At 67.8% G+C, this 56024-nt stretch carries 53 protein-coding genes (2 of these 53 only partly in view); 34 read left to right on the top strand and 19 right to left on the bottom strand.

Going from position 1 to position 56024, the window contains the following annotated elements; translation table 11 throughout:
• From ACTG4X_RS04580 to prpF, 6 genes are all read left to right on the top strand, one after another.
• Nucleotides 1-364, top strand: partial view of an IclR family transcriptional regulator gene (locus tag ACTG4X_RS04580; RefSeq protein WP_440533309.1) — the 3' end only. 437 nt of this gene lie to the left of the window's left edge; only the last 364 of its 801 coding nucleotides appear in the window; the start codon falls outside the window, past its left edge; the stop codon is at nucleotides 362-364.
• A 181-nt stretch (nucleotides 365-545) separates the two neighbouring features.
• Nucleotides 546-941: an acyl-CoA thioesterase gene (locus tag ACTG4X_RS04575; RefSeq protein ID WP_093058793.1), complete on the top strand. Its 396-nt coding sequence runs from the start codon at nucleotides 546-548 to the stop codon at nucleotides 939-941.
• Entirely contained in the window at nucleotides 938-2122 is a 1185-nt protein-coding gene (prpC, locus tag ACTG4X_RS04570) for a bifunctional 2-methylcitrate synthase/citrate synthase (protein ID WP_440533308.1), read from the top strand. Before ACTG4X_RS04575 ends, prpC begins: the two co-directional genes overlap by 4 nt.
• 119 nt (nucleotides 2123-2241) lie before the next feature.
• Nucleotides 2242-3225 carry a tripartite tricarboxylate transporter substrate binding protein gene (locus ACTG4X_RS04565; protein ID WP_440533307.1) on the top strand — a complete coding sequence of 328 codons (984 nt, stop codon included), beginning with the start codon at nucleotides 2242-2244 and terminating at the stop codon, nucleotides 3223-3225.
• Between the two features lie 21 nt (nucleotides 3226-3246).
• Nucleotides 3247-5871, top strand: a complete 2625-nt coding sequence (acnD, locus tag ACTG4X_RS04560) for a Fe/S-dependent 2-methylisocitrate dehydratase AcnD (protein ID WP_440533306.1) — start codon at nucleotides 3247-3249, stop codon at nucleotides 5869-5871.
• Nucleotides 5872-5894: 23 nt separating this feature from the next.
• Nucleotides 5895-7088, top strand: coding sequence for a 2-methylaconitate cis-trans isomerase PrpF (prpF, locus tag ACTG4X_RS04555; RefSeq protein WP_440533305.1), 1194 nt, complete (start codon nucleotides 5895-5897; stop codon nucleotides 7086-7088).
• Nucleotides 7089-7122: 34 nt separating this feature from the next.
• On the opposite strand, the gene ACTG4X_RS04550 is transcribed toward prpF, so the two are convergent.
• Nucleotides 7123-8004, bottom strand: a complete 882-nt coding sequence (locus ACTG4X_RS04550; protein ID WP_093058789.1) for a LysR family transcriptional regulator — start codon at nucleotides 8002-8004, stop codon at nucleotides 7123-7125.
• Nucleotides 8005-8111: 107 nt separating this feature from the next.
• Between ACTG4X_RS04550 and metE the strand changes: the two genes are divergently transcribed.
• Nucleotides 8112-10403 carry a 5-methyltetrahydropteroyltriglutamate--homocysteine S-methyltransferase gene (gene metE / locus ACTG4X_RS04545; protein ID WP_440533304.1) on the top strand — a complete coding sequence of 764 codons (2292 nt, stop codon included), beginning with the start codon at nucleotides 8112-8114 and terminating at the stop codon, nucleotides 10401-10403.
• Nucleotides 10404-10430: 27 nt separating this feature from the next.
• Here metE and ACTG4X_RS04540 read toward each other — a convergent pair whose 3' ends face one another.
• Nucleotides 10431-11183, bottom strand: coding sequence for an IclR family transcriptional regulator (locus ACTG4X_RS04540; RefSeq protein ID WP_440534360.1), 753 nt, complete (start codon nucleotides 11181-11183; stop codon nucleotides 10431-10433).
• Nucleotides 11184-11353: 170 nt separating this feature from the next.
• Between ACTG4X_RS04540 and ACTG4X_RS04535 the strand changes: the two genes are divergently transcribed.
• The 13 genes from ACTG4X_RS04535 to ACTG4X_RS04475 all read left to right on the top strand — a co-directional run bounded on the left by ACTG4X_RS04535 (nucleotide 11354) and on the right by ACTG4X_RS04475 (nucleotide 24527).
• The gene (locus tag ACTG4X_RS04535; RefSeq protein WP_440533303.1) at nucleotides 11354-12340 is read left to right on the top strand and encodes a Bug family tripartite tricarboxylate transporter substrate binding protein; all 987 of its coding nucleotides are present in this window, start codon (nucleotides 11354-11356) and stop codon (nucleotides 12338-12340) included.
• Between the two features lie 38 nt (nucleotides 12341-12378).
• Entirely contained in the window at nucleotides 12379-13068 is a 690-nt protein-coding gene (locus ACTG4X_RS04530) for an RraA family protein (protein ID WP_093058786.1), read from the top strand.
• Entirely contained in the window at nucleotides 13065-13991 is a 927-nt protein-coding gene (locus tag ACTG4X_RS04525; RefSeq protein ID WP_440533302.1) for an NAD(P)-dependent oxidoreductase, read from the top strand. The genes ACTG4X_RS04530 and ACTG4X_RS04525 overlap by 4 nt, the downstream gene beginning before the upstream one ends.
• 49 nt (nucleotides 13992-14040) lie before the next feature.
• Nucleotides 14041-15027 (top strand): Bug family tripartite tricarboxylate transporter substrate binding protein, encoded by a 987-nt coding sequence (locus ACTG4X_RS04520; protein WP_440533301.1) that lies wholly within the window; start codon nucleotides 14041-14043, stop codon nucleotides 15025-15027.
• A 22-nt stretch (nucleotides 15028-15049) separates the two neighbouring features.
• On the top strand, nucleotides 15050-16006 hold the full coding sequence (locus tag ACTG4X_RS04515; protein ID WP_097200359.1) for a tripartite tricarboxylate transporter substrate binding protein: 957 nt from the start codon (nucleotides 15050-15052) through the stop codon (nucleotides 16004-16006).
• Between the two features lie 8 nt (nucleotides 16007-16014).
• The gene (locus ACTG4X_RS04510; RefSeq protein ID WP_097200360.1) at nucleotides 16015-16905 is read left to right on the top strand and encodes an amidohydrolase family protein; all 891 of its coding nucleotides are present in this window, start codon (nucleotides 16015-16017) and stop codon (nucleotides 16903-16905) included.
• Nucleotides 16906-16922: 17 nt separating this feature from the next.
• Nucleotides 16923-17843, top strand: a complete 921-nt coding sequence (locus ACTG4X_RS04505) for an SMP-30/gluconolactonase/LRE family protein (RefSeq protein ID WP_097200361.1) — start codon at nucleotides 16923-16925, stop codon at nucleotides 17841-17843.
• A 153-nt stretch (nucleotides 17844-17996) separates the two neighbouring features.
• Nucleotides 17997-18539, top strand: coding sequence for an Rrf2 family transcriptional regulator (locus ACTG4X_RS04500; RefSeq protein WP_097200932.1), 543 nt, complete (start codon nucleotides 17997-17999; stop codon nucleotides 18537-18539).
• Between the two features lie 124 nt (nucleotides 18540-18663).
• On the top strand, nucleotides 18664-19389 hold the full coding sequence (locus tag ACTG4X_RS04495; RefSeq protein WP_179830497.1) for a GDSL-type esterase/lipase family protein: 726 nt from the start codon (nucleotides 18664-18666) through the stop codon (nucleotides 19387-19389).
• Nucleotides 19390-19561: 172 nt separating this feature from the next.
• Nucleotides 19562-20176: a hypothetical protein gene (locus ACTG4X_RS04490; RefSeq protein ID WP_097200363.1), complete on the top strand. Its 615-nt coding sequence runs from the start codon at nucleotides 19562-19564 to the stop codon at nucleotides 20174-20176.
• A 339-nt stretch (nucleotides 20177-20515) separates the two neighbouring features.
• Nucleotides 20516-21016: a sigma-70 family RNA polymerase sigma factor gene (locus tag ACTG4X_RS04485; RefSeq protein ID WP_093058818.1), complete on the top strand. Its 501-nt coding sequence runs from the start codon at nucleotides 20516-20518 to the stop codon at nucleotides 21014-21016.
• A complete protein-coding gene (locus tag ACTG4X_RS04480) occupies nucleotides 21013-22107 on the top strand; it encodes a FecR family protein (RefSeq protein ID WP_440533300.1) in 1095 nt (364 codons plus the stop codon). The genes ACTG4X_RS04485 and ACTG4X_RS04480 overlap by 4 nt, the downstream gene beginning before the upstream one ends.
• On the top strand, nucleotides 22104-24527 hold the full coding sequence (locus ACTG4X_RS04475) for a TonB-dependent siderophore receptor (RefSeq protein WP_097200365.1): 2424 nt from the start codon (nucleotides 22104-22106) through the stop codon (nucleotides 24525-24527). The genes ACTG4X_RS04480 and ACTG4X_RS04475 overlap by 4 nt, the downstream gene beginning before the upstream one ends.
• Nucleotides 24528-24546: 19 nt before the next feature.
• Here the strand turns inward: ACTG4X_RS04475 and ACTG4X_RS04470 are convergent, their stop codons facing one another.
• Complete coding sequence (locus ACTG4X_RS04470) at nucleotides 24547-25938, bottom strand: aminotransferase-like domain-containing protein (RefSeq protein ID WP_093058776.1); 1392 nt, start codon at nucleotides 25936-25938, stop codon at nucleotides 24547-24549.
• Nucleotides 25939-26292: 354 nt separating this feature from the next.
• Here ACTG4X_RS04470 and ACTG4X_RS04465 point away from each other — a divergent pair, with 354 nt between their 5' ends.
• Genes ACTG4X_RS04465 through ACTG4X_RS04435 form a run of 7 tightly spaced genes read left to right on the top strand, consistent with a single transcriptional unit; the run spans nucleotide 26293 to nucleotide 32071 of the window.
• Nucleotides 26293-26775: an MSMEG_0572/Sll0783 family nitrogen starvation response protein gene (locus ACTG4X_RS04465; RefSeq protein WP_093058775.1), complete on the top strand. Its 483-nt coding sequence runs from the start codon at nucleotides 26293-26295 to the stop codon at nucleotides 26773-26775.
• A gap of 13 nt (nucleotides 26776-26788) precedes the next feature.
• Entirely contained in the window at nucleotides 26789-27844 is a 1056-nt protein-coding gene (locus ACTG4X_RS04460; protein WP_440533299.1) for a Nit6803 family nitrilase, read from the top strand.
• Nucleotides 27807-28877 (top strand): MSMEG_0568 family radical SAM protein, encoded by a 1071-nt coding sequence (locus tag ACTG4X_RS04455; protein WP_440534359.1) that lies wholly within the window; start codon nucleotides 27807-27809, stop codon nucleotides 28875-28877. The genes ACTG4X_RS04460 and ACTG4X_RS04455 overlap by 38 nt, the downstream gene beginning before the upstream one ends.
• Nucleotides 28878-28879: 2 nt before the next feature.
• Complete coding sequence (locus tag ACTG4X_RS04450) at nucleotides 28880-29452, top strand: MSMEG_0567/Sll0786 family nitrogen starvation N-acetyltransferase (RefSeq protein WP_097200367.1); 573 nt, start codon at nucleotides 28880-28882, stop codon at nucleotides 29450-29452.
• Nucleotides 29449-30459, top strand: coding sequence for a sll0787 family AIR synthase-like protein (locus ACTG4X_RS04445; protein ID WP_440533298.1), 1011 nt, complete (start codon nucleotides 29449-29451; stop codon nucleotides 30457-30459). The genes ACTG4X_RS04450 and ACTG4X_RS04445 overlap by 4 nt, the downstream gene beginning before the upstream one ends.
• Nucleotides 30450-30734 carry an MSMEG_0570 family nitrogen starvation response protein gene (locus ACTG4X_RS04440; RefSeq protein ID WP_093058771.1) on the top strand — a complete coding sequence of 95 codons (285 nt, stop codon included), beginning with the start codon at nucleotides 30450-30452 and terminating at the stop codon, nucleotides 30732-30734. The genes ACTG4X_RS04445 and ACTG4X_RS04440 overlap by 10 nt, the downstream gene beginning before the upstream one ends.
• A 35-nt stretch (nucleotides 30735-30769) precedes the next feature.
• Nucleotides 30770-32071: an MSMEG_0569 family flavin-dependent oxidoreductase gene (locus ACTG4X_RS04435; protein ID WP_440533297.1), complete on the top strand. Its 1302-nt coding sequence runs from the start codon at nucleotides 30770-30772 to the stop codon at nucleotides 32069-32071.
• On the opposite strand, the gene ACTG4X_RS04430 is transcribed toward ACTG4X_RS04435, so the two are convergent.
• Nucleotides 32068-32766 carry a response regulator transcription factor gene (locus tag ACTG4X_RS04430; RefSeq protein ID WP_093058816.1) on the bottom strand — a complete coding sequence of 233 codons (699 nt, stop codon included), beginning with the start codon at nucleotides 32764-32766 and terminating at the stop codon, nucleotides 32068-32070. The genes ACTG4X_RS04435 and ACTG4X_RS04430 overlap by 4 nt on opposite strands.
• Nucleotides 32767-33009: 243 nt before the next feature.
• Between ACTG4X_RS04430 and ACTG4X_RS04425 the strand changes: the two genes are divergently transcribed.
• Together ACTG4X_RS04425 and ACTG4X_RS04420 are read left to right on the top strand one after the other, a co-directional pair.
• The gene (locus tag ACTG4X_RS04425; protein WP_440533296.1) at nucleotides 33010-34344 is read left to right on the top strand and encodes a DotU family type IV/VI secretion system protein; all 1335 of its coding nucleotides are present in this window, start codon (nucleotides 33010-33012) and stop codon (nucleotides 34342-34344) included.
• Nucleotides 34341-35462 (top strand): type VI secretion system protein, encoded by a 1122-nt coding sequence (locus tag ACTG4X_RS04420; RefSeq protein WP_440533295.1) that lies wholly within the window; start codon nucleotides 34341-34343, stop codon nucleotides 35460-35462. The genes ACTG4X_RS04425 and ACTG4X_RS04420 overlap by 4 nt, the downstream gene beginning before the upstream one ends.
• Before the next feature lie 26 nt (nucleotides 35463-35488).
• Here the strand turns inward: ACTG4X_RS04420 and tssJ are convergent, their stop codons facing one another.
• Nucleotides 35489-36001, bottom strand: coding sequence for a type VI secretion system lipoprotein TssJ (gene tssJ, locus ACTG4X_RS04415; protein WP_097200372.1), 513 nt, complete (start codon nucleotides 35999-36001; stop codon nucleotides 35489-35491).
• A 71-nt stretch (nucleotides 36002-36072) separates the two neighbouring features.
• Here tssJ and tssA point away from each other — a divergent pair, with 71 nt between their 5' ends.
• The 5 genes from tssA to ACTG4X_RS04390 all read left to right on the top strand — a co-directional run bounded on the left by tssA (nucleotide 36073) and on the right by ACTG4X_RS04390 (nucleotide 40451).
• Nucleotides 36073-37113: a type VI secretion system protein TssA gene (gene tssA, locus ACTG4X_RS04410; RefSeq protein ID WP_440533294.1), complete on the top strand. Its 1041-nt coding sequence runs from the start codon at nucleotides 36073-36075 to the stop codon at nucleotides 37111-37113.
• A 55-nt stretch (nucleotides 37114-37168) separates the two neighbouring features.
• The gene (gene tssB / locus ACTG4X_RS04405; protein ID WP_093058765.1) at nucleotides 37169-37687 is read left to right on the top strand and encodes a type VI secretion system contractile sheath small subunit; all 519 of its coding nucleotides are present in this window, start codon (nucleotides 37169-37171) and stop codon (nucleotides 37685-37687) included.
• Nucleotides 37688-37736: 49 nt separating this feature from the next.
• Nucleotides 37737-39233: a type VI secretion system contractile sheath large subunit gene (gene tssC / locus ACTG4X_RS04400; RefSeq protein WP_093058764.1), complete on the top strand. Its 1497-nt coding sequence runs from the start codon at nucleotides 37737-37739 to the stop codon at nucleotides 39231-39233.
• Nucleotides 39234-39385: 152 nt separating this feature from the next.
• Entirely contained in the window at nucleotides 39386-39865 is a 480-nt protein-coding gene (locus ACTG4X_RS04395; RefSeq protein WP_093058763.1) for an Hcp family type VI secretion system effector, read from the top strand.
• Between the two features lie 85 nt (nucleotides 39866-39950).
• Nucleotides 39951-40451, top strand: a complete 501-nt coding sequence (locus ACTG4X_RS04390) for a peptidoglycan-binding domain-containing protein (protein ID WP_093077099.1) — start codon at nucleotides 39951-39953, stop codon at nucleotides 40449-40451.
• Between the two features lie 93 nt (nucleotides 40452-40544).
• Here the strand turns inward: ACTG4X_RS04390 and ACTG4X_RS04385 are convergent, their stop codons facing one another.
• The 14 genes from ACTG4X_RS04385 to ACTG4X_RS04320 all read right to left on the bottom strand — a co-directional run.
• Nucleotides 40545-41348: a PP2C family protein-serine/threonine phosphatase gene (locus ACTG4X_RS04385; RefSeq protein ID WP_097200374.1), complete on the bottom strand. Its 804-nt coding sequence runs from the start codon at nucleotides 41346-41348 to the stop codon at nucleotides 40545-40547.
• A gap of 40 nt (nucleotides 41349-41388) precedes the next feature.
• Nucleotides 41389-43080, bottom strand: a complete 1692-nt coding sequence (gene tagH / locus ACTG4X_RS04380) for a type VI secretion system-associated FHA domain protein TagH (protein WP_097200375.1) — start codon at nucleotides 43078-43080, stop codon at nucleotides 41389-41391.
• An 88-nt stretch (nucleotides 43081-43168) separates the two neighbouring features.
• Nucleotides 43169-44428, bottom strand: a complete 1260-nt coding sequence (locus tag ACTG4X_RS04375; protein ID WP_440533293.1) for a TIGR02270 family protein — start codon at nucleotides 44426-44428, stop codon at nucleotides 43169-43171.
• 11 nt (nucleotides 44429-44439) lie between these two features.
• On the bottom strand, nucleotides 44440-45150 hold the full coding sequence (locus ACTG4X_RS04370) for a hypothetical protein (protein ID WP_097200377.1): 711 nt from the start codon (nucleotides 45148-45150) through the stop codon (nucleotides 44440-44442).
• The gene (locus ACTG4X_RS04365) at nucleotides 45122-46030 is read right to left on the bottom strand and encodes a type VI immunity family protein (protein ID WP_440533292.1); all 909 of its coding nucleotides are present in this window, start codon (nucleotides 46028-46030) and stop codon (nucleotides 45122-45124) included. Before ACTG4X_RS04365 ends, ACTG4X_RS04370 begins: the two co-directional genes overlap by 29 nt.
• Nucleotides 46031-46041: 11 nt before the next feature.
• Nucleotides 46042-46971, bottom strand: a complete 930-nt coding sequence (locus tag ACTG4X_RS04360; RefSeq protein ID WP_097200379.1) for a DUF4150 domain-containing protein — start codon at nucleotides 46969-46971, stop codon at nucleotides 46042-46044.
• A gap of 3 nt (nucleotides 46972-46974) precedes the next feature.
• Nucleotides 46975-48042: a beta-ketoacyl synthase gene (locus ACTG4X_RS04355; RefSeq protein ID WP_097200380.1), complete on the bottom strand. Its 1068-nt coding sequence runs from the start codon at nucleotides 48040-48042 to the stop codon at nucleotides 46975-46977.
• Between the two features lie 2 nt (nucleotides 48043-48044).
• On the bottom strand, nucleotides 48045-49097 hold the full coding sequence (locus ACTG4X_RS04350; protein ID WP_097200381.1) for a DUF2169 family type VI secretion system accessory protein: 1053 nt from the start codon (nucleotides 49095-49097) through the stop codon (nucleotides 48045-48047).
• A 17-nt stretch (nucleotides 49098-49114) separates the two neighbouring features.
• On the bottom strand, nucleotides 49115-49591 hold the full coding sequence (locus ACTG4X_RS04345; protein WP_097200382.1) for a DUF6484 domain-containing protein: 477 nt from the start codon (nucleotides 49589-49591) through the stop codon (nucleotides 49115-49117).
• A gap of 3 nt (nucleotides 49592-49594) precedes the next feature.
• Complete coding sequence (locus tag ACTG4X_RS04340; RefSeq protein ID WP_440533291.1) at nucleotides 49595-51940, bottom strand: type VI secretion system Vgr family protein; 2346 nt, start codon at nucleotides 51938-51940, stop codon at nucleotides 49595-49597.
• Nucleotides 51941-52013: 73 nt separating this feature from the next.
• Nucleotides 52014-52409, bottom strand: coding sequence for a DUF4150 domain-containing protein (locus ACTG4X_RS04335; protein WP_093058752.1), 396 nt, complete (start codon nucleotides 52407-52409; stop codon nucleotides 52014-52016).
• A gap of 21 nt (nucleotides 52410-52430) precedes the next feature.
• Nucleotides 52431-53045, bottom strand: a complete 615-nt coding sequence (locus ACTG4X_RS04330; RefSeq protein ID WP_440533290.1) for a DUF3540 domain-containing protein — start codon at nucleotides 53043-53045, stop codon at nucleotides 52431-52433.
• A 51-nt stretch (nucleotides 53046-53096) separates the two neighbouring features.
• The gene (locus ACTG4X_RS04325; protein ID WP_440533289.1) at nucleotides 53097-54149 is read right to left on the bottom strand and encodes a pentapeptide repeat-containing protein; all 1053 of its coding nucleotides are present in this window, start codon (nucleotides 54147-54149) and stop codon (nucleotides 53097-53099) included.
• A protein-coding gene (locus ACTG4X_RS04320; protein WP_097200386.1) for a DUF2169 family type VI secretion system accessory protein crosses the window boundary here: on the bottom strand, nucleotides 54146-56024 show its 3' portion. It continues 719 nt past the right edge of the window; only the last 1879 of its 2598 coding nucleotides appear in the window; its start codon lies beyond the right edge, outside the window; the stop codon is at nucleotides 54146-54148. The genes ACTG4X_RS04325 and ACTG4X_RS04320 overlap by 4 nt, the downstream gene beginning before the upstream one ends.

Raw genomic sequence — 56024 nt, 5'->3', positions numbered from 1 at the left:
GCGTGTGCCGATGGAACTCACGTCGCTGGGCAGGGCTTACCTGGCGGTCGCTTCGCAACCTCGCCGCGCCAGGCTGATGGAACTGTTCGCGCAACGCCGCAGGCACTGGCGCAAGATGGAGACAGAGATCAAGCAGGCGTGGGCGGACGTGCATGCCAAGGGGTACTGCGCCGCGGCCTGGCAACCCGAGGTGGTGGCGCTGGCCACGCCACTGCAGGTGGACGACGTCATCTACGTGCTGAATGTCAGCGTCTCGACCGAGGAGTCGATCGCCGTCGTATCGCGCGAGCTGGCGCCCGCTCTGCTCGAACTGGCGCAGAAGATTCGTCACGCGCTGATCGTGCAGGAACCGCGAGGCGCCTAGATGCCCGGTGCTTTCCAAAGCATCAGGCAATAGGGCTCAAGACATCGAGCCATTCGCCAAGTATGGCTCGCGGCTCCAGTCGCTGAACTTCGCAGCATTCGCAAATCTGCCTGCTCCCGTTCGCAGGAGTTCGCCCTTTCAGTCCTTCTGCAGTCGTTGCTTTCTGCGTAGATTGCGAACCATGACGACACCCGTTGGAACAACCGAACTCCGCGAACTGGTGCTGCCGGTGCATGCCAATCACCGCGGCACGCTCTTCGCCGGCCAGGGCCTGCAGCTCATGAGCAAGGCGGCCTTCCTGGCGGCGCGCGGTCTGGCGCAGCGCGAAGTGGTGATGGCCGAGGTGACCAGCGTCAGCTTTCTCTCGCCCGTGCCGGTGGGCTATCAGCTCGTCCTGCGCGGATGGGTCAGCCGCATCGGCCGCTGTTCGATGACCGTGTGCGTGACCGGCCTGGCCGACGTGCCGGGCGTTCCGGCGGAAGAAGTCCTCAAGGGCGTGTTCGAGATGGTGGCGGTCGATGCCGCCGGCCGCCCCGCCGCCATCGATCGCTCTTATCTGGACAAGGAAACCGCATGACCACCACGACCCTCATGACCCCCACGACCGAGATCGCCGCCCCGGCCGGCTTCAAGGCCAAGAAGTCCGTCGCCCTGTCGGGCGTGACCGCGGGCAACACGGCGCTGTGCACCGTGGGCCGCACCGGCAACGACCTGCACTACCGCGGCTACGACATCCTGGACATCGCCGAGGTCTGCGAATTCGAAGAAATCGCCCACCTGCTGGTGCACGGCAAGCTGCCCACGCGTGCCGAGCTCAAGGCCTACAAGGCACGCCTGAAGGCCATGCGCGGCCTGCCGGCGAATGTGAAGGATGCACTGGAGAGCCTGCCCGCCGGCGCCCACCCGATGGACGTGATGCGCACCGGCGTCTCGGCGCTGGGCTGCATCCTGCCCGAGAGAGACGACCACAACCTGCCCGGCGCGCGCGACATCGCAGACCGCCTGATGGCTTCGCTCGGCTCGATGCTGCTGTACTGGTATCACTGGAGCACGCAGGGCAAGCGCATCGACGTGGAGACCGACGACGACTCCATCGGCGGCCACTTCCTGCACCTGCTGCATGGCGAGAAGCCTTCCAAGGCCTGGGTGCGCGCGATGCACACCTCGCTGAACCTGTACGCGGAGCACGAGTTCAACGCCTCGACCTTCACCGCGCGCGTGATCGCCGGCACCGGCAGCGACATGTATTCGTCCATCGCGGGCGCGATCGGCGCGCTGCGCGGCCCCAAGCACGGCGGCGCCAACGAGGTGGCCTTCGAGATCCAGAAGCGCTACGACTCGCCCGACGAAGCCGAGGCCGACATCCGCCGCCGCGTGGAGGCCAAGGAGGTGGTGATCGGCTTCGGCCACCCTGTCTACACGGTGAGCGACCCACGCAACGTGGTGATCAAGGGCGTGGCCAGGCGGCTGTCCGACGAAGCCGGCTCGACCAAGATGTTCGACATCGCGCAGCGGCTGGAATCGGTGATGTGGGAGGCCAAGAAGATGTTCCCCAATCTCGACTGGTTCAGCGCCGTGAGCTATCACATGATGGGCGTGCCCACCGCGATGTTCACGCCCCTGTTCGTGATCGCGCGCACCAGCGGCTGGGCCGCGCACGTGATCGAGCAGCGCGTCGACAACAAGATCATTCGCCCGAGCGCCAACTACACCGGTCCCGAGGACGTGAAGTTCGTGCCGATCGAGGCGAGGGTCTGAGCCGCGCAGGAGTCTCCGAGCGTTTGTCGCGGGTTTGCCATACGGGCGCAAACTAGCGCCTGCCACCGCGATGGCACGCCGTCGCGGGAGGCATGCACAACAACACTGGAGACAACAGCATGACCCTGAATCGCCGCGCCTTTTCATCAGCAGCCCTGGCCGGGCTGGTATTGCCCGTCGCCCGCACCGGCTGGGCCCAGGATGCCTTTCCGGCCAAGCCGCTCAAGATCGTCTGCCCCTTCGCACCCGGCGGGGGCTCCGACTTCATCGCGCGCGTTGCGTCGAACGTGCTCAGCCAGCGGCTGGGCCAGGCCGTGGTGGTGGACAACCGGCCGGGCGCCGGCGGCACGCTCGGCACCGAGTACGCATTGCACACGCCCGGCGACGGCTACACGCTGCTGCTGATTGCGGGCAGCTACACCGTCAACCCGTCCCTGTACAAGCTGCGCTTCGACCCGGTCGCCGACATGACGCCGGTGATCCAGTTGTCGAAGGGCGCATACGTGCTGTGCGTCAACCCGGCCAAGGTGCCTGCAAAGAACCTGAAGGAGCTGCTCGACTACGGGCGCCAGAACCCGGGCAAGCTGACCTTCGCTTCGGCGGGCAACGGCAGCCACCTGCACATCGTGACCGAGTACATGTTCGGCATGGCCAAGGTCAAGGCCACGCACGTGCCGTACCGGGGCACGGGGCCGGCTGTCACCGACCTGGTGGCAGGCAACGTGGACATGCTGGTCGCGGGCACCGAGGCCTTGATGCCGCACGTGCAGTCGGGCCGGCTGCGTGCGTTCGCGGTGACCACTGCGCAGCGCCTGCAGGCCTACCCCAACATTCCCTCGATCGCCGAGGCCGGCGGCCTGCCCGAGTACGACGTGGTGGCATGGCACGGGCTGATCGCGCCCAAGGGCGTGCCGCCCGCCGTGCTCGCGAAGCTCAACGGCGCGCTCGACGCCGGCCTCAAGGCGCCCGAACTCAACGCCAAGCTGGAGCCCACCGGTGTGTCTGCTGCGGGCGGCACGGCGCAACAGTTCGGTGCGCTGATTCGCGCCGAAATTCCGCGCTACGCCAAGGTCGTGAAAGACAACGACATCCGCTCCGAGTAAGCCGCTTCCCGATTTGCCACGATGAATTCACGACACAGAAAACAACTCCCGGGCACCACGCTGGACTACATCGACGCCCGCGCCGCGGTCGATGCATTGCGCCCCGGCGCCTGGGACACCCTGCCCTACACCGCGCGCGTGCATGCCGAGAACCTGGTGCGCCGCTGCGACCCGGCCATCCTCGAAGAATGCCTGCTGCAGCTCATCGAGCGCCGGCGCGATCGTGACTTTCCGTGGTTTCCCGTGCGCGTGGTGTGCCACGACATCCTGGGCCAAACCGCGCTGGTGGATCTGGCGGGTTTGCGCGACGCAATCGCGGCCGAGGGCGGCGACCCTGCGCAGGTGAACCCGGTGGTGCCGGTGCAGCTGATCGTCGACCATTCGCTGGCCGTGGAGTGCGGCGGATTCGATCCGCACGCCTTCGAGAAAAACCGGCAGATCGAAGACCGCCGCAACGAAGACCGCTTCCATTTCATCGACTGGACGAAGCGCGCCTTCGCCAACATGGAAGTGATTCCGGCGGGCAACGGCATCATGCATCAGATCAATCTGGAGAAGATGTCGCCAGTGGTCTACGTGCAGGACGGCCTGGCCTTTCCGGACACCTGCGTGGGCACCGACAGCCACACACCGCACGTCGATGCGCTGGGCGTGATCGCGGTGGGCGTCGGCGGCCTGGAGGCCGAGAACGTGATGCTGGGCCGCGCCTCGTGGATGCGCCTGCCCGACATCGTCGGCGTGGAGCTGACCGGCCGGCGCCAGGCGGGCATCACCGCCACCGACATCGTGCTGGCGCTCACCGAGTTCCTGCGCAAGGAAAAAGTGGTCGGTGCGTACCTGGAGTTCTTCGGCGAAGGCACGCACGGCCTGACCATCGGCGACCGCGCGACCATTTCCAACATGTGCCCCGAGTACGGCGCCACGGCCGCGCTCTTCTACATCGACGACCAGACACTCACCTACCTGCGGCTTACCGGCCGCGAAGACGCACAGGTCGCGCTGGTCGAAACCTATGCAAAGACGGCCGGCTTCTGGGGCGATGCGCTGGAGACCGCCAGCTACGAGCGCGCGCTGAAGTTCGACCTGTCGAGCGTGGTGCGCAACATGGCCGGCCCCTCCAACCCGCACCGCCGACTGCCCACCTCGCAGCTGGCCGAGCGCAACATCGCCGTCGGTCTTGCAGAGGCCAGGCGGCAGGAAGCCGCGGGCCTGATGCCCGACGGCGCCGTGATCATCGCGGCCATCACGTCGTGCACCAACACCTCGAACCCGCGCAACGTGATCGCCGCCGCGCTGCTGGCGCGCAATGCCAACCGCCTGGGCCTCAAGCGCAAGCCTTGGGTCAAGTCATCGCTGGCTCCGGGCTCCAAGGCGGTGGAGCTCTACCTGCGCGACGCCGGCCTGCTGCACGAGCTGGAGCAGCTCGGCTTCGGCATCGTCGCCTTTGCCTGCACCACCTGCAACGGCATGTCGGGTGCGCTGGACCCGAAGATCCAGCAGGAGATCATCGAGCGCGACCTGTACGCCACCGCGGTGCTCTCGGGCAACCGCAACTTCGATGGCCGCATCCATCCGTACGCAAAGCAGGCCTTTCTCGCGTCGCCGCCGCTGGTCGTGGCCTACGCGATCGCGGGCACGATGCGCTTCGACATCGAGCGCGACGTGCTGGGCGTCGTGAACGGCAAGGAGATACGCCTGCAGGACCTCTGGCCGAGCGACGAGGAAATCGACGCCATCGTCGCGGCCTCCGTCAGGCCCGAGATGTTCCGCGAGGTGTACGAACCCATGTTCGCGATCCACGCAGACAACGGCGAGAAGGTGAGCCCGCAGTACGACTGGCGGCCGCAGTCCACCTACATCCGCCGGCCGCCCTACTGGGACAGCGAGGGCGTGGGCGCGCTCGCGGCCAATCCGCGCACGCTGCGCGGCATGCGGCCGCTGGCGCTGCTGCCGGACAACATCACGACCGACCACCTGTCGCCGTCCAATGCGATCCTGCTGGACAGCGCCGCCGGCGAGTACCTGGCGAAGATGGGCCTTCCGGAAGAAGACTTCAACTCCTACGCCACGCACCGCGGCGACCACCTCACGGCCATGCGCGCCACCTTCGCCAACCCGCAGCTCGTCAACGAGATGGCGGTGATCGACGGCGTGCAGAAGAAAGGGTCGCTCGCGCGCATCGAGCCTGAAGGCAAGGTCGTGCGCATGTGGGAGGCGATCGAGACGTACCTGAACCGCAGGCAGCCGCTGATCATCGTGGCCGGCGCCGACTACGGCCAGGGCTCGTCGCGCGACTGGGCCGCCAAGGGCGTGCGCCTGGCCGGCGTGGAGACCGTGGTGGCCGAAGGCTTCGAACGCATCCACCGCACCAACCTGCTCGGCATGGGCGTGCTGCCGCTAGAGTTCAAGCCCGGCACCACGCGAGTCACGCTGGGCCTGGACGGCACCGAAACCTACGACGTGATCGGCAAGCCCGCACCGCGCGCCGACCTCACGCTGGTCGTCCACCGCAAGGGCGGCGACACGCTGCAGGTTCCGGTGACCTGCCGGCTGGACACGGCCGAGGAAGTGTCGATCTACGAAGCAGGCGGCGTGCTGCAGCGCTTTGCACAAGACTTCCTGGCCGAGAACAAGTCGGCAGCCTGAGACAACCACCACTCCCATTTGCCATGGCATCCGCTCCCCAAATCAAGATTCCCGCCGTCTACATGCGTGGCGGCACCAGCAAGGGCGTGTTCTTCCGCCTGCAGGACCTGCCCGCGGCGGCGCGCCAGCCCGGGCCGGCGCGCGACGCGCTGCTGCTGCGCGTGATCGGCAGCCCCGACCCCTACGCCAAGCAGATCGACGGCATGGGCGCGGCCACCTCCTCCACATCGAAGACCGTGATCCTGTCGCGCTCCACGCGGCCAGACCACGACGTCGACTACCTGTTCGGCCAGGTCTCCATCGACAGCGCCTTCGTCGACTGGTCGGGCAACTGCGGCAACCTGTCGGCGGCGGTCGGGCCGTTCGCAATTGCGCAGGGCCTGATCGACCGGGCGCGCGTGCCGCAGAACGGCACGTGCACCGTGCGCATCTGGCAGGCCAACATCGGCAAGACCATCGTCGCCCACGTGCCGATCGCCCGAGGCGAGGTGCAGGAAACCGGCGACTTCGAACTCGACGGCGTGACCTTCCCTGCGGCCGAGGTGCCGCTGGAATTCATCGACCCGGCCGACGAGGGCGACGGCGAAGGCGGCGGCGCGATGTTCCCGACCGGCAAGGTGGTCGAAGAGCTCGAAGTGCCCGGCGTGGGCACTTTGCGCGCCACGCTGATCAACGCGGGCATTCCGACCATCTTCGTCAACGCTGGCGACCTCGGCTACACCGGCACCGAGTTGCAGGACGCCATCAACGGTGACGCGAAGGCACTGGCGATGTTCGAGACGATCCGCGCGCATGGCGCGGTGAAGATGGGCCTCATCAAGGACATCGGTGAAGCCGCCAAGCGCCAGCACACGCCCAAGGTGGCCTTCGTCGCAACGCCCAGGGACTACACGGCCTCCAGCGGCAAGGCAGTGAAGGCGGCGGACGTGGCCCTGCTCGTGCGTGCGCTGTCGATGGGCAAGCTGCACCACGCCATGATGGGTACGGCCGCGGTCGCCATCGGCACCGCAGCGGCGATCCCCGGCACGCTGGTGAACCTCGCGGCCGGCGGTGGCGAGCGCCAGGCCGTGCGCTTCGGCCACCCATCGGGCACGCTGCGCGTCGGCGCCGAGGCCCGCAAGGTCGATGGCGAATGGGTGGTGACCAAGGCCCTGATGAGCCGGAGCGCCCGCGTGTTGATGGAAGGCTGGGTGCGCGTGCCTGGCGACAGTTTCTGATCGACAAGCCGGAGTGGGACGCGCTGGAAAGGCGCTACACCTGACGCGCCAGCTCGACAAAGGCCTTCAGGTAATCGACGTCGGTGTCCGCTTCCCGCGCGCCAAGAAAGATCTGCTTGGCGATGCCGCGCGAGCCCAGCCGGACCGGCACGATTTCCATCTTCTCCGCGTACTCCTCCACCAGCCAGCGAGGCAGCGCGGCCACGCCACGGCCGCTCGCCACCATCTGCAACATGATGTCCGTTGTCTCGATCGCCTTGTGGCGCTTGGGCGTCACGCCCGCGGGCATCAGGAACATGTTGTAGATGTCCAGCCGGTCCGTCGCAACCGGGTAGGTGACGAGAACCTCCTCGGTCAGTTGCGCGGGTTTCACGTAGGGCACGTTCGCCAGGCGGTGGCCGCGCGCGACCGCGAGCACCTGTTCGTAGTCGAACACAGGCTCGTAGTGCAGGCCTGGCTTGTAGAGCGGATCGGGGGTCACCAGCAGGTCGATCTCGTAGCCGAAGAGCGCGCCGATGCCGCCGAACTGGAATTTCTGCTTCACGTCGACGTCCACGTCGGGCCATGACGCCAGGTACGGCGACACCACCTTCAGCAACCACTGGTAGCAGGGATGGCATTCCATGCCGATGCGCAGCGACCCGCGTTCGCCCTGGGCGAACTGGCGCAGTCGTTCCTCCGCCAGCGTGAGCTGCGGCAGCACCCGGTTGGCGACCGCCAGCAGGTACTGGCCCGCCTGGGTCAGGCGAAGGCTGCGCCCTTCGCGCTGCCAGATTTCCGTTCCGAGCTGGATCTCGAGCTTGCGGATGGAATGGCTCAAGGCCGACTGCGTCAGGTGCAGCACCTCGGCGGCGGCCGTGAGCGAGCCCTGCTTGTCCACTTCCTGGACGATGGCCAGATGCGTGCGCTCCAACATGACTAATGAGCAGTATTCATGGATACGTGAAATAAGACCATTTTACTTCAAGAGTCGTCAAACCTAGGATCCACCTTTTCTCTGACTGCCCGGACGCTCCGATACCCATGACCACCACCCACAACCTTGGCTTTCCCCGCATCGGCGCCAGGCGCGAACTGAAGTTCGCGCTCGAGTCGTACTGGAAGGGAGAGTCCTCGCGCGACGCGCTCAAGGCCCTCGGCGCCGAGCTGCGTCGCCGCCACTGGCAAGACCAGGCCGGGATCGACCTGGTGCCGGTGGGCGATTTCGCGTTCTACGACCAGGTGCTGGACATGAGCTTCACGCTCGGCAACCTGCCCGAGCGCGTGCGCGGCTTTCACGGCGACACCCTGGACAACTACTTCCGCGTGGCGCGCGGCCGCTCGGCGCAGTCCGCCGAAGACCACGCGGGCTGCTGCGGCGGCGTGGCCGCCGGCGAGATGACGAAGTGGTTCGACACCAACTACCACTACATCGTCCCCGAGTTCACGTCGGCAACCGAGTTCAAGCTCGACGCATCGCGCATCCTGGAGCAGCTCGCCGAAGCCAAGGCGCAGGGCGTGAAGGCCAAGCCCGTGCTGGTCGGCCCCGTGACGTACCTGTCCATCGGAAAGGCCAAGGACGACTCCGACAAGCTCGCGCTGCTGCCGCGCCTGCTGCCGGTGTACGCGGAACTGCTCGACGCACTGGCGGCCCAGGGCGTCGAGTGGGTGCAGATCGACGAGCCTTTGCTCGTCACCGAGCTGGACGCCGACTGGCAGCACGCCTTCAACACGGCCTACCACCATCTCAAGGCTGTCAAGGTCAAGATCCTGCTCGCGACCTATTTCGGCCAGCTGCTGGAAAACAAGTACCTGGCCGCCAACCTTCCGGTGGCGGGCCTGCACGTCGACGCCATGAACGGCCGCGACGACGTGGTGCCTCTGCTGAGCATGCTGCCCGCGCACAAGGTGCTGTCGCTCGGGGTCATCAACGGCCGCAACATCTGGAAGAGCGACCTGGCCGCCATCCTCGACTGGCTCGAGCCGCTGGCGCAGCGCCTGGGCGAGCGCCTCTGGATCGCACCGTCGTGCTCGCTGCTGCACGTGCCGGTGGATCTGGCCAGCGAGCAGAAGCTCGATGCCGAGGTCAGGTGGTGGCTCGCCTACGCACTCCAGAAGCTCGAAGAGCTGAGAGTGCTGGCCACCGCCCTGCGCCACGGCCGCGATGCCGTGAAGGATGAGCTGGCAGCCAATCAGGCCGCCATTTCCGCCCGCCGCAACTCGCCGCGCGTGAACAACCCCGGCGTCAAGGCCGCCATCGCCAGGCTGAACGCGGCCTTGGGCCAGCGCAAGAGCGTCTACGCCCAGCGCGCGCCCAAGCAAGCCGCCCTGCTGAAGCTGCCGGCCTACCCGACCACCACCATCGGCTCATTCCCGCAGACCGCGGAAATCCGCCATGCGCGCAGTGAGTTCAAGGCGGGGCGCCTCGATGCAGCAGGCTACAAGGCCGCGATGCGGGCCGAAATCGGCCGCAGCGTGAAGGAACAGGAAGTCCTGGGCCTGGACGTGCTGGTGCACGGCGAAGCCGAGCGCAACGACATGGTCGAGTACTTCGGCGAGCAACTCGACGGCTACGCCTTCAGCCAGTTCGGCTGGGTGCAGTCGTACGGTTCGCGCTGCGTGAAGCCGCCGATCTTGTTCGGCGACATCAGCCGTCCGAAGGCGATGACCGTGGAGTGGATCAAGTACGCGCAGTCGCTCACGCAAAAGCCGATGAAGGGCATGCTGACCGGTCCGGTCACCATCCTGAACTGGTCTTTCGTCCGTGACGACCAGCCGCGCTCAGTGTCGTGCCACCAGCTTGCGCTGGCCATACGCGAAGAAGTACTCGACCTGGAGAAAGCCGGCGTGCGCGTGATCCAGATCGACGAGGCGGCGCTGCGCGAAGGCCTTCCGCTGCGCAAGTCGCAGTGGCAGGAGTACCTCGACTGGGCTGTCGAGTCCTTCCGCATCACGGCCAACGGCGTGCGCGACGAGACACAGATCCACACGCACATGTGCTACTCGGAGTTCAACGACATCATCGCGTCGATCGCCGACATGGATGCCGACGTCATCACCATCGAGACCTCGCGTTCGGACATGGAGCTGCTCGATGCCTTCGACAACTTCAAGTACCCCAACGAGATCGGCCCCGGCGTGTACGACATCCACTCGCCGAACATTCCGAGCCAGGAGCACATCGTGCAGCTGATGAAGAAGGCGGCCGAGCGCGTTCCCGCCGAACGCCTGTGGGTCAACCCCGACTGCGGCCTGAAGACGCGCCAGTGGGCGGAAGTGGTGCCGGCGCTGACCAACATGGTGGCGGCCGCCAAGACGCTGCGCGCATCGGCCTGAGCTCAGCGCGGACTCCACCGGCCCCTTCTAGGGATGCCAGGTGGAGACCACCGCCGGAGTCTGCGCAGTGGGCCGGCCGGCCAGTGCGTAGGAGAGTTCGTTCGCGGCCTTCATGATCGTCTTCGCGTGGCCGAGCAGCTTTGCCTTGGGCAACCGGTCCGCGGGGCCCGAGATGCACACCGACCCCAGCAGCGCCCAGCGCAGGCCGAAGACCGGCGCCGACACGGTCGCCACGTTCTTCTCGCGCTCGCCGATGGAGAAGTGATAGCCCTTCTTGCGGATGTCTTCGTACAGCTTTCCGGGCTCGCCGGAGAACGCAAGAATCACCCGCCCCGGTGACCCTTTTTCCAGCGGAAGCATCGCGCCCATGCGTGCGTGGTGCCGGATGGGCTGCGGCCCTTCCACGCGCGCCAGGCAAGTCCTGGAATTTCCTTCGCGCACATAGAACGCTGCGCTCTCGCCCGTTGCATGCGACAGGGCAAGCAGCATCGGCTCCACGACATTGTTGGCATCGAAGCTGGCTTGATAGCGGGCTCCGAGCCAGCCTGCCGCAGGTCCCAGTCGCCATTCGCCGTCGTCGCGCTGCACCACGTAGCCGGCAAGCGCCAGCGTGCGCAGCAGCCGCAGCGCGGTTGTCTTGTGCATGTGGCTGCGGCGGGTCAGCTCGGCCAGCGAGAGGCGCTCGTCCTGCATGCCGAAGGCATCGAGCAGCTGCAGGGCACGGGTGACGGCGGTCACGCCGCCCGTGGTGCCCGCGTCCACTTCACGCGGCTCTTCGATGACTTCGGTCGGTCTCTTGGTTGCCGGCAATTTGTTTCGCACAGTGGTCCATGGTCCGTTCAGTGGACCACCATTGTATGGAGCGGAACGCAAATCTAAAGTCGCTTCATGCCTCGGAGCACCACCGCTCGCAGGCACTGATTGATCGAACGATTCCGGAGACAACACAAATGCGCACCTCGAGCCCCAGCTCCATTCCTCGCCGCGCGGCCATCGGCCTCGCCCTTCTACTTTCTTGCGGCGTGACGCTGGCTCAAGGCTATCCGGCGCGCCCCATCCGCCTCGTCGTGCCGTTCCCGCCGGGCGGCGGCACGGACATCATTGCCCGCGAGGTGGCGAACAAGGTCGCGACCTCGGAGGGCTGGACCATCGTCATCGACAACAAGCCCGGCTCCGGCGGCAACATCGGCGTCGACGCGGCAGCCAAGGCCAACCCCGACGGCTACACGCTGGTGCTGGGGCAGACCAGCAACCTCGCGATCAATCCGACGCTCTACGCCAAGCTGCCCTACGACCCGGTGAAGGACCTCGCAGCTGTGGGCCTCGTCGCCTCCGCACCGCTGGTGCTGGTGGTCTCGGCCACGTCGCCCTACAAGAAGCTCGCGGACGTGGTCGCCGCCGCAAAGGCCAAGCCCACCGCACTCAACTACGCGAGCTCGGGCAACGGCACGGTGGCCCATCTCGCCACCGAGCAGTTCCAGAAGGCCGCGGGCGTGCAGTTCACGCACGTTCCCTACAAGGGCGCATCGCAAGGCCTGACCGATCTGGTCGGCGGCCAGATCCAGATGTACATCTCGTCCGTGCCGACCCTGATCGCGCAGATCAAGAGCGGCCAGTTGCGCGCGCTGGCCGTGACCTCGCTGCAACGCAACCGCGACTTGCCTGACGTGCCGACCATGGCCGAGTCGGGCTACAAGGATTTCGAGGCCGTCACGTGGTTCGGCGTGGCAGGCCCCGCGGCCATGCCGAAGGATGCGGTCACCAAGCTCAACGCAGCCTTCAACAAGGCGCTCGCCACGCCCGAGGTGCAGAAGAAGCTCGCGGCGCAAGGCGCGGAGGTGATGTCCGGCCCGCCCGAGAAGTTCGCATCGCTGATTCGCACGGACGGTGTTCGCTGGGGCGCCGTCGTCAAGGTTTCGGGCATCAAGCTGGATTGAGCGCCCTTCTTCATCCCATCACTTCTGAAAGCACCCTCATGTCATCGCCCCTCCCCGACATCGTCCGCAACTTCGAGCGCGTGCCCGCGCACATCGTGGCGCAGGCTGCCGAATTCCAGCCGGCCATCCTGGCCGACGTGGCCGGGCGGCGCGGCGCGGTGGACGGCCGCATCAAGGCGTTGCGTCCCCGCATGAAGCTGGCCGGCACCGCGATCACTGTAGAAGTTCGCCCCGGCGACAACCTGATGATCCATGCCGCCATTGCCATGGCGAAGCCCGGCGACGTGCTCGTGATCGACGGCAAGGGCGACCAGACCTCCGCGCTCATGGGCACGATCATGATGACCGCCTGCAAGCAGGTCGGCATTGCCGGCGTGGTCATCGACGGGGCCTGCCGCGACAGCAACGAGATAGACGAGATGGACTTTCCGGTGTTCTCGGTCGGCACCAATCCGAACGGGCCGACCAAGAACATCGGCGGGCGCATCGGGCATCCGGTGTCGATCGGCGGCGTCACGGTGCATCCGGGCGACTTCATCGTCGGCGACGGCGACGGCGTGGTCGTGGTGGAGCGCGAGAAGATCGAATCGCTGCTGCCTCTCGCCGCGAAGAAGGTGAAGGACGAGGCCGCGCGCATCGCCGCCATCAAGGACGGGGACACCGCCGCCAAGTGGCTCGATGCAGCGCTGCGCACGGCCGGTGTGCTGAAGGAGGGCGAGACGCTGTGACAGCCATCCTGGTGACGGGCGCCGACCTCGCGCCACAGGCACTCGACCTCCTCGAGGGATACGAAGTCATCTACGCGGGCAAGACACCGACCGAAGACGACCTCGTGGCCCTGTGCCGCGCGCATGACCCGGTGGCCATCGTCGTCCGCTACGGCAAAGTGGGCCCGGCGGTCATGGACGCGGCCCCTGCGCTCAAGGTGATCTCCAAACACGGCAGCGGCACGGACACCATCGACAAGGCGGCCGCACAGGCACGCGGCATCGAGGTCGTCGCGGCCGTGGGCGCCAATGCAGCAGCGGTGGCCGAGCAGGCGCTCGCGCTGCTGCTGGCCTGCGCCAAGTCGGTGGTGGCGCTCGATGCGCGCATGCATGCCGGCCATTGGGACAAGGCAACGCACAAGAGCCTCGAGCTCGGCGGCCGCACCATCGGGCTCATCGGGCTCGGTGCCATCGGGCTGCGTTTCGCGCGCATGGCCGATGCGCTGGGCATGCGCGTGCTTGGGTTCGATCCGTACGCCAAGAATCTTCCGGCGTACGTACAAGCCGTGGACCTGGCGACCATCTGGGCCGAGTCCGATGCCATTTCGCTGCACTGCCCGTTGACGGACGACAACCGCGGGCTACTCAACGCCGAGACGCTGGCACGATGCAAGCGCGGCGTGATCGTCATCAACACGGCACGCGGCGGCCTGATCGAAGAGGCCGCGCTGCTGGCGGCGGTCCGCTCGGGCCAGGTGGCCATGGCCGGGCTGGACAGCTTCGCGGTCGAGCCGATGGCGCCCGGCCATCCGTTCCAGGGCGAAAAGAACATCGTGCTGAGCCCGCACATCGGCGGCGTCACCAGCGATGCCTACGTGAACATGGGCGTGGGCGCGGCGAAGAATCTGCTGCAGGTGCTCGCCCGCCAGACGACGAGCGTCTGAGGCGCAGCCGCAAGGCGGCACCATCCAGACGAGAACAAGGAGACAAAAAATGAACAGAGGCAAGAACGCCCGCCGGGCGGTGGCCCTGCTCGGGCTGTCGGCCACGCTGGCGGCAGTAGCAACGGCGCATGCACAGACCTGGCCGGCCAAGCCAGTGCGCATCCTCGTCGGCTTTTCCGCAGGCGGCCCCACCGACGTGGTGGCGCGCGCCTTTGCCGACCACGCATCGCGCGCCATGGGCCAGCCCTTCATCGTGGACAACAAGCCCGGCGCCAACACGATCCTGGCGGCAGAGGCAGTGGCTGCCGCGCCGGCCGACGGCTACACGCTGCTGCTGGGCGCGACGAATCACACAATGATCCCGGCGCTCTACAGCCAGCGGGTCAAGTTCGACGCCGTGCGGTCGTTCGCCCCGGTGTGCTCGCTCGCCGTGAGCCCGACGGTGCTGGTTGTCGGGCCGTCGATGCCCGTCAAGTCGTTCGGCGCGTTCCTGCAGGCGGTCAAGGCCGAGCCGGGCAAGCGCACCTATGCCACGCCGGGTTCGGGCAGCTCGGGGCACTTCGCGAGCGCGCAATTCACGCGGCTGACAGGCACGTCGATGAACCACATCCCGTACAAGGGCGCGGCGCAGGCGACAACCGATCTCATGGGAGGCCAGGTCGACAGCTCTTTCGCCACGCTGGGCTCGGTGCTCGCCCAGGTGCAGTCGGGCAAGCTGACGGCCCTGGCCGTGGCGGCGCCGAAGCGCTCGGCGCTGCTGCCAGACGTGCCGACTTTCGAGGAGGTGGGCGTCAAGGGCTACACGGCCGACGCCTGGTACGGCTTGCTCGCACCCGCCAGAACGCCGCCGGAAGTCCTGGCCGTGCTGCGCCGTGCCGCCGCCGAGTTTGCGCAAGCGCCGGCCACGCAGGAGAAGCTGCGTTCGCTCGGCATGGAAGCACAGAACACCTGCGCCGATGCCTTCGGCGCGCAACTGGCGCGCGAGGTCAAGCTCTATGGCGAATTGGCCCGAACGCTCGATCTCAAGACCGAATGAACGCACACCCCAGGAAACCAGAATGAAAGCCATCCAACGCATGCTGGCCGCGTGCCTCTTCGCTGCTGCCGCTTCCGCCCAGGCCGCCTTTCCGGACCGCCCCATCACGCTCGTCGTGCCGTATGCGCCGGGCGGCTCCGCGGACGCGCTGGCGCGCGTGCTGGCGGTGCGCATGGGCGAGAAGCTGGGCACCAGCGTGATCGTCGACAACAGGCCCGGCGCCAGCGGAACCATCGGCGCGAGCTTTGCCGCCAAGGCCGCGCCCGACGGCTACACGGTGCTCTACGACGCCACGCCCTACTCGATCAATCCGCATCTCTTTCCCCGCATGCCGTACGCCGGCAATGCCCTGCAGCCGCTGGCGCTCGTCTCGCTGGCGCCCAACATCGTGATCGTCCGTGCGGAGTCGCCGGTGAAGAGCATCAAGGACCTCGCGGACAGAGCGAAGGCCGAACCCGGAAAGCTCAACTTCGCATCGGGCGGAAGCGGCACCGTGCAGCGGCTTGCGGCGGAACTGCTGCGCCAGCGGCTCGGGCTCGACATGGTGCATGTCGGCTACAAGAGCGGCGGCCCCGCCATCTCCGATGTCATGGGCGGGCAGGTCGACTTCATGTTCAGCACCATCGCCGCGTCGTATCCGCTCGTGTCTTCCGGCCGGCTGCGCGCGCTGGCGGTGTCGTCGCCGCAGCGCTCGGCGCGCCTGCCCGATGTGCCGACCATCGCCGAGACCGTTGCGCCCGGCTACGAGGCCTACGAGTGGAACGGCCTGCTCCTGCCGGCCGGCACGCCCGCGCCCATCGCCGACAAGCTCCACCAGGCGGTGGTCGAAGTCCTGAAGAATGACGAAGTGAAGCGGCGATTCGTGGACGTTGGCGTGCAGCCGGTCGGCTCGACGCCATCCGAGTTCGCCGACTTCCTGAAGAAGGAAGATGCGAAATGGGCGGAAGTGATCCGCAAGGGCAACATCAAGCTCGACTGAAGACAGCCATGAATCACGCCCCTGACGCGCCACCGGTTCCCCATTCGGTAGGGACGAACCGGCCCGCGACTGCACTGCCTGCCGATGCCTGCGACAGCCACATGCACATCTTCGACCCGCGCTTCGCCGCGTCGCCGCACTGGAAGCGCCAGCCGCCGCGCGCCGAGGTGGCAGCCTATCGGCTGCTGCAGCAGCGGCTCGGGACCTCGCGCATGGTGGTCGTCAATCCCTCGACCTACGGCACGGACAACGCCTGCACGCTCGACGCGCTCGCGCAACTGGGCGAGCGTGCGCGCGGCATCGCAGTCGTCGGCCATGAGGTGGCCGACGACGAGCTCGACCGCCTGGCGGCGCATCGCGTCTGCGGCTTGCGCGTGAACTTCGTGACGCCGCAGTCCTGGGGCATCACCACGGCGCAGATGCTGACGACGCTGGCACGCAAGGTGGCCCGGCTGGGCTGGCACATCCAGGTCTTCCTGCAGCCCGAACAACTGGTGGAACTCGCGCCGATATTGGCGGCACTCCCGGTGCCGCTGGTGATAGACCACATGGCCCGCATCGACCCGGCCGACGGTGTCGACGGCGCGGCATTTGCGGTGGCGCGCCGGCTGCTCGACGGCGGCAACACATGGATGAAGCTGTCGGGCGTCTACATGCGATCGCACGACGGGGCGCCCGCCTACCAGGATGCCTTCGCGCTGGGCCGTGCGCTGGTCAAGGCAGCGCCGGAACGGCTGGTCTGGGGCAGCGACTGGCCTCACACCACGGAGACTCCAGGCACCGTCAACGATGCCGACCTGGCCGACGTGCTCTCGGCGTGGTGCGATGGCGCCACCGCCGTGCGCGACCGTATCCTGGTCGACAACCCGGCGAGGCTCCATGGCTTCGCGATGACCTGATCGCAGAGGAGACCGACTTGTACCTATTGCAAGCGCCCCAGGTGCTGGACCTGCAGACCTTCACCAGCATGCCCGAGTCCTTCCGCCGCCCGGAGCCCAGCGTCTGGGCCGATGCCAATCGCGGCGGCCAGGTGACCGATTCCTTTCTCGAAGGCCCTGTGTTCGACGACGACGGCAACCTCTACGTCACGGACATCCCTTTCGGCCGGATCTTCCGCATCGGCACATCGGGCGAATGGACGCTGGTCGCCGAGTACGACGGCGAGCCGAACGGCATGAAGTTCGTCGACGCACACACCCTGCTCGTCACCGACTACAAGAACGGCCTGATGCGGGTGGATATTCGAACCGGCCGCGTCACGCCGCACCTGCAGCGGCGCAACACCGAGAGCTTCAAGGGCGTGAACGACCTGGTGCTCGATGCGCAGGGCAACGTCTACTTCACGGACCAGGGCCAGAGCGGGTTGCACGACCCTTCGGGCCGCCTGTATCGCCTGAGGCCCGACGGGCAGCTCGACCTGCTGCTGTCCAACGTGCCCAGCCCGAATGGCGTGGCCCTCTCGCCGGACGGCAAGGTGCTCTATCTCGCGGTGACGCGCGGCAACTGCGTCTGGCGCGTGCCGTTGCTGGGCGACGGGAGCGTTGCCAAGGTGAGCCGGTTCTTCACGTCCTACGGGCCCAGCGGCCCCGATGGGCTTGCGGTCGACACGCAGGGTCGGGTGCTCGTGGCCAATCCCGGCCTGGGCCATGTCTGGGTGCTCAACACGCGCGCCGAACCCGTCATGGTGCTGCGCGGGCCCACCGGCGCCTCGACGACGAACATCGCCTTCGGCGGCCCTGGCAGGTCGACCTTGTTCGTCACCGACTCCACGCACGGCAATGTGCTGAAACTGACGCTCGACGCTCCTGGCGTGGAACTTCATCGCTGGTCGTCCTAGCCCCCAGCCCTTCCTTCAGGCTCGCAAGCGTCGATGGGCCGGTCTTTTTCGATTTGTTTCAAAAAAGGCCTTTACCTCCCGAAGGAAACTTTTCCCGGTCTTTTGCACACCTACCACGCATTGTTTGCAAAACCCAACACCGAGGAACACTCCATGCGTCTCACGACGAAGGGCGGCTTCGCCTTGACGGCCATGATCGATGTCGCCATGCGCGAGCGGGACGGCCCCGTACCGTTGGCCTCGATCAGCCGACGACAGCACATTGCCCGCTCGTCGCTCGAACTGCTGTTCAGCAAGCTGCGCCAGCATGCGCTGATCAAGGCAACGCGCGGACCGGGCGGCGGCTACACGCTGACGCGCAGGGCGTCCGAAATCACCGTGGCGGACATCCTCGCTTCGGTCGATGGCCAGCCACTGGCCGACACCGAAGCCTCGCCGAACAAGGAAGACGCCGGCAGCAGCAAGGGCTGCTACTCGACCGATGCGCTGTGGGCCTCCGCCAAGCACCATGTCATGGAATTCCTGGGCTCCGTCACGCTGCAGAGCCTGGTCGAAGACCAGCTGGCCAAGGGCGTGCGCGTCGAACACGAGCCCCCGAAGAAGAAAGAAACCCCACCGAGCCCCGCGGCCCTGCCGATGCGCGTGAACGCGCCGAACTCGGTGTTCGCGTGGAACGGCGTGTTCGCCAAGCGCTGAAGACAAAGCGAGCTTTGCCTGGCTGACTGACCTGAAACGCAAGGCGCATTACGGGTTTTGAAAACTCGTACGGCAAGGGATCGATGCTTCCGGAAAACGCCGGAGGCCCTTGCCGGAGATCGCCTTGGTTTCTCTTTCTGCACGCCCACGCGCGGCCTGTGTCCGCCTGTCCGACATCGCTTTCACGCTGCTTGCCATCCTTGCGATCGGTGCGCTGGTCCCCGCCTGCGGAGGCGACAGGGGCAGCAGCAATAGCCACAGCAGCAGTGCCCCGACCCGTCCGGCGGCGTCCGCGAAAGCGCCCGACGACGCACCCCGCGACTGCACCGTCACCCTGGAGGGCGACTCGATCCTCTATGGCGCCTACAACAACAACCAGCGCTTCGACGAGCCGCCCGCGGCGATGCTCAAGCGCATGCGGCCGGCCTACACGGTGCTCGACAACAGCGTGGCGGGGTCGACGGCCGCCCAGCGCGCGCCCGCCTTCTCCAGCACACCGCTGACCACGCATTTCGTGGTGCTGCAACACGGCATCAACGACGGGCAGTTCGGCCAGCCCTACGAGCCGGCGCTGCGCCGCATGGTGGCGCACGTGCAGGCCCAGGGGCGCACGCCGGTCGTCACCGGCCTCAGCCGCCAGACGCACCCCGCCCCGGGCAGGGACGCGGCCGACAACATCGCCCGGCGCGTGGCCGGCGAGACCGGCGCGCTGTTTGCCGACTGGGGTGCCGTGTCCTTCAAGCCCGCCGAGATGGCGGACGTGCTGCACCCCGCGCCCGCCTACAGCGAGCGGCTGGTCGGGCGCATCGTGGCCTTGCTCGACCAGGTCGCGCCCGAGTGCAGGAACTGACACCCGCAACTTTTTTTCGATACGCCATTACGGGTTTTGGTGGCTCCATTCGGCAAGGAAGTGCATTCACCTGAGACCGAAAGAGGAGCCGCCTCGCCATGCTTCAGAGCACTTTCCGCACGTCACCGTCATCGCCCGAATCGTCCCCGTCTCCCCGCCAGGAGGCTGCCCGATGAGCGCAAGCAGCCTTTGCGTCGTCGCGACCGCCTTCTTCGCGCTCGGCGTCGTCTGGTTCACGGGCAAGGCGCTCGGTATGCGCACCGCGGGCACGCCGCCGGCCCACATCGGCGCCCGGCCGGAGCCTGTCGCCACGCGCGAGCGCATCGACCTGCGACAGCCGTTGCGCGCGCTTGCCGTCACCCACGGGGCAACGCTGGCGCAACGCGGCATCGGGCTCGACCTGCGCCTGCCGGAAGACCCGCTGCCGGTGGCCGTGATCGCGGGCGACCTGCCCCAGCTCATGGCGCACATCGCCGACGCGGCGGCTGCCACCTTGCCGCAGGGCACGACGCTGCACGTGCTGGCGCGCGCCGAAGGGCACCAGGCGGTGATCAGCTGGCGCGAGGCCACCATCGACAGCGATACCGACGCACCCCGCCTCTCGCACGCCTTCGAAACCAGCGCCAGCCGCGCGGCCACGCCCCGCATCCATGCCTGCCGGGCCATCGTGGCGCGGCATGGCGCGCGCATCTACACCGCGCCCTCTCCTCTTGGCGACGGCTGCCTCACGCTGCGGTTTCCGCTGTACGGCGACCGCGCGGTGCGTGCCCCGAAGGGGCTGCTGTGATGGCCGCCCCGTGGCTCTTCGTGCCGCCACCCACCCGCGCACGAACACGGGCGCGAGCCACCGTCGGCGCCCCAGGCTCCCTGCGCTCCTGGCTGGCCAGCGCGGGCTGCCTCGGTGCGGCGGCGGGCGGCCTTGCGCTGTCGATCGGCCTCGGGCGCTGCGAGGCTGGCAGCACCAGCGCCGCCAGCCTGTCCACGCTCGCGCCGATCATGCAGACCCGGGGCCATCCCCCGGCGGGATGCAGCCGCGGCAGTAAAGCTTTCACAAATGTCAACCCAGTGAGATAGATTCATGCCTGCAACGCTCGCTGCGTTCCCGAACGACTTCTCTTTCCCTTCCATGCCGGACCGTCCTCCCACGCGCAGTGTGGAAACCCTCTACGGCGACCACCACGGCTGGCTGCTCGGATGGCTGCGCCGCAAGCTCGGCCACGCGGGCGACGCCGCCGACCTCGCGCAGGACACCTTCGTGCGCGTGCTGGGCCGTCCGGGCGATGTCGAAGAGGTGCGCGAGCCGCGCGCCTGGCTCACCACCATCGCGCACGGCCTCGTGGTCGACCACGTGCGCCGCCGCACGCTGGAGCGCGCCTGCATGGAAGCCATCGCGGCCCTGCCGGAGCCTCAGGCGCCCTCACCCGAGACGCAACTGCTGCTGGTCGAGGCGCTGGTGCGCATTGACACCATGCTCGACGGCCTCCCGCCCAAGGCGCGCAGCGCCTTCCTGCTCTCGCGGCTCGACGGCCTCGGCTATGCCGAGATCGCGCAGCGCCTGAACGTGAGCCTGAGTTCGGTCGAGAAATACATGGCGACCGCGATCCGCCACTGCCTGGCGCTGCGATGAAACCTGCATTCCCCTCTTCTTCTCCTTCGTCCGGCGACGGCGGCAACGCCTCCGACCTGCTCGAACAGGCCATCGCCTGGGTCGTGCGGCTGGGCTCCGGCAGCGCGGACGAAACAACGCACAGCGCCTGCGACGCATGGCGCGCCGCGCACCCCGCGCACGAACAGGCCTGGCAGCAGGTGCAGGCCGTGGAAGACGCCTTCCGCCAGGTGCCGCGCATCGGCGGCAGTATGAGCGGCAGTATGAGCGGCGGTATGAGCAGCGACATGGGCGACGCAGGTGGCGCGCTGGCCCACGGCGCGCTGCAGGCCGCAACCCTGATGCGCGCGCAACAGCGGCAGCAGCAAAGCCGGCGCCGCGCGCTCGGCGTGCTGGGCCTGGCTGTCACGGGCGGCGTCGTCGGCCTGTTCGTCTGGCGCGAAACGCCCTGGGAGCAACGCACGAACTACGCCACCGCCGTGGGCGAGCGCCAGCGCGTGACGCTGGCCGACGGCACCGAGCTGAACATCAACACCGGCTCCGAGGTGCAGGTGATCTTCTCGCCGCGCCAGCGGCGCATCGTGCTGAGCCGCGGCGAGCTCTTCGTGCGCACCGGCGCCGACAGCGGCGCGCTGCTGGGCCACCGCGCCTTCTGGGTCGAGACGCCGCATGCACGCTTCGAGGCACTCGGCACGCGCTTCGGCGTGCGCGAACAGGACGACCAGACGCGGCTGTCGCTCACCGAAGGCCGCGTGGCCATCCATACCGAAGGCGCGCCGCCGGTGGTCGCACAGGCCGGCGACGGCTACATCGTGCGCGGCGGCGCTGCACAGCCCCAGCGCATCGTGGACCGCAGCTTCGAGCCCGATGCCTGGACCGACGGCGCGCTGGTGGCCCGGCAGATGCGCCTGGACGCCTTCGTCGCCGAACTGGCGCGCTACCACGGCACGCCGCTGCTGTGCGATGCGGACGTGGCCTCGCTGCGCGTGTCGGGCGTGTTCCAGCTCAACGGCCCCGACCCGGTCGGCCGCGCGCTCGAAGCACTGGTTCGCACACTGCCTGTACGGCTCGAACATGGCACAGGAGGCACATTGACTGTTGCGCGACGTTGAGACGGCTTAATCCGGACCGCCCTCCCGGGTTCTGGCGGTTCCGGCCGGCAAGGCCCACCCTGCTTCCCGCGCTGCTGCTGGGCGTCGCGGCGGGATGGGTTGCGCCCGCAGGATCCGCACGTGCACAGGCGGAGGCCTCCGCACGCGCCGGTTTCGATGTTCCGGCCGGCGCGCTCGAAGACGCGCTCAGCACCTTCGCGCGCCAGGCCGGCATCACGCTGTCTTTCGATCCGGCGCTGGTACGCGGCAAGAACGCGGCCGCGCTGCAGGGCAGCCGCACGGTGCCCGAAGGCCTGGCCGAGCTGCTGTCGCCCCACCAGCTGGAGGCCGTGCCCGGCAGCAGCGGCGCCTATGCGGTGCGCCCGGCCGTGGCCACGGCGGCAGCCCCGGGCACCGGCAGCACGCTGCCCACGCTCACCGTCACCGCACAAGGCGAGCGCGCTGACGGCCAGGTGCAGGGCTACGTGGCGCAGCGCAGCGCCACCGCCACACGCACCGACACGTCGCTGCTCGAAACGCCGCGTGCCGTCACCGTCGTCACGCGCGCGCAGATGGACGACCAGGCCGTGCACACCGTCGAGCAGTCGCTGCGCTACTCTGCCGGCGTGCTCACCGAGGTCAGCGGCTACGACCCGCGCTTCGCGTCGCTCACGGTGCGCGGCTTCACGCCCGCCGAATACCTCGACGGCTTCAAGCTCCCCACCAGCAGCCTCGTCACACGGTGGCTGGTCGAGCCGCAGGTGCTGGAGCGCGTCGAGCTGCTGAAAGGACCGGGCGCGGTCTACGACCCGTCGGCGCCGGGCGGGGCCATCAACATGGTGTCGAAGCGCCCTTCGGCGGAGGCCGTGCGCGAGGTGAGCCTTTCGGTGGGCAACCGCAACCGCTACCAGGGCAGCTTCGACCTTGGCGGCGCGATGAACACCGACGGCAGCCTGCTCTTCCGGCTCAACGGCGTGCTGCGCAACAGCAACGGCCAGACCGACTTCTCGCGCGACGACCGCAACTTCATTGCCCCGTCGCTGACGTGGACGCCATCGCCGCGCACCAAGGTCACGCTGATGGCCGAGGCCACGCGCGACCGCATGACGCCCAAGAGCATCTGGCCCGAAGGCGCCCTCATCTCGCCCAACCCCAACGGCAGCATTCCACGCGAGCGCTTCATCGGCGAGCCCGGCTTCGATCGCTACAACCGCGATGCGTTCTCGCTCACCTACCTGCTGGAGCACCAGCTGAACGACAACTGGACGCTGCGGCAGAACGCGCGCCACGCGACGCTCGACATCGACTACCGGCAGATCTACGGCACCGGCTTCGAGAGCGACCTGCGCACACTCGACCGCTCGGTGGTGCGGATGAAGGACAAGAGCCGCACCACCACGCTCGACACCCAGCTCGAGGGGCGCTTTCGCACCGGGCCGGTGGAGCACACGCTGCTGATGGGGCTGGAGTACCAGCGCCAGAGCAGCACCACGCAGACCAGCGTCGATCCGGCCTCCTCCATCGATGCCTTCGCACCGGTCTATGGCGCGCCCGTGCCCGAGCCCGCGTTCTCCGTTCAGTCGACCAACGGCATCACGCAGCGCGGGCTCCATGTGCAGGACCAGATGCGCGCGGGGCCGTGGTCCCTCGGACTGGCCGTGCGGCAGGACCGGGCGCACAACAGCGCCAGCCCGGGGCCGCAGGCGGCGGCGTCGTCCATCGGCCTCGACACCAACACCAAGACCACCTACAACGCGGGCCTGCTCTACCTCGCGCCGAACGGCCTGGCGCCGTACTTCAGCTACTCGACTTCGTTCACCCCGCTGCTGGGCACCATCGCCGGCGGCGACCTCCTGAAGCCCGAGCTCGGCCGGCAGTTCGAGGTGGGCCTGAAGTACCGCCCGCCGAACGTGGACGCCCTGTTCACCGTGTCGGTCTTCGACCTGAAAAAGAACAACTCGCCCACGTTCACCCCGTACGTGCTCAACCCGGTTTCGCAGATCGGCGAGGTGCGCACGCGCGGCCCGGAGTTCGAGGCGCGCGCCTCGCTGACCCGCCAGCTCAAGCTGGTGGCCAGCTACACCCTGCTCGACGCAAAGATCACCCGCAGCCTGAACCCCGAAGAAGTGGGCAAGCAGCCGCTCAACACAGCGCGCCAGACCGCCGCGCTGTGGCTCGACTACCGCTTCGGCGGCCCCGAGCTGCAGGGCTGGAGCGTGGGCGGCGGCGTGCGCCGTGTCGGCAAGGTGCCGGCCAGCGTGGACAACAGCAGCTACAACCCGGCCTACACGCTGGTCGACGCCGCCATCCGCTACGAACGCGGCCCCTACAGCTTTGCGCTGAACGCCACCAACCTCTTCGACAAGAGCTACGTCGCGGGCTACGGCCAGTACTTCGGCCAGGGGCGCACGGTGCAGGCGAAGCTCACCTACCGCTGGTAGCCGTGCTGCAGGCAATGGCTCAGCGCAGCGTCGCGTGCGGATGCAGCGGATGCGCCAGCGTGTCCGCAATCAACCGCAGTGCCTGATCGCACTGCTCGCGCGACATCGGTCCGCCCAGGCAGATACGCACCGCATCGGGCGGATCGCCATCGGTGGAAAAGGCCGCACTCGCCACCACGCCCACGTTCTGCGTGCGCAGGTACGACGCGAATTCCACCGGGCTCCAGCCCGGCGTGAGCGGCAGCCACGCATGAAAGCCCTCGGGGTGCGCCTGCAGCCCGCTGTCGCCCAGGTAGCGCGTAGCCAGCACCTGCCGCGCCACCGACTCCGCGCGCACCGCCTGCAGCATCTCTTCGGCCGTGCCGTCTTCCACCCACAGCGTGGTCAGCGCATTGGTGATCGGCGAGGCCATCACCGTGGTGGCGCGCATCGCACCCGCCAGCCGCTGCGACTGCACCACCGTCGGCGAGCACACGTACGCGCTGCGCAGCCCCGCGCCGAAGCATTTGGAGAACCCGCTCACGTAGTACGTGAGCCCCGGCGCCAGCGTGGCCAGCGACGCGGGCGTCTGGCGCGGCAGCATGCCGTAGGCGTCGTCCTCGATGATCGGCACCGCATAGCGCAGCGCCACGTCGGCCAGCGCCTCGCGCCGTGCGCGCGACACGGTGGCGGCCGTGGGGTTCAGCAGCGTGGGGTTGCAGTACAACGCCTTGGGCTTGAGCGTCTTGCAGGCATGCTCGAAGGCATCGGCGATGGGGCCGTCGTCGTCCATCTGCAGCGCGTGCAGCTGCACGCCGAGCTGCGCGGCGATGGCCTTCACGCCCGGGTAGGTGAGCGTTTCCACGCAGATCAGCTCGCCCGGCCGCGCCAGCTGCGAGAACAGCGCGGTCAGCACGCCGTGGATGCCGGGGCACACCAGGATGCGGTCGACGCTCGCGTCGGGCACGAAGGGCCGCAGCCAGTGCATGGCGGCGGCGCGGTCGTGCGCGGTGCCGCCGAAGTCCTGGTAGCGCAGCAGGTCGTGGAAGTCGACCTGCGCGAAGGCACGGCTGGCGCTGTCGTGCAGCCGCGCCATCAGATGCTCGTCGTCGGGCTCGGGCGGCATGTTCATCGTCATCTCGGCGCCGCTGCCGCCGCGCAGCCGCAGGCTCGGGCTGCCAGAGCGGATGAAGGTGCCGGTGCCGGCGCGCGAGTCGATCAGCCCGCGCTTGCGCGCCTCGGCGTAGCCGCGCGCCACCGTCGTGTAGTTCAGCTCCAGGTCGGCGGCCAGCTCGCGCAGCGTGGGCAGGCGGTCGCGCACGCCGAGCCGGCCGGTCTTGATGTCGTCGGCGATCAGGTCGGCCAGCAACAGGTAGGCCGGCCGGGCGGTGTTGCGCAGCTGCTTGCGCCAGTGGGCGGTGATCGTGGTCATCGGTGATGGTCCGGCGAAGTTGATTGCATTCATTGATTGCATCTGGCCACCGATCAACATGCAGGATCCGCGCCCGCGCCAGAGGGGATGAATGCTTCGATCAGGTGCGATCAACCCCATTGATCGGGTGCATTGATCGCATGGCATGTGCGTCGTCACGGTGCAGAACAGGCCGCGCAGGCCCACCTCGAACCCGCGTTTTCGGGTGCCGGAAAAAATTTTGCGCGCACGCAGCCCGCACTGCTACGCGTTGATCGCGCATTGATCGCATGAACCCGGCAAACCGCTGGCACATCGCCTGCGAAGGAAAAGGCACGCAACACCTGCGTACCCACCACCCAACCGGAGTACCTCATGCCCAAAGTCACCCGCCCCCGCAACGAAAAAGGCGAGTTCCTCGTCGACTACGAAGAGAAGGTGTTCGAAGACGTCAAGGCCGAACCCGGCCAGAAGGCGCTCGTCACCTTCCACACCGTGGCCTTCGAGGGTTCGATCGGCTTCGTGAACCTGCTGCAGGCCACGCGGCTGCGTCGCAAGGGCTTCGAGACTTCCGTCCTGCTGTACGGCCCCGGCGTGACGCTGGGCGTGCAGCGCGGCTTTCCCACGCTGGGCGACGAAGCCTTTCCGGGCCACCAGAACTTCAACAAGCAGCTCGCCAAGTTCATGGAAGAGGGCGGCAAGGTGTACGCCTGCCGCTTCGCGTTGCAGGCGCTGTACGGCCATGGCGAAGGCGCGCTGATCGAGGGCATCACGCCGATCAACCCGCTCGACGTGCTCGACCTCGTGCTGCTGCACAAGAAGGCGAACGCCGTGGTCATCGACACCTGGACGCTGTAAGGCAGCACGAGCGATGGCTTCCACCTCCCGCATCGTGCGCGCAGCGGCGATCCAGATCGCGCCCGACTTCGAGCGGCCCGACGGCACGCTCGACCGGGTGTGCAGCGCCATCGACGAGGCCGCATCGAAGGGCGCGCAGATCGCGGTCTTCCCCGAGACCTTCGTGCCCTACTACCCCTACTTCAGCTTCGTGCTGCCGCCGGTGCTGCAGGGCGCGCCGCACCTGCAGCTGGTGGAGCGCGCGGTGGTGGTGCCCGGCCCCGTCACGCAGGCGGTGGCCCAGCGGGCCCGTGCGCGCGGCATGGTGGTGGTGCTCGGCGTGAACGAGCGCGACCACGGCAGCCTCTACAACACGCAGCTGGTGTTCGACGCCGACGGCACTCTGGTGCTCAAGCGCCGCAAGATCACGCCCACTTATCACGAGCGCATGGTCTGGGGCATGGGCGACGGCGCCGGCCTCAAGGTGGTCGACACCGCCGTCGGCCGCGTGGGCGCGCTGGCCTGCTGGGAGCACTACAACCCGCTCGCACGCTACGCGCTGATGGCGCAGCACGAGCAGATCCACTGCGCGCAGTTTCCCGGTTCGCTGGTCGGTCCGATCTTCGCGGAGCAGATGGAAGTGACCATCCGCCACCACGCGCTGGAGTCGGGCTGCTTCGTGGTCAACGCCACCGGCTGGCTCACCGACGAGCAGATCCGCAGCGTGACGCCCGACACCAACCTGCAGAAGGCGCTGCGCGGCGGCTGCCACACGGCCATCGTCTCGCCCGAGGGCAAGCACCTCGCGCCGCCGCTCACCGAGGGCGAAGGCATGGTGGTTGCCGACCTCGACATGGCGCTGATCGCCAAGCGCAAGCGAATGATGGATTCGGTCGGCCACTACGCGCGGCCCGAACTGCTGTCGCTCGCCATCAACGACCGGCCGGCGCAGACCACCGTGCCCATGCACCTCACGCAACCTTTTGCCCAACGGAGCCCCGACCATGACGACAACACCCACGACGATGCAGCCGCAGGACAGCCGGCAGCTGATGACCGAGCTCCAGTCCTTCGGGTTGCGGCTGGTTGACCCTTCGGCCGGCGTCTCGAGCCGCCGCGGCGGCGCGGGCCCTTCGGACCACAAGGCCGTGACGGTCGACGGCCACACGATCATGGTGCCGGTCCACACCTCCACCGCCTGGCACTCGCCCTTCACCGCCGAGGCGCCCGACGCCACCGGCATGAGCCGCGTGATGCGCGGCAGCATTCCCATTGCGAGCATCAGCTTTCCGAAGCAGCCGCGCTTCTACGCGATGCAGACCTTCGACGGCGTGCCCTACTCGCACATCGCCACGCTGCACGGCAGCGACGTGCTCGCCACCACCGTGCTGCAGACCTGCATCCGCTACGAAAGCCGCAAAAAAAGCTGCAAGTTCTGCGCGATCGGCCAGTCGCTCGCGGCCGGCCGCACCATCGCGCGCAAGACGCCAGAGCAGCTCGCCGAAGTGGCGCGCGCCGCCGTGCTGCTCGACGGCGTGAAGCACATGGTGATGACCACCGGCACGCCCAACGCCACCGACCGCGGCGCGGCCGTGCTGTGCGAGAGCGCCTTCGCCATCAAGGCCGCGGTCGACATTCCCATCCAGGGCCAGTGCGAGCCGCCTGACGACGACCAGTGGTTCCACCGCATGAAGGCCGCTGGCATCGACACGCTGGGCATGCACCTCGAAGTGGTCACGCCCGAGGTGCGCGAACGCATCATGCCGGGCAAGGCCAGCGTGCCCATCTCACGCTACATGAGCGCCTTCGAGGCGGCCGTGGGCGTGTTCGGGCGCGGGCAGGTCAGCACCTACATCCTGGCCGGGCTGGGCGACACGCGAGAAGCGATCCTCGACACCTGCGACCAGCTGCTCGCGCGCGGCGTGTACCCCTTCGTCGTGCCCTTCGTGCCAATCAGCGGTACGCCGCTCGAAGACCATCCCGCACCCTCGCCCGAGTTCATGAAGTCGCTGCTCGCGCCGCTGGGCGAACGCGTGGTGGCGGCGGGCCTGCGCTCGGCCGACATCAAGGCCGGATGCGGCAAATGCGGCGCGTGCTCGTCGCTCTCCGTCTACGAAAGCTGAACATGCTTTGCATCGACGACCTCTGCGAGATGCGCGAACGGATGGGCGACCACTACGCGCCCGTCGAATACCTGGTGCGCGAAGCCGCCCAGCAGTGGGAGCGCGACGAGGCCATGGCGCTGCGCCGCGCGGTGTTCTGCATCGAACAGGGCATCTTCGTGCGCGACGACCGCGATGCCATCGACGACCATGCGCGCTTGCTGGTGGCCATGTCGTGCAACGGCGGCATGCCCGAGCAGGTGGTGGGCACTGTGCGAATCCATCGCGGTGAAGCCGAAGGCGAATGGTGGGGCTCGCGGCTGGCCGTGCACCCCGCGTTCCGCAGCCAGGGGCACCTGGGCGCGACGTTGATACGGCTGGCGGTGTCGCGCGCCAACGCGCTGGGTTGCGCGACCTTTCTCGCGCAGGTGCAGATGCAGAACGTGCCGCTGTTCAACAAGCTCGGCTGGACGGTGCTCGAAGAAACGAGCGTGCACGGCCGCCCGCATGCGCGCATGCAGGCCGACCTGGGCCGCTATCCGCCATGCCACGACCCCGTGAGCGGCTTCGTCACGCGCGCCAAGGTGCTGGCATGACGACGAAGGTCCACGAGATTGCAGAGGCCTTGCGCGCCACGCGCGGCTTCGCCCACAAGCGGGACATCAGCGACGTGGTGTCGGCGCTGGGCCGCTCGCTGCCCGGCGGCCATGCCGCGCTCGCGCAGGCCGTGCCCATCGGCGACGACTGCGCGGCCATCCCCGACGGCCATGGCGGCTACCTGCTGTTCGCCATCGAAGGGCTGGTGGAAGACTTCATCGTGCGCATGCCGTGGTTCGCGGGCTACTGCGGCGTGATGGCCAACGTGAGCGACATCTACGCCATGGGCGGGCGCCCCACGGCCGTGGTCGATGCACTGTGGAGCAGCGGCATGAGCCCCGCCGACGACGTGCTGCGCGGCATGGCCGAGGCCGCCGTGCGCTACGGCGTGCCCATCGTGGGCGGGCACAGCAACAACCGCAGCGAGCGGCCGCAGTTGGCAGTCGCCATCCTCGGCCACGCGCGCCGGCTGCTGACCAGCTTCGACGCGAAGCCGGGCGACCTGCTCGTGATGGCCGCCGACCTGCGCGGCGCCTACGAAGAGCCCTTTCCGTACTGGAACGCCTCGACCCGCGCGCCCGCCGCGCGGCTGCGTGCAGACCTGGAGCTGCTGCCGGCCATCGCCGAAGACGGCCTGTGCGGCGCCGCCAAGGACATCAGCATGGCCGGTGCAGTGGGCACGGCCATGATGCTGCTCGAGTGCTCTGGCGTTGGCGCGCGCATCGACCTCGACGCGCTGCCACGGCCGGGCGGCGTGCCGCTGCTGCGCTGGCTGTCGACGTTTCCGAGCTACGGCTTCGTGCTCAGCGTGGCACCCGTGCAGGTGGCCTCGGTGATGGCGCGCTTTGCCGCGCGCGACATCGCCTGCGGTGTGATCGGCGAGGTCGATGCCACCCGGCAGGTACGGCTGCGCGCCGAAGGCGAAGAAGCGCTGCTGTGGGACTTCGGCAGCGACGCCTTCATCCAGCCACCTCTCGCCCTGCTGGAGCCCTCCGCATGCCTGTGATGCACTTCCGCGTGCGCTGGCCCGACGCCAGCGAAACACGCTGCTATTCGCCTTCCAGCGTGGTGCGCGACTACCTTGCGCCCGGCGAGCGCTACGCCCTGGCCGACTTCATGCGGCGCACGCGCGAGGCATTGGGCATGGCCTCGGAGCGGGTTCGCGCGAAGTACGGCTTCGCCTGCTCGCAGGCCATGGACCAGCTCGCCGAGATCGAACACATCGCCGCGCGCTTCAGCGAAACCGCAGAGGCCCAGGTCACCGTCGTCGCCTTCGACTGACCGTCCCCACATCCAGAGAGAGAAAGAAGAAACCCATGTCACACCCCTACGGCGGACGCAGCCACTACAGCGTCGTCATCGTCGGCGGCGGCCAGGCCGGCCTGTCGCTGAGCCATTGCCTGCAGCAGCGCGGCATCGATCACCTCGTGATCGAGAAGCGCAGCCTCGTGCACACCTGGCGCACGCAGCGCTGGGATTCGTTCTGCCTCGTCACGCCCAACTGGCAGTGCCAGCTGCCGGGCTGGGGCTACATCGGCAGCGATCCGCACGGCTTCATGGTCAAGGACCAGATCAACGAATGGCTCGCGGGCTTCGTCGAGCACGTGAAGGCGCCGGCCATCGAAGGCGTGACTGTCGAACGCGTATCGCGCGGTGGCGAACGCGAGCGCTTCAGCGTACAGACCGACGCCGGCCTCTACACCGCCGACCAGGTGGTGGTGGCCTCCGGCGGCTACCACCGCCCCATCGTGCCGCGCCTGGCCGAGAAGCTGCCTGCAAGCGTGGCGCAGTTCCACTCGGCGCAGTACCGCAACCCGGCGCAGCTGCCCGAGGGCGCGGTGCTGGTGGTGGGCTGCGGCCAGTCGGGCGCGCAGATCGCCGAAGACCTGCACCTGGCCGGCCGCAAGGTGCACCTGGCCACCGGCAACGCGCCGCGCTGTGCGCGCTTCTACCGGGGCCGCGAGGTGGTCGACTGGCTTGCCGACATGAAGTACTATGACATGCCGGTCACCGAGCATCCGCTGCGCGAAGGCGTGCGCGACAACACCAACCACTACGTGACCGGCCGCGACGGCGGACGCGACATCGACCTGCGGCGCTTTGCGCTCGAAGGCATGGAGCTGTATGGCCTGCTGAGCGGCTTCGACCACGGCGCCTTCGAGCTGCAGCCCAACCTGCGCGACAACCTCGACCAGGCCGACGGCACCTACAACCGCATCAACGCATCGATCGACAAGCACATCGCCGCGCAGGGCATCGAGGCGCCGCCGCCTTCGGTCTACACGCCGGTGTGGGAGCCGCAGGAAGAACGCACGCGGCTCGACCTTGGTGCTGCGGGCATCACCAGCGTGGTCTGGTGCATCGGCTTCTCACCCGATTTCGCATGGGTCGATGCGCCGGTGTTCAACGGGCGCGGCGCGCCGGTGCACCTGCGCGGCGTGACGAACGAGCCGGGGCTTTACTTTCTCGGGCTGCCCTGGCTCCACACCTGGGGTTCGGGTCGCTTCTCGGGCGTGGCGCGCGATGCGGAATTCCTGTCTGAAGCCATTGCGCAGAGAAAAGAGGGGTTGCGCGGCAGTGCCGACACCGCACCGCCCCCTGAATTGCGCGCAGCCTAGGCCTGCTGCGCCTCGGTCAGCGCCTGCGCAGCCACCACCGCCTCTGTGCGGTTGCGCACATTGAGCGCGCGAAAGATGGCTGCCAGATGGATCTTCACGGTGCCTTCGCTGATGCCCAGGCTGCGCCCGATCAGCTTGTTGGGCTTGCCCTGCGACAGCAGCTGCAACACCTCGACCTGGCGCTCGGTGAGCACGTTGCGCAGGTGCTCCAGCGTCTGGGTGCCGCCATTGCCGCCGCCTGCGCCGCGCGTCAGAGACTCGGCAGCCGCCTGCGGCGCCACGCCGGCCACGATGCCCGGTGGCAGCGCCGTGAGCATCATCGGCGGCACATACACACCGCCGGCCAGCACCAGCCGCACGGCCGAGAGCATGACCTCGGGCGAATACGCCTTGGGAATGAAGCCCAGCACGCCGCGCTCGAGCGCGCTGCGCATGATGGCCGGGTCTTCGTAGCCCGACAGCACGATCACCGGCACGGCCGGATGGCGGCGGCGGATTTCGTCGATGTGGGCCTGGCCGTCGGCGCCTGGCATGTTGAGGTCGATCAGGGCCAGGTCGAGGTCGTCGGTGGCTCCGGCAAGCAATTCGTCGACGCTCATCGTCAGAACGAATTCGATGCCAGGCTCCAGCTCCGACAACTTGGCTTTGACCGCCTCGATGACGAGCCGGTGGTCGTCGGCGATCAGGATTTTCATGATGTCTTTCCCCGTGTCCCAGCGTGCAGTGCACTTGCAGACGCTGAAGATACCGGCGAATGCCCCGCGCAGCAAGGCCGCCCGCCCCACCAACGGCATAGACCCCAAGCGATATGGCGCCCGCCGCGCCCCCTTTGGAAGAATGAACGCCTACTCGAAGGAACCGGGGACATGGGCATGTGCCATCGCAGCAGACTCTGGCGCCGGGCATCCTTCGCAACGCATGGCTGAGCGGGCCCGCCCATGGCCCGCCTTCTAGACTGCTTCTCCAGCTTCATCTCGTTCGGCCTCGCACTGGACGCATCGATCGCGGCCGGCTCGCCCATGCTGGCGCACGATGCTGCACAGCAGCAGGCCCGCCAGCGGCTCGATGCGGCCCGCGCCGCCGCCGAGGCCTCGGGCACGCCCGCGGGGCAGATCGAATCGGCGGCTTTCGCAATGGTGGCCTGGATCGACGAAATCCTCGCTCGCCACCCCGAGGCCACCTCGGCGGCAAGCACGGCGGCCCCGCTGCAGGTGCAGCTCTTCAACTCCAACAACGCGCACAGCGAGTTCTTCCACCACCTGTCGGCCCTGGGCGCGCGGGACGACGCGGTGCGCGAGGTGTACTGGCATGCGCTGGCGCTCGGCTTCAAGGGCCAGTACTACTTCGAGGACGGCGACCAGGGCGAGCTGGGCAAGCTGAAAGACCTGCACGGCAGCCAGCTGCTGCTGCGCCCGCTGCCCACCGGCAGCCTGGTGCAGGACCACATCACGCCGCAGCCCTACGAGGTGCCCGACCCGCGCGGCCCCAACGACACGCGCCGGCGCGACCGCACGCTGCTGCTGAGCAGCGCCGCGCTGGCGCTGGCGCTGCCCCTGCTCTACCTGCTGTGGCTGTGGTCCACCGGGCCGCCCGCGGCCGCCACCGGCCTGAGCCAGCGCGTCGAGCAGCACCTGCAGACTTTCGCCTGCGCCGACCTCACGGCCACCGTCGACCGGGACGGCCGCACGCAAGTGACCGGCTTCGTCTCGCTGCCGGGCGACCTGCCGCGCGTGGAGCACGAAGTGAGCGCGCTGCCCGGCGTGAAGGCGCCGCGCTTCGACATCGGCCTGCGCGTGTGGCCGCACTGCGAGGTGTTCGCCATCCTCAAGCCTTACCAGATGCGCAACAACGAGAAGGTCTACGGGCTGGACGTGACCGCGCTCTCGGCCCGCGAAGGCCAGCTGCGCGAGGGCGACAACGTGCGCGTGCAAGTGGTGGCGCCGCGCCACGACAGCTACATCTGGGTCGACTACTACACGGTCGACGGCTCGGTCATGCACCTCAATACCGGGCAGGTGCCCACGCGGCTGCACGCCGGCGAAACGCTGGAGCTGGGCCGCGACATTCCGTCGAGCTGGCTGGTGAGCCCGCCCTTCGGCAGCGTGCTGGTCACGGTGCTGTCGTCGCCAATACCTTTTGCCGAGACCTCCGACCGACCGCCCTTCGAGCTGGCCTCCGCCTACCTGCTGCGGCTGCGCGAAGCGCTCGCGGCCGGCAAGAGCAGCGAGCGGCTGATCGCCGACTTCGTCTTCCTCGAGACCGTTTCCCGATGAATGCCCTGCTCTCGCCCACCCATCGCTTCTGGCTGCTGCTGGCGCTGTGCCTGCTCGGCTTCGGCCTGCTGTACGCGGTGGTGCGCGATGCGGGCCGCGGTGCGCGCAGGCGTGGGCTGCAGAAGCGCATCGCGGCGCTCGGCGCGCCATCCACCGGCGCCGACGAGGCTGCCATCGACGCCCTGAGGGACGACATGGCGCAGGCGCAGCAGGCCTTGCGCCGCTCGCCACGGCCGAAAGCCGCGGTGCCCGCGCCGTGGTTCCTGTGCTTCGGCGACGCTGCGGCCAACCTGGCCGGCCTGTTCGCGACGGCGCACGCCGACCGCGTGCCCCCGCCCGAACCTGCGAGCGGAGGTGGCGGCAAACCCTTCGGCGCAACGTGGTGGCACTGGTGGCTCACAGGCGCGACGGTGGCCATAGAGATCCATCCGGGCGCGCTCGGCGACACGGCCGGTACGCCGCCGCTGCGCGGCCTGTGGCTGCAGTCGCTGCTCGCGCTGGCCGAGCGGCGCGACCGGCTGCCGCTCAACGGCCTGGTGGTGGGCGTGGCGGCGGGCGAGCTGCTGCATGCCGATGCCACGGAGCTGAAGTCGCTGGCCTTACGGGCGCGCCGCCTGCTCGACGAAACCAGCGACAACCTGCGCCTGCAGCTGCCCACCTACCTCGTCGTGACCGGGCTCGAACAGCTCACGGGCTATGCGGCCCTGCGCGGCGCGCTGCCGCCCGAAGTGCTGGCGCAGGTGCTGGGGCACCGGCTGACCGACGCCTCGCCCTTCATCGAGACACCGGCCGGCGAGCGGCTGGATACCGTGTTCGAGCCCATCGCGAAGCACCTGCACGCGCTGCGCATGGCGCTGCTGCGCGAGCAGCCCGGCGCCGCGGGCCGGCTCGCCATTCACGAATTCGTGGAGGCCGTGCGCGCGCTGCAGCCCGGCCTGCGCCAGTTCGCGCAGGTGCTGTTCGAGAACCACGGCAAGACCTCGCGCGCGCCGCGCTGGCGCGGGCTCTACCTCACGGCAGCCGCATCGGACTCAACCGGCGGGGCCTTCGTGAACGATCTGTTCGAGCACTTCCTGCCCGCCGACCAACCGCTGGTGCGGCCAGGGCGGCCGTCATGAGCCGCCCCCGGGGCAAGGTGCGGCGACTACTTCGCGTCGATACGGATCGCGCGTGCGCCGAAGTTCACGTCGAGCGCCTGCGCCTTGCCCGTGGTGACCGGGCGCACTTCGCGCCAGCGCGCACGGTCGAGATCGCGGAACGCCGCCATCACGCCGATGGACTTCGCATCGGGCGGCAGGTTGAAGTCGAGCTTCTTCGTCTCGCCGGGCCGCAGCAGCACTTCTTCGCGCTGCACGAGTTCAGCGCCGAGCGTGGCCTGGTCTTTCTCGAACAGCGAGAAGAAATCTGCGCCCTCGAACGGGCCGGGCGACTTCAATGCATACACGCGCACGGTGAGCGGCGAGGCCCGTCCACGTGCATCGGGGTTGGCATCGGCGCCGGCCGTGAGGGTCACGGCCACCGTGGTGACCACCGGTTTGCTCGCGCAGCCCGCGATGAAAAGACCCGCTGCAGCAAGGCCAAGAGCTGCGATGCGGCGCCGCGTTGCCGCGCCAAGGAGGCCTTCATAGGACGAATGGTGTGTACCCAGCGTGCGCATGCTATTCCCTTCGTTGCATTGACCGGTCAAGACGCATCTTTGATTATCACCAGCGAACTCCAACAGGCAACATGCTGACCAACGAACTCGCAGCCACACTGCTCGCGCCCATCGGCGAGGCTTCGCCGTGCGGCGACGATCTCGAGTACGACGCGGACTTCATGACGCTGGTCTCGGCCGCGCAGGGCAAGCCCGAGCAGCAGTTCGGCGACACCGTGATCCCCGCGGTCGAACCCGAGTGGCGCGAAGTGGGCGAACGGGCCGACGGCATCCTGCGCCGCAGCAAGGACGTGCGCGCCGCGGTGCTGCTGCTGCGCGCATCCACCCGCATGCAGGGCGTGGAAGGCTTCGCCGCCGGGCTGCGCCTGCTCAACGGATTGCTCGACACCTTCTGGGAAGGCATACATCCAAAGCTGGATGCGGACGACGACAACGATCCGACGATGCGCCTGAACGCGCTCGCGCCGCTGACCGACGAGAGCATGGGCCTTCGCGACCTGTACGAGGCGCAGATCGGCATCGCGCGCGGCGTGGGCCCGATCCGCGTGCGCGACATTGCCATTGCCCACAACACGCTCACCGCCGTCGGCGGCGAGGCCGCGTACTCCGCAGCGCAGGTGCATGGCGGGCTCGAAGCCATCCAGGCCGAGCGGCCCGAGGCGATCCAGGCCGCCCTCGGCGTGCCCGCGCTGGTGGAGCAGCTGAAGAAACTTGTCGCCGATCACACCGGCCGCGCCGATGCCGTCGACCTCGAGCCGCTTCGCACCATCGCCCGCGTGCTGCAGAAGGCCTGCGCCGCCGCCAGCGGCGCGTCGGCCGATGCCGCTTCGGATACCTCCGGCGACTCGGCCGCCGATGCACAGGCGAACGGCAACGCGGCCGCCCGCCCCGCCGCCGCGCGGGGCGAGATCCAGAACCGGCAGGACGCGGTGCAGATGCTCGACCGCGTGATCCGCTACCTCGAGCAGACCGAGCCGGGCAACCCCGCGCCGCTTCTGATCGAGCGCGCCAAGAAGCTCATCGGCGTGAGTTTTCTCGAAATCATGGCCAACCTCGCGCCGAACGCGATGGACACCATCGAAACGGTCACGGGCCGCCGCCCGTCCGAGTAAGCCAGCACCACCCACCCCACACCCGCCCCCATTCACACCCGCAAGGAGCATCTCCATGGCCAAGAGCAGTCAGAAATTCATCGCCCGCAACCGGGCGCCCCGGGTCCAGATCGAATACGACGTGGAGCTCTACGGGGCAGAGAAAAAGGTGCAGCTGCCCTTCGTGATGGGCGTGCTGGCAGACCTCTCGGGCAAGCCGGCAGATCCGCTCGCGCCGGTGGCCGATCGCAAGTTCCTGGAGATCGACGTCGACAACTTCGACTCGCGCATGAAAGCCATGAAGCCGCGCGCGGCCTTCGCGGTAGAGAACTCGCTCACCGGCGAGGGCGACCTGAAGGTGGAGCTTACCTTCGAGAACATGGAAGACTTTTCGCCCGCCGCCGTGGCACGCAAGGTGGGCGCGCTGAACAAGCTGCTCGAGGCGCGCACGCAGCTGTCGAACCTCGTCACCTACATGGACGGCAAGGGCGGCGCCGAAGACCTGCTGGCCAAGGTGCTCGAAGACCCGGCCCTGCTGCAGACGCTGGCCGCGAGCAAGAAGCCCGAAGACGCCGGCGGCACACCCGCCGCCTGACGACGACACCCATCCGACCGCCACACAGGATCACGAGGAGTAAACCACCATGGCCACCGAAGCACTCGAACAGAGCGCGCTGAAAGATGTCGCGTATGCGGGCAGCGACTTTTCGTCGCTGTTGCAAAAGGAATTCAAGCCGCGCAGCGACGAAGCCAAGAGCGCCGTCGAAGCCGCGGTGCTCACGCTGGCGCAGCAGGCGCTGGCCAACAGCACCGTCATCGGCAAGGACGTGACCAAGTCGATCCAGGCCATGATCGCCGCGATCGACGCCAAGCTCACCGACCAGGTGAACAAGATCATCCACCACCCCGAATACCAGAAGCTCGAGAGTGCGTGGCGTGGCCTGCACTACATGGTGAACAACACCGAGACCGACGAGAACCTGAAGATCCGCGTGATGGACATCTCCAAGACGGATCTGGCCAAGAGCCTGAAGAAGTTCAAGGGCGCAGCCTGGGACCAGAGCCCGATGTTCAAGAAGATCTACGAGCAGGAGTACGGCCAGTTCGGCGGCGAGCCCTTCGGCGCGCTGGTGGGCGACTACCACTTCGACCAGAGCCCGCCCGACGTGGAACTGCTCGGCGAAATGGCCAAGATCGCCGCGTCGGCGCATGCCCCCTTCATCACCGGCGCCAGCCCCAACCTGATGCAGATGGAGTCGTGGCAGGAGCTCGCCAACCCGCGCGACCTGACCAAGATCTTCCTCACGCCCGAGTACGCCGGCTGGCGCAGCCTGCGCGAGTCGGACGACTCCAAGTACCTCGGCATGTGCATGCCGCGCTTCCTGGCGCGCACGCCCTACGGCGCCAACACCAACCCGGTGGAAGAGTTCGACTTCGAGGAAGACACCGCCGGCGCCGACCACAGCAAGTACGCCTGGGCCAATGCGGCCTACGCGATGGCGACCAACATCAACCGTTCGTACAAGCTGTACGGCTGGGGTTCGCGCATCCGCGGCATCGAGTCGGGCGGCGCGGTGGAGAACCTGCCGCTGCACACCTTCCCGAGCGACGACGGCGGCGTGGACCAGAAGTGCCCGACCGAGATCGCCATCAGCGACCGGCGCGAAGCCGAGCTCTCGAAGGCCGGCCTGCTGTCGATGATCCACCGCAAGAACTCCGACTTTGCCGCTTTCATCGGCGCCCAGTCGCTCAACAAGCCGGCCGAGTACGACGACCCGGACGCCACGGCCAACGCCAACCTGGCGGCGCGCCTGCCCTACCTCTTTGCCTGCAACCGCTTTGCGCACTACCTCAAGTGCATCGTGCGCGACAAGGTCGGCAGCTTCAAGGAGCGCGAGGACATGCAGCGCTGGCTGAACAAATGGATCATGAATTACGTGGACGGCGACCCGGCCAACTCGTCGGAAATCACCAAGTCGCAGAAGCCCCTGGCGGCCGCCGAAGTGGTCGTCGAGGAAGTGGAAGGCAACCCGGGCTACTACACGTCCAAGTTCTTCCTGCGCCCGCACTACCAGCTCGAAGGCCTCACGGTTTCTTTGCGCCTGGTGTCCAAGCTGCCGACGGCCAAGGGCGCCGGCTGAAAAAAATCTGGGGATTCTTCTTGAATTCCCGGTTCCGTTTCGTTCTATGAGTAGCTGCCGGGCATCGGAACTTACCTCCCACCGCCGGCAGCCATTTTTCTCGTTTCGATCATCAACCGCCCGAACGCAATCGGGTTCCAAGGAGTAGGAACATGTCATCTGACTTTCACATCAAGCTCGACGGCGTCAAGGGCGAGTCTTCCCACAAGGACCACAAGGACGAGATCGAGATTTCGTCGTGGTCCTGGAACGTGGCCAACTCGTCAGGCGCAGGCTCTGGCGGCGGCTCGGGCAAGGGCAAGGCCACGCCCGGTGAATTCCACTTCACGCACACCTACGACAAGGCCTCCCCGGTGCTGGCCAAGAACTGCGTGAGCGGCAAGCACTTCAAGGACATGGTCCTGACCTGCCGCAAGGCCGGCGAAGGCCAGCAGGAGTACCTGAAGGTCACGATGAAGGAAGTCTTCATCTCCGCCGTGAGCCCCGGCGGCGCGCAGGGCGGCGACGTGTACGAACAGGTGATGTGCTCGTTCAAGGACATCGAGTTCGCCTACAAGGCCCAGGACGACAAGGGCGCCGGCGGCGGCGAAGTCAAGTTCGGCTGGAACGTGGCGACCACCGAGACCCGCTGACGGGCGACGGACCGCCGGGCACGGCATCGGGCGCGCCAGTGCCCGGTGCGGTTTCCATGCGTCCTCACCGCACCGGAGCAATGCAATGGCATTCAGCACCCCAACCATCGGCAGCAGCGGCGCGCTGCTCACGACCTACAACACCGACTGGTCGGTCGGACGGATCGGCTCCAACACACGTGAAGACGTGATGCTCGTGCAGGCGCTGTTCAAGATCTTCTACTACGAGCTGCTCGGCTTCAACCACGATCTGAACCCACCTCCCGGCCAGACAGAGGTGATCGTCGTGGACGGCTACTACGGGCAGATCACGCAGAAGCACATCACGCACTTCCAGACGCAGGTGATAGCGCTCGGATACAAGGTCCTGCCGGACGGCATCTTCGATCCGTTCCGGGAGCCCGGTGCGTCCAGCACGATCAGCAAGACACGCTACGCGCTCGACCTGCTCAACAACGCCTGTGCCAACTGCTGCAAGGAGCAGGGCATCGACAACTACACCAACCTGCCGAACCGGGAAGACATGCCCCTGTTGCTGCGCAGCGCGTTGAAGAAGGTCAAGAAGACGGCCAAGAAGTACAGCTGAGCGGCCCCAGCGACCGCCAGCCTGGCGCCCGTCCGATGGACGGGCGTTTTTCTTTTGGGGCTGGCTGCGCCGCCTTCGCTCGAGCGGAAGCGCTCAAGGGTTCGTCGCGTCAGTCGAGGCGGCGATTTCGGGCATGAGCCGCGTCGCGTCGTCCTCGTCGTCCTCGATCACCCACAGCGTGAGCGCCGTGTAGTTGTCGTACCCCGGCTTGGCATTCGCCTTGACCTGCGCGTCGATCAGCTCGGTCCACTGGCTGGGTGTGCGGGAGGCATGCAGCGTGTCTATCAGGCACTCGTCGCCCAGCGGCTCCCACACGCCGTCGCTGCACAGCAGCAGCACGTCGCCGGGCAAGAGGCGCATGCGGTCCGACACCGCGATGTCGGGCGCCTCCTCGACCGAGCCCAGCGCCGACAGCAGCATGTTGCGCTGCGGATGCAGCCGCGCGCCCTCTTCGTCGAGCATGCCGCCGGCCACCATCTGCTGCACCAGGCTGTGATCGGTGGTGCGCGCCACGATGGCGCCGCCACGGAACAGGTAGGCCCGGCTGTCGCCGCTGTGCACCCAAGCCAGAGCCTGGCTTTCGAGGTCGATGGCCGCGAACACGATGGTCGAGCGCATGCCCGCGAGCTTGCCGCCCTCGGCCTGGCGCGCCACCACGTCGAGGTTGGCCTGCTCCACCAGCCGGCGCAGCGTGGCCTCGTCGAGCCCCGGCGCGGCCGAGAAGCCGCCGAGCATGCTGCCGCGCGCAGTGGCCGCCGCCACGTCGCCCCCGCCATGGCCGCCCGCGCCGTCGGCCACCAGGCAGGCGACATAGCGCTCGTCGTGCCAATGGCCGTGCACGTCCTCGTTGTAGGTGCGGCCTCCCTGCCGGGAGAGCGTGACGATTTCGATTTCCAAGCGGGGTGCCTCGCGGGTGCTGGGGTTGTTCTGGTTTTCTTCAGGCGTCGGACTTCAGGCGCGCCATCTGCTCTTCATAGGCCTCGAGGAAGGCCTTGCCGAAGAGGCTGTGGAAATCGTCCTCCGCCTCGTTCGCGATGCCGCCATAGAGCGACACGAACTGGTCCCAGAGCTTGGCCTTGCGGTTGGCGCTGAAGAGCGCGTCGAGCGCCGACTTCGCGCTGATCTTCTTCTCCAGCTCCGCCGGCTCGAAGCGCCCGATGACATGGGCCAGCGCCGCGCGCATGCCCACCATCACGCCGAATTGATGCGCGCGCAGGTCGTTGAAGGCATCGCGCATCGCCGCCTCGGGCGGCATGAAGCCGCGCACGCCGGGGCCCAGCAGATGGGCCAGCGCCACCTCGACCGTGGGCGAGAACTTCAGCGGGTTGTTGGCCTGCGCCGCGATCATCGTGACCTCGGCGCGCACCTCGCGCTTGAACTCCTGGCGCGTGAGCAGCAGCTGCAGCGTGCCCTCGGTGGCGCTGCGCAGCATCGAGCCGATGCGCTCCATCAGGCCCGGCGTGAGCATCTCGGGCGGCTGGTGCGTGCTGGCCAGGCCGCGCAAAAAGGCGGCGAGCAGCTCGTCGTCGGTGGCGATGCGCTCGGGTGGCGGCGTTGCTGTGCGCCTGGCTGGTGGCACAGGCGCGATGTCGATGGGCGGCGGCAGCGACTCGGCGGGCCTGCCGGAACTCTCGGGCCCGCTGATGCGTATCGGCTGGCCGGTGATGTCGTCGAACTGCGCCAGCGGTTGCACGGGCACCGGCGCAGCCACCTGAGGCGGTGCAGGCGGGGGGGGCGGCGGTGGTGGCGGCTCGACGGCCTTCGGCGGCGTGAAGCCGAACTGGTCGATCGGCAGATGGTCGGAGCGCGGCGTGGGCGTACGCGGCGCCGCGTGCTGCAGCGCGGCCAGCGGATCGGCTTCGGAAGCGGTATTGGGCTGCAGCAGCGGATCGGCCAGCGGCGACAGCGCGAGCGGATCGCCGCCGATGCCGCCGCCACTATTGCCCATGCCGCCGAACAGCTCGTCGATGCCCGCGGCTTTGCCATGCGCGGGCGGCGCGCCGAGGTCGGAGAAATCGTCGAGCGCGCCAAGCCCGGCCGCCGGCGTCGACGACGGCGTGGGCCCCAGCAGGTTCGCGAAAGGATCGATCTGCGCGGCTTGCACGTTGCGCGAGCCGCTTTCCATCGGGTCGGGGAACAGCAGCGAATCAGGCAGTGCCGTGGCGGGGGTTGGGGCGGGCGCTGCCGCTGGTGCGGCCGGCGGCGCGAGGCCCGCCAGCAGGTCGGCAAAGGGGTCGTCGCTCGAAGGTGCGGCTGGCGCGGCCATGGCAGCCCCTCCAAGCACCGTGTTCGGGATGGCCAGCGACGGCGGTGCGGCGGCCGTCACGCGCACCGTGAGCTCGAAGCTGCCCACCACCAGCCGCGCACCATCGGTCAGCGCGGCCTCCTTGCCCGAGCCCAGCGACACGCCGTTGCACTGCATCGGGTTGCTGCCCCGGTCGATGACGAAGTACTGCCCGTCACGGCACAGCACCTGCGCATGCACGCGCGAGACCGTGCGGTCCGGGTCGTCCAGCACCAGCGTGTTGGTGTCGGCCCGCCCGATGGTTCCGCCATTGGGTCCGAAGTCCGCGGCAATGGCCTGCCCCGCCGGAGCGCCTTGCCGGGTGATGACAGCGATATGGATCATGAATCGGCCCCCGAAGGCTCTGTGCCTGAATGCGCCCGAACAAACTCGCAAGGAGTATTCATTCCGTGGGGCATGTTGGCAATCTCGCCTAAAGAGGTATGCCATCGCCAAGCCAGCGCTGCTGCCGCCACGCCGGCGCGCTGGTTGCGAACAGTGGCGCGCGCGCGTCGAGCAGCGCCAGATGCAGCGCCGCTGCCACGCGCTGACGCTGGAAGCCCTCACGCAGCACACCCGTACAGCTGTCGGGCGAGACCGGCTGCCCCATGAAGAGCCGCACACCAGGGGCAAAGCGTGCACCGTTCTGCTGCCACCACGCACGGATCTTGTCGATGTCGGGCCAGGGCAAGGCGATGTCCTCGGGCAGCTCGACGTTGTCGTCGTCGGGGTCGTCGGTCGGCCCATCCTCAAAGCCGTCGGGCGGCGGAACCTCCATCTGCGCGAGGTTGAAGTCCACGCCCGTGATGGTGACGAAGGCCTCGGCCGCGATACGCGCCGTGGCCGGCTGCGCCATCTGCTCGATGAGCCACGGCACATAGCGCGCGTCGCCAATGAAACCCGAGCCGATGATGCGCAGGCGCTGCGCCTCGGGCAGCGCGACGCTGTCGAGCAGCAGCGCGTGGCCCGGTGCCAGCTCCATCGCCTGCAGCGCGAGCTGGAACGCGCGCGGCTGGCGCAGCCCGCTCTTCAGCGCAAAGGCCGCGAGCGCATCGAGCGCCTGCGCCCGGTCGCCGAGCAACACCGCCGCCCATGCGGCCCAGAAGCGCAGCTCGGGCTTGGCCTCGCCGAGCAGCGATTGGGCCTGCGGCAACAGGTCGGCACGGCCCAACTCGCCGGCCGCGCGCAACGCGCGGATGCGCACGCTGTCTGGAGCGCCCGCAAGCAGCTGCCCGAGCAGCGGGCCCACGTCGCGCCGATGCAGCGCGCAGGCTGCCACGCCGAGCTTCTGCCGCAATGGCGAAGCGTCCTCAAGCAAGGCCTTGACGCGGCCACCAAGATACTTCGGCTCGACCCAGCCCAGCGCGGAGACCAGGCCGGGCACGACCTCGGGCAGGTCCTTGGCGCGCTCGACCAGATCATCGAAGCGGCCATCGACCGCCTCGATGGCGAGCACGGCGGCGACGAAGAAGTCTTCGGGGCCTTCGTTGTCGGTGATCGCCAGTGCATGCTGCCAGCCTTCATCGCCGGCAACGCGCAGGCCGTCGATGTGGGCGGCGAGGCGCTCGTCGAGGTCGGCGAATTGCTGGGGCGAGTAGTTGGGGGCGTGGACTGCGCTGGCGCGCTGGAGCCAGAGGAAGGAGGCTTCGTCGGTGTGCTCGGCGACAACGGAAGACAGCGTGTCGAAGTCCATGGGGCGAGTTCCTACTCGAAGTGCAGCCGCACGATGGGCAGTGTCTCGTGCCAGGCGCAGCACAGATTGACGATCAGATCCCATGCGTCGGCGTCCGCGTTGTCCCAGATCCACTCGTGATAGTGGATCGTGCGCGGGTCGTTGAACATGGCCTGCGCACCGCCGACTTCCATGGGAACGTCAGGATCCAGAGGGTAGGCCAGCGTGAGGGGAGCCCACAACGCCAGGGTGGAGAGCAGCTTCTGGCCCACATCCGGGGGCACCGGATGCGCGAATTCGATCTCCACCAGCAGGGCGTAGTTGCCGCCCATGTCCTCCGGGAACTCGACTTCGAAGGGCGGGGATTCCGGCATCGCCGGACGCACCCCACTGTCGATCAGCAGGTCGAACTCGCGCTGCCCCAGAACGGCACGCGCGGACTGGATGAAGGCTTCGCGGTGGCGCCCATCCGCCAGCATGCCGGCCAGCACGCCCAGGGCCGTCACGGGCAGATCGCCGACGTCCACCCGGCCGTGCACTGACGCACCTGCGACCCAAAGTTCCAGCGGCGCCGAAGGACGCAGCCTTGCGGGGAAGAAGAAGCCAGCGCCGATCGCATCGATGAAGCTGCGAAGCCGCCGCTCCACCACCTCGATCGCACCTGCGGGACCCCGCGCCGGTGTCACCTCCAGCAGGAGCAGGCCGCTGTAGCGCTCAGACGAAGAAACGTCGAAACCACTCATAGGCGTCGTCTCCCTGCATGCCATCGACCGCGACCTCGTCGAGTGCGTCGTCGGGCGCCACGACGGGCGCCACCATGCGGCCGACGGCGTGGTAGACGGGCAGGGGGTCCCGCCGATTCACATCCCCCAGTGCCGGCGCCTCTCCGGCGCGCAACATCGCCCCGCCCGGGCTCAGCGGCAGCACGCTCACTTCCGCGGGTGCGTTCTGCGCCAACGCCTCGCCCCCCCCCAGCGCGGCCGTCAATCCGGGGCCGAGCAGGGTCAACCAGCTCACCACAGCCAGGCCCATCTCGGAGGCATTCGCGATAGACAGCGGCTTGCCATAGCCGAGGCCCGGATGGCGTCGCAACAAAGGGGCGGCCCAGTCGCAGATCGCCTGGTCCACCGAAGGGTCGCGGTCCCAAAGCAGCGAGTAGCCGCAATAGCCGCTCGCCAACGGAAACTCGGCGAGCGCATCCTGGGCCAGCCGCACCACCTGGTCCGGGCTGTCGCCCGATTCGACGGGCAGGATCATTCGGAACACATAGCGCTGGGGTTCGAAGTTGCCCATCAACGATATGTCGAGCGCCGGCGCGGCGATGTCGCGCGCAGTGGCGCCCGCATGCGCCTCGAATCCCAGCACCTTGGTCGCCAACAACGCGGGGTCGGAAAACCAGTGGCGCGGTCCCTCGAGTGCCTGGGGATCGAAAGGACGGAAGCGCTTCATGTCGCCCGTGCGATAGACCGAGAGGCGATCACCAAACGCCTCGCAGAAGACGCGCAGGAATCTCGCGAACCCGGCGCCGTCGGCGGGAACTCCGAACGAAAAGGCGACGAGCTCAAGACAAGGCACCGCCGCCACGCGCTTGTCGAATTTCAGGGTGAACTTCTCGGCATCCATCTGACGTCCTTTCAAGTGCACAGACAGTCGGGAGGGGGTTTTGCATTGGGATCGGTGCCGACGGTCATGGTAGTCACTTTGTCCTTCTGCGATTTCGGCATCGAGTCCATCAGAGACTGCTGATTCTTGGTGAGCGTGTCTTTCGGAAACTTGACCTCGACGAAATGCTTGATGTCCTTGACCCCCAGCGACTTCAATCCGGGGGTGACGCCGGCTGCGGTGATGACGATGTCCCACTTGACGAAGGCACGGCCATTGGCGACCTTGGAACCCCATTTGCCGATGAGGTCCTTGCCCGCCTGCCCGACCTCCGTGAGCAGCCCCGGATTCTTGGTCCCGCGCTTGCGCGGGTCCAGCAGGTTGCGCATCTCGTTCTGGAACTTGCTGGTCGAGGGCTTCTGCTTCTTCTTGTTCTGCTTGGCCTTCTTCTTGCTCTTGTTGTCGCCCTTCTTCTTCTTTTCCATCGCCTTGCAGGCGGCTTCGCAGAGCTTCTGCGCCAGGGCTTGGTCCCCGTCCAGCTTATCGATCAGCGGCTGCTGAGCCACTCCACCCAGATTCGCCGCGTTCTCCGAGTTATGGAACATCTTGTCCGTGAGCCGGGCCGTGTTCTTGCCGTCCATCTTCACGTCGAAGGAGTAGAGGATCCAGGTTGCCTCCTTCATGAAGGTACTGGACTTCACGCCCCCTGCCACACCTGCGTTGTCACCGTTGGAAATGGCGAACTTCGAACCCTTGTTCGCGGCCATCGCCTTGTCGCCTTTGACGGTGCTGGTGCCGCTCGACAGCGTGATCGAGTTGGCGATGTTTGGATAGGGGACCGGCACGGGACCACCGGGGCTCGGCGTCTTGCACACGTCGGGGATGGTCGCGGTGCTGATGCCGATGCTGAACTTGTGGACCAGCGTGAGACTGGTGCCGTTGACCCTGATGGTGAGCGGCATGACTCAGCCTCCCATCGGTTCAGCGCAGCGCACCAGCACCGCCCCGCGTTCGCCAGACTCGGAACTGCCCCATACCATCGACAGCGGCCCCTTGGCGTAGCGCTTGCGATTGGCGATGACAGCCAGCGCCATGTGCAGCGGCGAACCCGCCGCACCCACGTCACCCCAGCAATCGGCTGGCGCGATGAAATCCGACGCTGCGCGAAAGTGTTCTCCGTTGCGCAGCGTGGCAAAGCCGAACTCGTCGGCCCGGTAGGGCTCCCCGTTGAGATCGCAGAACACGTTGTGCACTTGCTCGCCAGGCGCGAGGGCCCGCAGCGCGGAGCGGAAGGCCTGGGCCAAGCCCTCGCCGATGCACACCGCGTCCGTCTTGATGAGCTTGGACTCCATGCCGATGCCAACCGACACCAGTTCACCCAGCGGCACGATGCCGCTCAGCTGAGCCAGACGGGGCGTGCCAAGCAGCACCGCGCCAGCGGCCTCGCCGGGGATGAAGCCCCAGGCATTGTTGAGCGGGCCACCGCCGTGGAGTTGATCGCAGGCTTCGACCCATTCGAGCGTCTCGGGTGCGAGATATGAATCTGTGCCCGCCACCACACATGCATCGAAGGCATCACGCGCACAACCAGCCTCGGCGGCGGCCACGGCCATGTGGCCTGCTGCATGGCCGACTTCGAAGCGCGCGATGCGGGTGAATCGATCACCCATGCGCTCCCGTATGACCTCCAACACGTCATCGGCCAAGCCATCAGGCTGCCCGGGGCGCGGCGGCGGCAGCGCCAGTGCAAGGCCGATGCGCGGCGACACGTTTCCGTCAAGATCCGTCAACGGTGCCAACGCCTCCTCGATGGCCGGCAGCAGCAGCGCGCCCAGGCGCGCAGCACCGTCGAGGCCCACGTCGAGCCAGGGCGCTCGCGCGATACGCATCGCCTCGCCGGCCGTGTCGACCATGTACGGGTGCTCGGAGAAGCCACACACGCCAGCGCGCGCAGCCGCGGCGCTGGCCCACACATTGCGTCCTATCGGCGTGCTGGCGCCGAGCCCGAGGATCTGCAATGCGTTGCCGGCCATGCTCAGGCCTCTACCGCCTGCTCGGGCACGGTCTCGCCCAGGCGCAGTAGCCGTTTCTCGACGATGCGCGTCTTCAGCAGCTTATGAACCTTGGGATGGCAAGGCAACGCGCTGTGCCAGACCAACGAAACGCGCATCACTGCCGGCTCGAGGATCACCGTGTGCAACTGCGGTCGCTCATGCAGCACCTGCGTGCCGTCGGAGAAGAAGGTTTCGAAGCCCAGCAGCACACGCGGCAGCGCGAAGCGGATCTGCGGCTGCGGTGCCAGATGCACCATCAGCACCGGCTCGTCGCCCACGAGAAACTGCGGCGCCTGCTGATCCCCCGGCGCGCACTGGTAATGCCGGTCATCGAAATCCACCGGCAGCAGCGGCAACCGATCTCGCTGCCACGCTTCGTCATACGTCCCCGCAAACCCCGCGCGCGGCTGCCAGTGATTGCACCGCGGCCCGAACCCCGCAGGCTCCGGTCTGTCGCTCCACGCCCGCACGCATTGATCCGGATACTCGATATTCGGCAGTCGCACACCTTCCGCATGCGCAGCCTCCATCACAAAGCCCGTGCCCACCGGATTGCGCACATCCAACTGCGGCAACGGCGCATCGCGCGTCCACGGATCGACACCGCCGTATGCGCGCTCCCACACCAGCGGCATGATGCTGAAAGGCTCGGGCTCCGATGGTGCGCCGCCGAGCCACACGCGGTCGCCGGTCACGCGCAGCCGCTTGGCGATCGGACCGATGCGCAGGCCCACGTCGAGCTGCGTCACAGGCACTCCACCGGGCGCATGCGCATTGCCGATCAACAGCACGTCGGTCGTCAGCTTGGTGCGAACCAGGTCCATCTCGTAGAGCAGGCTGGGCTGCGGCGCGGCCTCGTCGACGAAGACGGGCGCCTGCGCGACAGGTGGTTGTTCGGGGGCAACGCTCGTCTCGCCTTCGGGCGAAATATCGAAGCTGCACTTCACCGCCACGAGCCAGATCTCCGCCCCGTCACGGTCGCGCACCCAGGTGCGTTCGGCGGCATAGGGTGTGCGGTTTTCGAGCTGCCACATGGCGTGTGCCTCGTTCGTCAGTTGATGCCCACGTAGGCACCCTTGACGCGGTTCGCACCGCGCGAGCGCGTGAGCACGTAGTTGCCGTTGATCAGCACCTTGCCCGCGCGCGTGAGCACGATGCTGGCCTCACCGCAACGCAGCTCGATGCGCTCGCGCGCCTGCAGCACGACGCGCTCGCCATCCACGCGCGCATCAAGTGCCGATGCCGTCTCGGTGCGCAGCGGCTGCACACGTCCGACGATGACCGGGTGCCGCACCTCGCCCTGCTCGAAGGCCACGACGATCGCCGCGCCTGCATCACCAGGCGCCAGGCCCACTGTCGAGAGCGCCTGCACCGGCGTCATGCCATCGCCCAGCGTGACCAGGAAGCGCCCCTCGGCATCGAAGCCGGCAAAGGCGGCCACCGCCACGCCCTGGCCCGACAGCTTCGACCAGGCCGCCACGCTGTGCAGCACGCTGCGCGCGCTCTGGAGATCGGTGTGGTCTTCCACGGCTCAGTCCTCCCCCAGGTTGGAGCCCTTGATCTTGATCGAGCCGCCAGCCTTGAACGACGCGCTGCCGTCAGCCTTGATGGTGATCTTGGCGCCCTTGATGGTGATGCCGCTGGCGTTCATGACGATCTTGCTGCCGCCCGCCTTGAGCATGATGGTGGGCGCCTCGACCATGCAGATCGCGCCCGCCTTGATCTTGATCGGCCCCTTCGATGTCTCGGCGATCACCGCGGCCGACAGCTTGTGCGGACCGCCCACGGAGATCGACTGCAGCGCGCCCACGCTCACCTTTTGCACGCCGCCCACGCTCACCATCTGCGCGCCGCCAACGCTCACGGTCTGCACGCCGCCCACGTTGATGGCCTCGCCCGCGCCAACGCTGTGCATGCGGCCTGCGCCCACGGTGTGCGCCTCGGCCACAGAAATGGTGGTGGTCTGCATGCCATTCACGGTATGACTGCGCCCGCCGTTGACGGTCACGGTCTCGCCGCCGTTCACGGTCTCGGTGCGATGGCCTGTGATGGTGATGGTCTCGGTGCCGCCCACGGTCTCGCCGCGGTTGGAGCCTATCGAGATGGTCTGGTTGACGCCCACGTGCTGCGTCTGGTTGTTACCCACGCTCTCCGAGTCATCCACGTCGATCGTGTCGGTGCGGCTGTTGTGCACGGTGGTCGTCTGGTTGTTCTCGACCGTGGTGTTCATGTCGTATTGGCCGTGGATGGTCACCTTCTCCTTGCCGGCGGTGTCGTCCATCGACAGTTCGTTGTAGCCCTTGCCCTTGTGCGTGTTCGACTTGATGCCACTCACCACGGCGCCGGCCGGCAGGCCAAAGGGCGCCATCGATTCGCCGTTGTAGAAGCGGCCGACGATGATGGGCTGGTCGGGGTCGCCATCCAGAAAATCGACGATCACTTCCTGGCCGATGCGCGGGATGCTGATCGCTCCCCAGCTCTTGCCGGCCCAGGGGTGCGACACGCGCACCCAGCATGAGCTGTTCTCGTCGTTCTTGCCGTAGCGGTCCCAATGGAACTGCACCTTCACGCGGCCGTGCTCCTCGGTCCAGATCTGCTCACCGCTGCGGCCCGTGACGATGGCGCTCTGCGGGCCGGGCATGGTGACGCGCGGCGTCAGGCGCGGCGGGCGCCAGGGCGTGTTCAGCGGAATCACCGTGAGCAAAAAACTGCTGCTCGCGCGCTGGCCGGTACTCAGCGCCGGCGTCTCGGCGATCAGGTCGCCCACCAGTTCGCCCAGTCCGGTGTTGACGGGGTCGTCGGCCAGCGCGTCGTGCAGCACGACGTCGATCGAACGCTGGCTCTCGGGAAAGTTCGCGCCCTCGTAGCCGGGATGGCTCGCGACGAAGGTGCAGGCCGCGATCAGGTAGTCACCGTCGCGCTTGCCGTCGGGGTCGCCCTTGAACGCGAAGCTGCGCCCGGCCGTCACGTCGGGCCAGCTGGTCAATGCCCAATGGCGCTGCCGCCGGCCGATCAGCTCGTCGAGCCGCAGCTGCGCGAGGTTGTCGGTGTCGTCCCCCGACTGATAGCCGCCCGGGAACTCGAACACTTCCAGGTCCGACAGCTCGTGCGTGTCGGGATCGCCCTTGTCGGCGCGCAGCTGCTTGCTGATGACCTTGAAGTCCCGGTCACGCGACGCGAACTTGCCCGATTCGAACTGGCGCGAGCTGATCCAGCGCGTGATCTCGTTGAAGCGCCCTTCCGACGCACCGCGCTCTGCATGGTTCAGCGTGTCGGCAACGGGCAGTTTCTCGTGTGCCAGCGTGCTGCTGTCCGACAGGTACAGGGTGCCGGGCGCGTCGTGCGCGTCGAACCAATAGTAGATGCCCTCTTCTTCCAGAAGGCGCGAAAGAAACTGGTAGTCGCTCTCCCGGTATTGCACGCAGTACACGTGGGGCTCATGGGGGCCGACCACGCCGCCCGCCTTGAGCTTCTTGAGACTGCCGATGGGGCTGTCGTCGAGCACGGCATCGATCACACCCAGCACCGGCTTGTTCTGCAGGATGCGTGCGTTGACGCGCTTGCTCAGCAGCCAGAACCACGAGCGCAGGCTGATGCGGTATTCGAGGAAGCGCCCGCTCTGTGCCACGCGCGTGAAGCGCACGGCATGCCCCTGGCAATGCCGCTTGTGGGCGTCGCCGTCGGCATCGGCGAATTCGATCACGACGTCGAAGGAGCGGCCCAGCACGTCCGCGGCGTCGATGCTCTCGTTGTCAGTCAACACCGTGAGTTCGTAGGCCGAGGGGCGCGCCAGCACCTCGTGGCCCACGATGCGCCAGAACATGAGCTTGTCGACTATGGGCGAATCGCCCTGGATGCTGAACTTGTGATCGGCCATGCTTCCCGTCCCTTTTTTTGCGTTCCCCTCCCTCGCGAGCCGCACCGCCGTGCGGCCGCGCAGCCACCTCCGCCTACGGCGCCAGCAACAGCACCAGCGGCTGGCTCGGCACCGTGCGCACACCGGGGCAATTGGTGCTGTTCTGCAGCGACGTGCTGGTAAGCCGCGACGCGGGCATGCCCATCCACAGCACCGTGAAGGCGCCGGTGAGATGGCGGCTCGGCCCCATCACCGTGCCCGAGGCCACGCCCAGCATCACGCCCGGGTTGTCGCCGTTGGTCATGGGAATGGTGGTGCCGAGGTTGTGCGCCGGCCCGCCCATGATGAGGATCGTGGGGCAGTTCGGAATCGCCATCGGCCCCATCGCGATGTTCGGATACGGCACCGGAATGGGCGACGGCGCAGCGGGCGTGATGCAGACATCGGGAAAGCCCATGTCGGTGCCCATCAGCTGGCAGTTGGCGAACATTTCCTGTTCTCCCTTTTCGCTTCAGCCGAAGTGGATCTGCGCGCCGCGCGCCTTGATGAGCTCGCGGCCGTTCACCAGCGTGTGCTCGCCTTCGAGCCGCAGCAGCTGCTTCGCCTCGCACTCCAGATGAGTGGCCGCCACGCGGTCGATGCCGTCGGTGGTGCGCAGGTAGTGTTTGCTGAAGTGCTGCACGCGGTCCATCACCGAGGACAGCACCGAGCCGACCAGCTTGATGCCGGTGCCAACCACGGTGAGCTGGCGGCCGACGACGTCGGCGGTGTCGGTGGCCAGGCGGGTGCGCTGGCTGGCCACGTCGAGCTCTTCGGCCGCGAGTTCGAGCCGGCCGCCCTCCACGGCAATGCGCATGTTGTTGCCTTCGCAGCTGACGACGTTGGCAGTGCCTTCCTCGCGTTGCAGCACGGCCATGACCCAGACCTCGTCGGGCGCGATGCGCAGGCAAGCAACGCTGTCGCCGGCGACAGGCTCGAGCAGGCAGCTCGCCGCGCGCCGCGTGCGAAGCCGCAGGCCGCCACTGTCGACGACGAGCGCCCCGACCTCGTCGAGGCCGAGCACGCCGACGCACCACTGGCCAGTGATGGCCTGGGCGGGCGCTGGTTTCAGGCTGCTTGTCTTCATGGTGTGTTCCTCCGTTGCTTGGCTTCGATGTGGTGTGGCTGCGATGTGGCGTCATGCGACCAGCGGCTGCCAGCGCTCGGATTTCTCCAGCTCCGGGTCGCTCTCGATGGCGCGTGCGCGGTCGGTCATCTGCGCGTCTTCCGTATTGGCGCCATGCAGCACGGTGCGCATCAGCGTGGCGTGGCGCAGGTCGGCGGTGCCCAGGTCGGCATGGCGGAAATCGGCATAGGTGAGTTCAGCGCCCGTGAAGTTGGCGCCGCGCAGCTTCGCGCCCGCGAAGTGCGTCTGGTACAGGTCGCAGCCCGAGAAGTTGGCCTGCGGCAGAACGGCCCCGGTGAACAGCGCCTGCCTCAGCTTCGCGCCGGAGAAGTCGCACCCCGTGCCGTCCGCCTCGCAGAAGATCGACGAGGGCGCCACCGCCTTCGCGAACTTCGCGCCGTCGAGCCGCGCGCCCTGGAAGTTGCACTGCCGCAGCACGATGCCGCTGAAGTCCGCGCCACCCAGGTCGGTGGACGAGAACTGGCAACCCTCCAGCTCCAGCCCCGCGAACGACATGCCTTTCAGCGAGGTCTTGAAGAACACGTTGCGCAGCATGCGCGCCCCGGTCCACGTGAGGTGCGACAGGTCGCACTCGTTCACCGCGGTGTAGTGCCAGCTGGTGTCGTCGGCGCACACGTCCAGCAGCACCGACTGGCTGAACACCGCCGAGTCGAGCTGCGCGCCGCGCAGCACCGCATGGTCGAGCCGGCACTTCGCGACGGTGGCCATGGTGAGCATGGTGCCGGCCAGCTGCGCGTGCGTCAGGTCGCTTTCGGTGAACACCGCACCGTGCAGGTTGGCCTCGCGCAGATCGACGTGGTCGAGCAGGCAGCGATTGAACACAGCCTTGCGAAGGTTAGCGCCCGAGACGAGCGCGCCGCGCAGGTCGCACTGGTCGAACACGGTCTCGCGCAAGTCTGCTGCGCGCAGGTCGGCTTCGGCGAAGTTGACCTTGGAGAACACGCCGCCGCCCAGCGGCAGTCTCGCGAACTGGCCCTTGCGCAGGTCGAGGCCTTCCAGCGTCTCTCCGACGCCAACGGCAATGGCGAGCAATTGCGGTGTCATGCTGCAGCCTGCTGTTCAGGAGTGAGCCTGGGCCACGTGCGCGCACGCTGGAGCAACGCGCCGTCGAAGCTGGTCGATCCGTCGAGCCGCACGCGGCTCAGGTCGGCACCGAAGAGGTTGCTGCGCCGCAGGTCGGCACCGCGCAGGTCGGCCGACTGGAACACCGCGTCGCTGAAGTTCACGCCCGACAGCAGCGCTCCGGTGCAGATGGCCTTGCGCATCAGTGCGCCCTTGGCGCTGGCCAGCCGCAGGTCGGCCCCCTCGAGCCGCGCATCGCAGAGGTTGGCGCCGTCGAGCACGGAACGCACCAGCTTCGCACCGCGCAGGTTCGAAGCGCCGAAGTTGAAGTCGCGCAGGTCGGCCAGGCCCATCTCGGCATCGGCGAGGCTGGTGCCCTTCACGGCCACGGCGCCGGCGCACTTCGCGCCCATGAGCCGGGCGGCGTCGAGCTTGCAGGTGACGAAGGTGACGGCTGCGAGCGTGGCGTCGTGCATGTCCACGCCCGTGAGGTCGCATTCGATGAAGTTGCAGGCCGACAGGTCGGCCTCGGGCCAGCGCATGCCCTTCAGGTCGAGCCTGTGAAAGACCTGGCCCGCGAGCATTGCACCGGTCCAGTCCGCCTCGCCCCAGGTGGTTTCGAGCAGCTGGGCCTTCGTGAAGTTGGCGCGCCGCATCTGCGTGCCGCCGAAGGCGCAGTGCATGAGCATGGCCTGCGAGAAATCGCAGCCGTCGAACACGGCGCGCGCGAGCCGCGCCTTGCCGAGGTTGGCCTCGCGAAAGCTGGCACCGATGGCAATGGCGCCTTCGAGGTTCGCATGCGCGAGCACCGCCCCCGCGAAAGTGGCGCCCGAGAGATTGGCATTGCTGAAGTTGGTGCTCTCCAGCCATGCGCCTTCGAAGTTCACCTCGCGCAGGTCGAGGCCAGAAAAGTCGGCGCCCGTGAAGTCGGCGCGCGAAAACAGCTTGATGCCGGCCGCGATGGCGCGCGTCATCTCCGCACGCAATACCGCTGCGGCATCGGCCGGCATCGCAAAGGCCGGCGGCTGCACATGCGCGGACTGCAGGTAGCCCTTGCGCTGCACTTCCTCGAGTTCGCAGAGCTTGGGGAACATCGGCGTCAGGTCGACCTTGCGGGTGCTGCCCGCCGCCTGCGCCTGCATCTCGGCCAGATGCTTCTCGGCGTTGTAGAGCGGCGGCCCGCGGTGCTGCACCTTGGCGAGGTCGATGCGGTTCTGCTCCGCCGCTTCCAGCGCCTTCTCGAGCACGGTCAAGGCGTCTTCGACGGCGGCCCAGCCCTGCGCGTTGGCCTCCTTCATCTTCTTCTCGAGGTACGGGGGCAGCTCATCGCCCGCCGGCACCTTCTCGCGCGGCGGCATCTTGATGCCGAGCGCGTCGGGGTCCTTGCCCATTTCCACGGCCTTGTCGCGCGCGAACTCGACATCCATCTCCGCTCGGCGGTACTGCGCCTCGCCCTGCAGGCCGTCCATGCCGAACGGCGCCTTGGCGGCTTCCACGTCGGGGTCGAGCGTGCTGATGCCTTCGGGCAGCAGGTCGCTGTCGATGATGGCGTAGACGGGGCCCATCTTCGGGTCTGCGCGCTTCGCGGCGGCCTCAAGGTAATGCGCGTCGCTGCGCGGCTCGCCGGTGCGCTCTACCGCGCCCATCAGGCTGGCCACGTCAGAGCCGTCGTCGGTACCGACCTCGGCCAGCCCCTGGAAGATCGCGATGCAGCGTTCGGCGTGCGGGAAGAACCATACGGTGGTCAGCCGCAACGGCACCTCGCGCACCTTGGGCTCGCTGCTGCCGGCAATCCTGTAGCCGACGAACACGCGCGCGCGCAGGCCCGGCAGGCGGCCTTCGATGCGCGGCTTTTGC

The organism is Variovorax sp. YR566, from assembly GCF_051992195.1.
GTDB lineage: Bacteria > Pseudomonadota > Gammaproteobacteria > Burkholderiales > Burkholderiaceae_C > Variovorax.
Note: the sequence above shows the minus strand (reverse complement) of the source record. Positions and strands in the feature narration are given on the sequence as shown.

Bases quoted from the DNA above. Each gene is read 5' to 3' on its own strand.
- ACTG4X_RS04575 (WP_093058793.1), top strand. From the start codon at position 546: ATGACGACACCCGTTGGAACAACCGAACTCCGCGAACTGGTGCTGCCG.
- prpC (WP_440533308.1), top strand. From the start codon at position 938: ATGACCACCACGACCCTCATGACCCCCACGACCGAGATCGCCGCCCCG.
- ACTG4X_RS04565 (WP_440533307.1), top strand. From the start codon at position 2,242: ATGACCCTGAATCGCCGCGCCTTTTCATCAGCAGCCCTGGCCGGGCTG.
- acnD (WP_440533306.1), top strand. From the start codon at position 3,247: ATGAATTCACGACACAGAAAACAACTCCCGGGCACCACGCTGGACTAC.
- prpF (WP_440533305.1), top strand. From the start codon at position 5,895: ATGGCATCCGCTCCCCAAATCAAGATTCCCGCCGTCTACATGCGTGGC.
- ACTG4X_RS04550 (WP_093058789.1), bottom strand. From the start codon at position 8,004: ATGTTGGAGCGCACGCATCTGGCCATCGTCCAGGAAGTGGACAAGCAG.
- metE (WP_440533304.1), top strand. From the start codon at position 8,112: ATGACCACCACCCACAACCTTGGCTTTCCCCGCATCGGCGCCAGGCGC.
- ACTG4X_RS04535 (WP_440533303.1), top strand. From the start codon at position 11,354: ATGCGCACCTCGAGCCCCAGCTCCATTCCTCGCCGCGCGGCCATCGGC.
- ACTG4X_RS04530 (WP_093058786.1), top strand. From the start codon at position 12,379: ATGTCATCGCCCCTCCCCGACATCGTCCGCAACTTCGAGCGCGTGCCC.
- ACTG4X_RS04520 (WP_440533301.1), top strand. From the start codon at position 14,041: ATGAACAGAGGCAAGAACGCCCGCCGGGCGGTGGCCCTGCTCGGGCTG.
- ACTG4X_RS04515 (WP_097200359.1), top strand. From the start codon at position 15,050: ATGAAAGCCATCCAACGCATGCTGGCCGCGTGCCTCTTCGCTGCTGCC.
- ACTG4X_RS04510 (WP_097200360.1), top strand. From the start codon at position 16,015: ATGAATCACGCCCCTGACGCGCCACCGGTTCCCCATTCGGTAGGGACG.
- ACTG4X_RS04500 (WP_097200932.1), top strand. From the start codon at position 17,997: ATGCGTCTCACGACGAAGGGCGGCTTCGCCTTGACGGCCATGATCGAT.
- ACTG4X_RS04490 (WP_097200363.1), top strand. From the start codon at position 19,562: ATGAGCGCAAGCAGCCTTTGCGTCGTCGCGACCGCCTTCTTCGCGCTC.
- ACTG4X_RS04485 (WP_093058818.1), top strand. From the start codon at position 20,516: ATGCCGGACCGTCCTCCCACGCGCAGTGTGGAAACCCTCTACGGCGAC.
- ACTG4X_RS04480 (WP_440533300.1), top strand. From the start codon at position 21,013: ATGAAACCTGCATTCCCCTCTTCTTCTCCTTCGTCCGGCGACGGCGGC.
- ACTG4X_RS04470 (WP_093058776.1), bottom strand. From the start codon at position 25,938: ATGACCACGATCACCGCCCACTGGCGCAAGCAGCTGCGCAACACCGCC.
- ACTG4X_RS04465 (WP_093058775.1), top strand. From the start codon at position 26,293: ATGCCCAAAGTCACCCGCCCCCGCAACGAAAAAGGCGAGTTCCTCGTC.
- ACTG4X_RS04460 (WP_440533299.1), top strand. From the start codon at position 26,789: ATGGCTTCCACCTCCCGCATCGTGCGCGCAGCGGCGATCCAGATCGCG.
- ACTG4X_RS04455 (WP_440534359.1), top strand. From the start codon at position 27,807: ATGACCGAGCTCCAGTCCTTCGGGTTGCGGCTGGTTGACCCTTCGGCC.
- ACTG4X_RS04450 (WP_097200367.1), top strand. From the start codon at position 28,880: ATGCTTTGCATCGACGACCTCTGCGAGATGCGCGAACGGATGGGCGAC.
- ACTG4X_RS04445 (WP_440533298.1), top strand. From the start codon at position 29,449: ATGACGACGAAGGTCCACGAGATTGCAGAGGCCTTGCGCGCCACGCGC.
- ACTG4X_RS04440 (WP_093058771.1), top strand. From the start codon at position 30,450: ATGCCTGTGATGCACTTCCGCGTGCGCTGGCCCGACGCCAGCGAAACA.
- ACTG4X_RS04435 (WP_440533297.1), top strand. From the start codon at position 30,770: ATGTCACACCCCTACGGCGGACGCAGCCACTACAGCGTCGTCATCGTC.
- ACTG4X_RS04430 (WP_093058816.1), bottom strand. From the start codon at position 32,766: ATGAAAATCCTGATCGCCGACGACCACCGGCTCGTCATCGAGGCGGTC.
- ACTG4X_RS04425 (WP_440533296.1), top strand. From the start codon at position 33,010: ATGGCCCGCCTTCTAGACTGCTTCTCCAGCTTCATCTCGTTCGGCCTC.
- ACTG4X_RS04420 (WP_440533295.1), top strand. From the start codon at position 34,341: ATGAATGCCCTGCTCTCGCCCACCCATCGCTTCTGGCTGCTGCTGGCG.
- tssJ (WP_097200372.1), bottom strand. From the start codon at position 36,001: ATGCGCACGCTGGGTACACACCATTCGTCCTATGAAGGCCTCCTTGGC.
- tssA (WP_440533294.1), top strand. From the start codon at position 36,073: ATGCTGACCAACGAACTCGCAGCCACACTGCTCGCGCCCATCGGCGAG.
- tssB (WP_093058765.1), top strand. From the start codon at position 37,169: ATGGCCAAGAGCAGTCAGAAATTCATCGCCCGCAACCGGGCGCCCCGG.
- tssC (WP_093058764.1), top strand. From the start codon at position 37,737: ATGGCCACCGAAGCACTCGAACAGAGCGCGCTGAAAGATGTCGCGTAT.
- ACTG4X_RS04395 (WP_093058763.1), top strand. From the start codon at position 39,386: ATGTCATCTGACTTTCACATCAAGCTCGACGGCGTCAAGGGCGAGTCT.
- ACTG4X_RS04390 (WP_093077099.1), top strand. From the start codon at position 39,951: ATGGCATTCAGCACCCCAACCATCGGCAGCAGCGGCGCGCTGCTCACG.
- tagH (WP_097200375.1), bottom strand. From the start codon at position 43,080: ATGATCCATATCGCTGTCATCACCCGGCAAGGCGCTCCGGCGGGGCAG.
- ACTG4X_RS04375 (WP_440533293.1), bottom strand. From the start codon at position 44,428: ATGGACTTCGACACGCTGTCTTCCGTTGTCGCCGAGCACACCGACGAA.
- ACTG4X_RS04370 (WP_097200377.1), bottom strand. From the start codon at position 45,150: ATGAGTGGTTTCGACGTTTCTTCGTCTGAGCGCTACAGCGGCCTGCTC.
- ACTG4X_RS04365 (WP_440533292.1), bottom strand. From the start codon at position 46,030: ATGGATGCCGAGAAGTTCACCCTGAAATTCGACAAGCGCGTGGCGGCG.
- ACTG4X_RS04360 (WP_097200379.1), bottom strand. From the start codon at position 46,971: ATGCCGCTCACCATCAGGGTCAACGGCACCAGTCTCACGCTGGTCCAC.
- ACTG4X_RS04355 (WP_097200380.1), bottom strand. From the start codon at position 48,042: ATGGCCGGCAACGCATTGCAGATCCTCGGGCTCGGCGCCAGCACGCCG.
- ACTG4X_RS04350 (WP_097200381.1), bottom strand. From the start codon at position 49,097: ATGTGGCAGCTCGAAAACCGCACACCCTATGCCGCCGAACGCACCTGG.
- ACTG4X_RS04340 (WP_440533291.1), bottom strand. From the start codon at position 51,940: ATGGCCGATCACAAGTTCAGCATCCAGGGCGATTCGCCCATAGTCGAC.
- ACTG4X_RS04335 (WP_093058752.1), bottom strand. From the start codon at position 52,409: ATGTTCGCCAACTGCCAGCTGATGGGCACCGACATGGGCTTTCCCGAT.
- ACTG4X_RS04330 (WP_440533290.1), bottom strand. From the start codon at position 53,045: ATGAAGACAAGCAGCCTGAAACCAGCGCCCGCCCAGGCCATCACTGGC.
- ACTG4X_RS04325 (WP_440533289.1), bottom strand. From the start codon at position 54,149: ATGACACCGCAATTGCTCGCCATTGCCGTTGGCGTCGGAGAGACGCTG.